This is a genomic window from Emcibacter sp. SYSU 3D8 (genome assembly GCF_039655875.1).
GTDB lineage: Bacteria > Pseudomonadota > Alphaproteobacteria > SMXS01 > SMXS01 > RI-34.
Genome location: NZ_JBBYXK010000003.1, coordinates 56,290 through 110,712, shown reverse-complemented (window position 1 = coordinate 110,712; position 54,423 = coordinate 56,290). Strand labels below are relative to the sequence as shown.

The window sequence follows — 54,423 nt, the reverse complement described above, 5'->3', positions numbered from 1 at the left end:
CGCCAGCGACCTGCACGGCAGCGGCGGCGAATGGCGGGTGGAAAAGCAGCGGATCTCCTGGCCGATCCTGGACGCCTTCCGCGATGCCGCCGAAGAGGCGGGAATCCCGCGCACCGACGACTTCAACAAGGGCACCAACGAGGGCTCGGGCTATTTCGAGGTGAACCAGAAACGCGGCGTGCGCTGGCACACGGCCAAGGCGTTCCTCGACCCGGTGCGCGCCCGGCCGAATTTGCGGGTCATTACCGGCGCCGAGACCGAATCCCTGGTGCTGGACGGCAAGACGGTCACCGGCGTCCGTTTTCGCCAGAACGGCGTGCTGAAGCAAGCCCGCGCCGAGGGCGAAGTGATCCTGTCCGCAGGCGCGGTCAACTCGCCGAAAATACTGGAGCTGTCGGGTATCGGCGACCCGGCCGTGCTGGACGGCTTCGGCATCCCGGTCGCCCACGCGCTTTCGGGCGTCGGCGGCAATCTGCAGGATCACCTGCAAATCCGCACCGTCTTCAAGGTGTCGAACACCGTCACCCTGAACCAACTGGCCGGCAGTCTGTTCGGCAAGGGCAAGCTGGGGTTGCAATATCTGCTGACCCGGTCAGGACCGCTGTCCATGGCGCCCAGCCAGTTGGGCATCTTCGCGCGCAGCGACCCGCGGCTGGAGACGCCCGACCTGGAATATCACGTCCAGCCGCTGTCGACGAACAAGCTGGGCGAGCCGCTGCACACATTCCCGGCGGTCACCGCCTCGGTCTGTAATCTGCGGCCCGAAAGCCGCGGCACGATCCACATCAGATCGGCGGACCCGCGACTGCCGCCCGCCATCAAACCCAACTACCTGTCGGCCGAGAACGATCGCCAGGTGGCGGTGCGCTCGATCAAGCTGACCCGCCAGCTCATGGCGGCAAAGGCGATCGCGCGGTTCGAACCCACCGAGGTGCTGCCCGGCGCGCAGGTGGCAACGGACGCCGAACTGCTGGCGAAAATCGGCGATATCTCGACCACCATCTTTCATCCGGTCGGCACCGCGAAGATGGGGGATGGGCCGGACGCCGTGGTCGACGCCCGGCTGCGGGTTCACGGCCTGACGGGGCTGCGCGTCGTCGACGCCTCGGTGATGCCCACCATCGTCTCGGGCAACACCAACTCGCCCGTGATCATGATCGCCGAAAAGGCGGCGGACATGATCCTGGCGGATCGCCGGTCCTAATCGGGCCTGGCCGGCGCGCCAGGCGGGTCGCCTACGCCATTGCCGGTGCTGGGAGCGCTGGGCGAGCCCATGGACGTGCCGTCCGGTGCACTCGGCCGGTTGACGTCGCCCGCGCGGCCGGCTGCGCCGGGGGTGCCGTCAGCGTCCCTTTCGACCGCGACCCAGGCGCCGCTCCGGTTCAATACGCCCTGGGCAGCCGGACAATCCTGCAGATATTCGTAGAGGTCGCTCGCCAGATCGGGATCGTTGGTGCAGTGCCTTACGCCGGGACGGTCATCGTCCGTGGTTCGATCGGCAGCATGGACATAGGTACCAGCACCCATCGTGAGGGCGCACGCGGCGGCAAACATCGTAACGCGAAACGGTGACATGGCATGTCTCCCTGGTCAGGTCGCCCCCAACCGGGCAAAAACCACCGGACAGACGATTGGTTCCGTCAGGTCGCCACGTCCAGGATTTCGCGCAGCTTGGCCGCGATGGCCGCCCTGGGAAACGGCTTGGTCAGCAATTCCACACCCGGGTCGAGCCGACCTTCATGGCCCATGATATTGTCGGTGTACCCCGACATGAACAGCACCTTGCACGACGGCACCCGCGCAACCACGGCGCTGGCCACCTCCGGACCGCTCATGCCGGCAGGCAGCACCACGTCGGCCAGGATCAGGTCGGGCGCCAGCCCGCCGTCGATCAGGTCCATCGCCTCGGGTCCGCTGCCGGCGCCGTGCACGATATAGCCCAGGCCGCCGAGGATCCGGCTGATGCCGGCGCGCACCGTGGGCTCGTCCTCGACCAGCAGGATGGTTTCACCCTGCGCCTGCGCCGGTTTCCTGGTGCGAACCGGAATCTGTGCAAGGGACTGGGCGCCGGTGCGGGGGAACAGCATCCGCACGCTCGTCCCCTTGCCCTCCTCGCTTTCGATGCTGACATGTCCGCCCGATTGTTTGGCGAACCCATACACCATGCTGAGGCCGAGCCCGCTGCCCTGTCCCGCGGGCTTGGTGGTGAAAAACGGGTCGAACGACCGGGCGGCCACTGCGGGCGGCATGCCGCAGCCATTGTCGGTGACCGTGATCGACACATAATCGCCCGGCCGGAGTCCCTCCATATCCGCCACATCCGCCTCGTCGAGCCGGGTGTTTGACGTCTCGACTCTCAAAATGCCGCCGCCGGGCATGGCATCGCGCGCGTTGAAGGCGAGGCTGACCAGCGAATTGGCGAGTTGGGTGGGGTCGACCTCAGCCGACCAGGCATCGCCCGCCAGCGATGTCCGGACGTTGATGGAATCCGGCAATGTCCGCTTCAGCTGCTGGAAGGTATCGCCGACCAGCGTATTGATGTTGGTGACTTTCAGCTGCAGCGGCTGCTTGCGCGAGAACGCCAGCAACCGGTTCGACAATTCGGCGCCGTGCTTCAGCGCCTCCAATGCCAGGCTCATGGAATCGACCGCCGCAGGGTCGTCGCCGAGGTGATCCTCGACCAGTTCCAGGTTGGTTTGCACGGACATCAGCATGTTGTTGATGTCGTGCGCGACGCCGCCCGTGAGATTGGACAGCGTTTCCATCTTCTGCGCCTGCCGCAGACTCTCCTCGGTTGCCTTGCGCTCGGACACGTCCTGGATGCTGCCGACGAAGTGGGTCCTGCCGCCGGTGGTCATCTGGGCGACGCTCAGTTCCATGGGGAACGTCTTGCCATCCTTTCTCCGGCCGAGAAGCTCGCGGGTGCCCGTGCCCACCACATTACTGCTGCCGGACCCCAGGAAGCGGGCGATATGGCCATCATGGGCCTTCTGTTCGGGCTCGGGCATGAGCATGGACACGTTGGCGCCGACGGCGTCGTTCTCCGCATAGCCGAAGATGCGCTCGGCTTCCGGATTGAACGACCTGATGATGCCGTTCTCGTCGATGGTCATAAGCCCCACCGCCGCCGCATTCATGATCGTCCTGGTGCTGTCCTCGAGGGCGGCGAGCGCGCGGATGTTGCGTTCCTGACGCCGTCGCCCGATCGCGAACAGGGCGGCGATCACGGCGATGAGCATGGCAACCCCGGCTCCTGCCGCGCGATAGCCCCAGACCCGGGCGATCCAGTCGCGGGCGTCGACATCGATGCCCAGGACAGCCACCGTCTTGCCGGTGGCGGGATCCAGGATCGGAGCCTCGCCGGAAACCCACACACCCCACTGATCCTCCGCCATCGGCTCGACGAAAGGCTGGCCGGTGCGCAGCACGGTTTCAAATCCCGACGCATCGTCCCGGTAGATCTGACCGGGCGGTGAATAGTCCGCCGAGCCGACCGTCCCCGCATCGGCCAGGAATCGCCAGTCCCCGGCCGATTTGGCAATCAGGTAGATGAACTGCGAATCGGGGATCGATTGCCGCATGCGCGCCAGCGCCGCCCGGATGTCACGGAACTCTCGGGTGCCGGTGAGGCCGTCATAGTCGGTACTCGCGGCCAGCGCAGCCACGTCGGCGGCCTCCAGCGAGGCAGCGGCCATCACGGCGAGGTCGCGCAGCCTGCGCTCCTCCAGCCTCGTGCCATAAAAGTTCGCGGCAAAAATCAGCACCGCACCGGTCAGCAGCAGCGCGGCGGCGACCGAAATCTCCCATTTGGATATGCGCGTCATGGCCCAGGCAGTTCTTGGTTCCGAAGCAGCCTATCACAGGCTCGCGCCGGTCAGGTTCGGCTTTCCGCGATCATGCGCGCCAGGTCCGGGTTGTGCCAGTCGCCGACCGGACGCTCGTTCTCGGCATCGTACAATTTCGTATGCACCTTGAAGCGGTCCGTCCACCTGGCGACCAGCTCGCCCAGTTCCGGCGCGCAGAGATGGGCGGCGAGCGCTTCCTCGTCACGCCAGATCTGCAAGGTGATGATCGTGCCTGCCGCGGCATCTTCGAGAGCGAAGGAATAGAAGTGGCAGCCGTCCTCCTGCAGCGTCCGGTCGATACCCGCGCGCAGGTCGGCCAGCAGGTCATGGACCAGCGACGGGTCGGTCTCCAGCCGTCCGGTAGCTATCAGCATCGTCATCTCCCTCGGATATCCAGACGATAGGTGCCGCCGTCACGGGCAATGCGGCCGGCGGTCGGGTCCGGCCAGTGGGTGCCGATCACCAGCGTCGGCGTGTCGGCCAGGGTCGCGAACACGCCCTCGCGCGTCTGCGCCGACTGGGCGGGATCGAAGTCCGATGTCAGCGACCACTCGGGATGGGCCAGCTGGCAGGGATGATGGATGAAGTCGCCGGTGATCAGGCCACTCTCGCCCCGCGAGTCGATGCGGATGCTGACGTGGCCAGGCGTGTGGCCCGGCGTCGGCACCAGCCGCACTTCATCGCACACCACATGATCGGGCGTCACCAGATCCACCAGTCCGGCCGCCAGCACCGGCCTGATCGAATCGACCATGACGGCCCGGTTCATGTCGCGCGCCCATTGCTCCTGGCCATCGTCGGCGCCTTCGGTGTCGAGAAAGCCGAATTCGCTGCGCTCGATCAGGTACCGGGCGTTCGGGAAGGTCGGCACCCATTGTCCGTCGACCAGCATGGTGTTCCAGCCGACGTGATCGAGATGCAGATGGGTGCACAGCACGGTATCGAAGAACTCCGGTGCGAAGCCTGCCGCTTCCAGATCCTGCAGGAAACCTGTCTGCAGCATGTGCCAGATGGGGAATGCCTCGCGCGGCTTCTCGTTGCCCACGCAGGTATCGACGATGATCCGGCGCGACGGCGTCTCGATGACCAGTGCGTGAATGCTGAACTTCAGCACGCCGTCTTCGGTCAGGAAGGGGCGCAGCCAGTCGTAGCGCAGCACCGCGTCGGGCGTCGCGTCCGGCAGGAAGGCTTCCAGCCCCTCGAAAGTCGATTCGACAATCCGGGTGACGGTGACATCGCCGATTTTCCAGCGCATCCGGGTCTCCTAAAGGTGGGTGTGGCCGTGGGTTCGGCGAACCGCATGGATTTGGTCCATGCGCATTGTCCGTCTAGGCGGGCTTCCACTCGCGCTCGTAGCGCTCGAGATCGTCCTTCAGCGGATTCCGGCGCAGGGTAAGGCCGCCATTCACCTGCAGGTCGTCACCGGTCATGAAGCACTCGTCGCTGGCCAGCCAGACGGCGGCGGCGGCAATGTCCTCGCAGGTGCCGTAGCGGCCCATGGGCGTTGCGTCGGCGAAGCAGGCCTTCATCCAGTCCGGGATGTCGCCTTCATAGGCGCCGTGATGCATGGGCGTGTCGGTGTGTCCGGCGGCGATGGTGTTGACCCTGATGCCGCGGCGCCCGAACTGGTTGGCGACGGCGCGCACCACGTGATCGATGCCGGCCTTGGTGCCCATATAGGCGTCGAAGCCGCCGTCGACGGTGGTCGAGCGCTGGGCTACCGCCGAACTGAGCTGGATGATCGATCCACCGGTATCGAGCATGGCCTGCACCATGGCCTGCAGGAAAAAGAACGCCCCCTTGAACTGCAGCGCGATCAGGGTATCGAGGTCCTTCTCCTGGAAGTCGAGGAACGGTCCGCCCAGCGCCAGGCCCGATGAATTGACCGCGATATCGACCTTGCCCATCTTCTGCTTGCCGAATTCGGCCAGCGCGTAGAGGTCGTCCTTCCTGGTGATATCGCAGGTCGTCGAAAACCCGCCGATCTCCTCCGCGAAGGCGGCCGATGCCTCGGCCCTGCGGCTGGCGACGACCACCTGGGCGCCTTCCTTGCGGTAGCGCCGGGCGATGGCCTGCCCCATATTGCCGGTGTCCGACGCGCCGATGATGATCGCGGCCTTGCCGTCAAGCTGACCCATGATTGTCTCCCCTGTCCCGTTTGCGCGCCGCTTTCGCATCTCCCCGATGCCGCCGCGTTGGTCATCCTAGCATCGCTTTTAATTGTGCAATTGTGCAATAAAAAATATACTGCGTCCGAATACGGGGAAGGCACAACCATGAACGACGTCCTGAAGACTCTGACCAAGGGCCGCGCGACGCCGTCCGCGCAGGAGATGGTCCACCGCGACGGCAAGCCGGTGCCGCCGGTGTTCGAGTTGGTCAGTCCGCGCTTCCTGGGCGACGAGGACATCCCGTTCGAGCGCTATACCAGCCAGGCTTTCTTCGACCGCGAGATGGAGCGCATGTGGACGCGGACCTGGCAGTGGGCGTGCCGCGAGGAACACATTCCCGAGCCCGGCGACTATTACGTCTACGAGGTGGGGCGCCATTCGGCGCTGGTGGTGCGCCAGGACGATGGATCGGTGTCCGGCTTCATCAATTCCTGCATGCACCGGGGCACCAAGTTCGCCATGGGCGGCATGATGGGCAGCGTGGCCGAGTTGCGCTGTCCGTTCCACGGCTGGACCTGGTCGCTGGACGGCGAGCTGCAACGGGTTCCCTATGGCTGGGACGCGCCCCATGTGAAGGAGCGGGACTTTTCCCTGCCGCGCGTCAGCGTGGGTCTTTGGGGCGGCTTCGTGTTCGTGAACTTCGACCCCGATGCCGCGCCGCTGAACGATTATCTGGCGCCGCTGCCCGAGCATTTCGCCAATTTCGCCATGGCGGACCGGTTCGTGGAACTGCACATCGAGAAGGAGCTGTACTGCAACTGGAAGGCCGGCAAGGAAGCCTTCATCGAGAACTACCACACCCAGGAAACCCATCCGCAGCTGCTGCTCGGCTCCGACGACGAGGGCACCCAGTACGATGTTTTCAGCGACAACGTCTCGCGCTTCTTCTGCGCCTTCGGCGTGCCCAGCCCGCTGATCCAGCCGCGCCCCACCGAACAGGAGCTGATCGACACCATGCTGGTGGGCGACCGGACCATCCTGGGCGACGCCATGATTGTCGGCGAGGGCGAGACGGCGCGGATCGTCATGGCCCGCGTCCTTCGCAAGAGTCTGGGCGATACCTACGGTGTCGATCTGAGCCGCTACACAGACACCGAGATGATCGACGTCTCGCAATACGGCGTGTTTCCCAACATGATCCTGTTCCCGCAGCTGTCGCTGCCCATGGTCTACCGTTTCAGGCCCATCGGCAACGATCCCAACCGGACGCTGTTCGAGCTGCTGATCCTGCGCCCGGTGCCGGACAACGGCCCGAGGCCCGAGCCGGCCGAGCCATTCAGGCTGAGCGAAGCGGACAGCTACACCACGGTGCCGGGCTTCGACCCGATCCTCGGCCATGTCTACGACCAGGACACCAACAACCTCCGCGCCCAGCAGGAAGGCTTCCATGCGGCGCGCAAGAAGGGCGAGACCCTGCTGAACTACCAGGAGGTGCGGGTCAGGTTGATGCACCAGACGCTGGACAAGTATCTGGAGGGCTGAGCGTCATTTCGGCAGTGGTGAAACACTGTTCTAAATTAAAGCGCCGTCATTGCGAGGAGGCGAAGCCGACGCGGCAACCCAGTCTCTCCGCCCGGCGATTATGCGGCGGAGAGACTGGGTTGCCGCGCTTCGCTCGCAATGACGGGTAGAGGTTTTTAGCTTCTAGGCTTGAACAGAATCTCCGGCGAGGCCTGGTTGACGTCGGTCAGGCCGGTGAGGCCCACCGACACATCCAGTTCGTAGCGGATGATGTCGAGCGCCTTGGCCACGCCCTTCTGGCCGGCGGCGCCGAGGCCGTAGAGATGGGCGCGGCCCAGCAGCACGCCTTTGGCGCCCAGCGCCATGGCTTTCAGGATGTCCTGGCCCGAGCGGACGCCGCCGTCGAGCAGCACTTCGCCCCGGCCGTCGACCCCTTCGACCACGTCGGGCAGCATGGAGATGGTGGATGCCGAACTGTCCAGGTGGTTGCCGCCGTGATTGGAGACGCTGACGGCGTCGGCGCCTGATTCCATGGCGAGGCGCGCGTCCTCGCGGTCGCAGACGCCCTTGATGACCAGCTTGCCCGGCCAGATCGACCGCAGCCACTCGATGTCTTTCCAGGTGACCGAGGAATCCAGCTGGCCGATGACCGCCGGAATGGTCGCCTCTTCCTTCATCCGGCCGGTGAAGTTGTGGAATGCCACCGGCTTGCCCTTGAGCGCCCGCCAGACCCACATGGGACGCGTGACGAACTTGGCGATGAAGCTGGGGGTGAGCGGCGGCGGCAGGTCGACGCCGTGGCGCGTCATGCGGCTCTGCAGGCCCGACACCACCCAGGTGACGGTGAGGACCAGCACCGGCGATCCGGCGGCCTTGGCCCGGTCGACGAAGTCCTGCACCAGGCCGCGGTCTTTCAGCATGCACATCTGGAACCAGACCGGACCGGCCGCCTTGGTCACTTCTTCCAGGGTCGAGACCGACATCATGCCCAGGGTGAACGGGATGCCGAATTCCTTCGCCGCGCGGGCGGCCGCGATCTCGCCATCGCCGCCCCACAGCATGCCACTGAGACCGGTGGGCGAGATGGCCGCCGGCATGGCGCAGGGCTGACCAAGGATCGTGGTCGACAGCGAGCGGACAGACACATCCTTCACCACCCGCTGGCGAAACCGGATCTTCTCGAAGTCCTGCACGTTGGCGCGCAGGGTCACCTCGCTGAACGCGGCGCCGTCGACGAAATCGAAGATGGGGGCCGGCAGCTTGCGGCGGGCTTCGTCGCGCAGGTCCGCGATGGTGGCGATCTTGTCCATGGTCCTCCCCAAACATCAGATGGCCGGCCGGACCATGGCGTCCGGCCGGCCACTACTATCGCAGGCAAAAACCGTCGTGTCGCTCAGTACCGCCAGGTAACCTCAACAGGACGGTACGCGCCGGCAATGCCGGCGCTAACCGTGCCCCCTGGCCGCCAGGGCGCTGCCGATCATGGCGCTGTAGTCGAGCGTCCGGGCCGCCTCGGCAGCCTCAGGCGAGTCCGATTGCGGGCCGGGAAGAATGCCGAACCCGCCGACGAGCCGGTTCATGAAACTGAACAGGCAGCACACCGCGATTGCGTCGTGGAAGGCTTTTTCGTCCCACCCGGCGTCGAATACCGCATCGGCATCGGCCTGGGTCATCCGGTGGGGCGTGAGGGTGAGTTTGCGAATATAGCGAAGGACGGGCTTGAGACGCTCGTCCACCCGGGCCTGGTCGATGTCGCCCAGCAGATCCTCGATGGTCTCGTGCGACACCCCGAGCGACTCGGCGATGAATGCGTGCCCGCCGCGGCAATACTGGCATTCATTCAGCCCGGATGTGTAGACCGCGATGATCTCGCGTTCCTTGTGGCTCAGGCTGGACGGCCCCCGCATGATGGCGTTGATCGTCTGGACCCAGGGCTGGTAGATCGCCGGATGCGCGGCGAAGACATCCACGGCGCTGGCGTCGTCAGGCATGGATTTCACGAATGGCATATCGAATCTCCTTCGGTTCCCCGTAGTGAGCGATGGCGCCGATACGGCGGCGAAATCCCGGTAGCCGGGTTCACTGCACGCAGTATCGGCGCCGCGCCACGGTCCAGATACTAATAACGCCAGGTCACCTGGAACTGGACGGTCCGGGGCAGCGAGGCAAGGGCAAGCTGGTCGGCCTGGATGCCGGCGGGCGTGCCGGTTCCCGAGCCGGTGCTGGGATTGGCCTGCACACCGCCAAAGTAGAACTGGTTGGTCAGGTTGCGGCCGATGATCGCGAATTCCCAGCGGTCGTCGTTGCTCCGCAGACGAATGGAGGCATCGAGATTGGCATAGGCGCGTTGCAGCGACAGCGGCGCGCCGAAGCTGGACCCGAGATATTTCGAGCTGTACCGGCCATCCACCGACATGCCGAGATACCAGTCGGCGCCGAACGGCATTTCGTAGTTGATGCCAAGCGCGGCGGTGACCTTGGGCGCAACGGCGGTCGGGCTGCCGCTGAGATCCTGGCCGGGGCCGCCCTGGAAAACGAGCGTGCAGCCATCGGCCGGCGTCTGTCCGTCGTAGCAGGGCGCGATATAGTTGGTGAACCGGGCCCGGTTGAAATTGAGGCTGCTCCGCATGGTCAGCCCGGGGACCGCATCGGGCGCATATTCGGCTTCGATCTCGACGCCCTTCGTCCGCGCCGAACCCGCATTGGTCGTAATGAACTGGAACGTGATGGAGTTGAAGAAGTCCACCTGGAGGTTCGTGTAATTGTAGGTGTAGGCGGCCACGTTGAGCCGCAGCTGACGGTCGAACAGCAGCGTCTTCAATCCGACCTCGAACCCCTTGGCCTTTTCGGGTCCGAACGACACGTCGCTGGGTATGGTCGCCGATGTGATCAGGGCGCTGTTGGAGAAGCCGCCCGACTTGTAGGCCGTCTTGTAGGCGCCGTAGACCGACACGTCGTCGGTCACGCTATAGGTGATGGTGGCTTCCGGTGACCAGTCGTTGAACGTCTGATCGCCGAAGATCGGTGCGTTCTCCGGGAAGACACCCTGAAGCAGCACGTTCACATAGGTCTGGTTGAGGAAGCTCTTCTTGGTTTCGTGGGTGTAGCGAACGCCGCCAGCCAACTCGAGATCCGGCAGCACGTACCACTTGGCCTGGGCAAAGCCGGCGATGGTCTCGCCCTTGGTCACCGAAGGCTTGTCATAGGCCAGATAGCGGCGCTCGATCGGCTGGCTCGAATCCTCGATGCCGCCGAAATTCGCGGCCTGCCGGTGATCGCGCTTGGTGTCCTGGTACAGCATGCCGACCATGAAGTTGAACGGCCCGTCGAAGGTGGATTGCAGCCGGGTCTCGTTGGAGAAGGCCTCCCAGATCGACAGCTCGGTGGCGGCGATGAAGGCCAGCGGCGTCGACAGGTTCTGGCACGAGCAGCCCCAGTTGTTCCGGTTCCGCTGGTAGTTGGAGACAGAGGTGATGGTGAGATTGTCGAATTCGTAGTTGATGGTGCCCGAAACCGAATAGGACTGGTAGCGGTTGAAGGGCGACCCGTCGTCGCGGCCGTACTTGATGTTGCCGGCCACGTCCTCGGGGAAGTAGTTCAGATAGACGTCGAAGTTCTTCTTGCAGGGCACGTCGGGATTGAACGACGCGGTGCCTGTCGGGCAGGCGAAGAGCACGTAGTTCCACGCATTCGATTCATCCACCGTATTCATGTAGCTGGCCTTCAGCGTCGCGGTCAGCCGGTCCGACGGGGTGAACTTGATGGTGCCCCTGAGGAATTGTTCGCTGGTGCCGGGCGCGCCGCGGTCGAGCTTGCGCGACAGATGCGGGTTCAGATTGAACGTGGCCGCATCGAACGTGTAGTTGGTCACGTCGAAACCGCTGTTGTTGAAGTAGCTGCCGAACATCTCGCCGACGCGGACCGCGAGCCGGGCGCCGACCTTGTCGGACAGCGGGCCCGACACGAAGCCCTCGGTCACCAGGTTCTCGGAACGCGCCTCGAAGCCGATCCGCGCCATGGCCTCGAATTCGTCGCCGGGATCGGCGGACGTGATCGAGATCACGCCGGCGGTCGCGTTCTTGCCGAAGAACAGCGACTGGGGTCCTTTCAGCACCTCGATCCGCGACACATCGAACATGGCTTCGTTGATGGTGCGGCCCTGGCCGTAATAGACACCGTCCATGACGACCGCGACCGACTGCTCGATGCCGATCGAGGTGGGCATCGAGCCGATGCCGCGCATGGTCAGCTGCGCGCCGCCACCGTTCGACGCGCGGCCGATGATCAGTTCCGGCGTGGACGTGGCCAGCTTTTCCAGGCTGACCAGGCCATAGCGATCGATCTGCTCGGGCGAGAACACGGTCGCCACGATCGGCACCTTCTGGAGCGATTCCTCCTGTTTGCGCGCCGTGACCAGAACTTCTTCCACGCCGCCCTTGCGGACGAATGGCGCGGGCTGCTCGGATTGCGGCTCGGCGGCCAGTGCGGCCCCCGGGGCCAGCGATAGCGCCAGGCAACCGGCGCCGATCGCGGACAGAACCTTGTGACGGATCGACATGATATCCTCCCCAGACATCTTTATTGTTCATCAGGTGAACAAAATAAAATTCACCTGTCAACGATATTGGATTGACGGCGCCGCGGTCTCCGGCGCGTGACCGGACTCAGGCCGCGAACGACGCGCCCGGTATTTCCTCGAACAGTCCCGACCAGAGCGGCGCGCCCAGGCTGTCGGACATGGCGATCTTCCCGTCGGCCACCGCCGCGCCGAGGCGCTGCAATGCATCGACGGGCTGGTCGCCACTGCCTTCGAAAACAATCAGATATTGATAGGACTCGCCGTCCCCGCCGGTGCCGGGCACCAGCTTCATCCGCTCGGCGCGAATGAAGCCGGCGGCGCGCACCACTTCGGGAAGATGGGTCTTGCTGTGCCAGGCATTGAACTCGGCATCCTGTCCATCGGCAGCATTGGCCAGGACAACGAATTTGTAGCTTTTCGACATTTCCCGTCTCCCCTCAGGAATGGCTCAGGCGGCGATCATGCCGCCATCCAGGTTCAGCGCGGCGCCCGTCATGTAGCTGGCGCGACTCGACAACAGCCACGCGACGCCCTCGCCGATTTCCTCCGAGCGGGCGATGCGTCCCATCGGCACCATGCCGGCAAAGGCGTCGTCGTTGCCGCCGGTCGAGACATCGAGGGCGGGCGTCTTGGTCATGCCGGGGCAGACCGCGTTGATGCGGATGTTGAGCGTGGCGTATTCCAGCGCCGCCGACTGGGTCAGGCCGACGATGCCGTGCTTGGCCGCCGTGTACCAGTTGAGCGTGGGCATGCCCTTGATGCCGAAGATCGAGGCGTTGTTGACTACGGCGCCGCCGCCGGCGCGCAGCATGGCGGCCAGCTCGTACTTCATGCAGTAGAAGACGCCCTTGAGATTCAGGTCGATACCGTTGGAGAACTCGTCGATGGGCATCTCGTGGACCGGCGCCAGCACGTCATGGAACTTGCCGGCATTGTTGAAGGCAAGGTCGAGGCGGCCGAATTCCGTTTCGGCACGGGCGACCAGCGCCTCGCAATCCTCTGGCTTCGAGCAGTCGGTGCGGTGAAAGATGGCCTTCCCGCCGGCCTTGGCGATCTCCTGGCACGTTTCCTCGCCCTGTTCGGCCGAGCGGTTGCCGATGACGATGGTCGCGCCTTCGCGGGCCATGACGAGCGCCGCAGACTTGCCGATGCCGCTGCCGCCGCCGGTGACGATGGCAATCTTGTTCTCGAGTAGCATGATGAAGCTCCGTAATGGCGCGGCCTGGGGCCGCGCTGGTTCAGCAATTCAGGAAGGGGGGCTCAGGGCAGCGTGTGCATGCCGCCTTCGAGCATGAAGGTGCCGCCGGTCATGTAGTCGGAGCCGGGGCTGGCCAGGAACACGGCGATCGGTCCGGCGTCCTTGTCCGGATCGCCAAGACGGCGCATGGGAATTTTTTCCTTCAGCGCCTCGACGAATTCGGGACGTGCCGTTTTCCAGGCGTCGAATGCGCGGGTCTCGAGCGCCGGGTTGATCACGTTGACCGTGATGCCGTGCTGGCCCCACTCGTTGGCCGCTGTCCGCGTCAGCGCGCGGATGGCCTCTTTGGTGGCGTTGTAGCAGGTGTTGCCCGGGAACCCCATCTGACCCGAGCTGGAGGCGAAGTTGATGATCTTGCCATAATACTGCGCCTTCATGTGCGGGAACACCGCCTTCATGAACCACAGCGAGGCCGTGGCGCCGGTACGGAAGGTGTATTCCCACTCGTCCTCGTCGGTGTCCTCCATCGCCATGAACACCGTCGAGGCGCGCGGCTCGGCCTCGGTGCCGAAGCCCTGGGCGTTGTTGACCAGGATGTGGACGGTGCCGAACGCCTTCACGGTCTGGTCGACGGCCGCGAATACCTGGTCGCGCTGGCCGACGTCGCAGGCGATGCCGATCGCCTCGCCGCCCGCATCCTTGATTTCCCTGGCGACAGCCTCGACCGTCGAGGGTGTGCGCGACACCACGGCGACCTTGGCGCCTTCGGCGGCGTAGGCCATGGCGATGCCGCGGCCGATACCCCGGCCCGCGCCGGTAACGATGGCAACCTTGCCCTGAAGCGATTTCCCGTTCATCGAATTCCCCATTTACACAGTTTGTTATTCAACAGTTGAATAACAATACAAGCGCTGTCAACGGGAATTTGCCGCGCCCGGCGGCGTTTCAGGCGGTGATGGAATCAGCGGGTGTAGGCAAAGGCCGGGACGTTGAAGTCGGGCAATTTGGTGCCGGCGGGCGGCTTCGGCATCTTCTTCATCAACTCGATCTCGACCTTCACGAGCGCGCGCTGCGCCTCGGCGGGCCAGTCGGCCGGCTGCATCACAACGTGGGCGGCAAGGCCGTTCATCACAATCTGCAGGCGCCGGGCATGGAATTCCGAATCCAGCGTCCTCGGCAACTCGCCCCTGCCCTTCGCCCGGTCGAGCAGGTGCTTGATGGTATTGTGCGTGGCTTCCACGACACCGAGCCGAACCGCGGACAGCTCGGGGTCGAAAGTGGCCTTTTCCCAGAATCCGAACCACGCCTGCCAGTCGGACAATTCGTCCTCGTTGGTGGCAAGCAGGGTCTCAAGGCAGGCCGCCAGGTCGTTCTTGTCGAGAAATTCCTTGTCGACACGGATCGCTGCCCTGGATCTGATCGAATCCAGGGTGAAGGTCAGCATGTCCTTCTTGTCCTTGAAATAATGGGAGATCAGGGTCGAGCGAAAGCCGGCTTCGCGCGCCACGTTCCTGATGGTGACGGCATCCATGCCCTGCTTGGCGATCACGCGCTCCACGACGCGGGCGATGTAGTGCCGGCGCTCATCGTGATCGACAATTATGGGCATATGCCGCACTCCTGAAAATTATTGGCCGTGCCATCTTTGTCACCGATTAGCCGCCACAAATGAAAGTAGTTTTACGGGCACCACCGCCGCGCCAGGCAAATCCATGCCAACCGGCGGTGGTCCTGATATGATGAAACGCGACCCATTCAGCAGGAAAGAAACCTGGAGGAGCGGCAGAAACCGCATTGACAATCTAACTTATATTACACGACTGTTGAATAACAAAAGAGGTCTTGGGGAAACGGAGAGACCAGACGATGAACCGAATGACCGACATGAAGCCGGGCGAAGGACGGTGCCCGGGAATCAGCGTGCAGGATCTGCTGCAGCAGGACAGCCGTCCCGCGCCGGATTATCTGACCACCGAGTCCTATGCCTTTATGGGCGACGACCCTATCCCGTTCGAGCGGTATACCTCACCGGACTATTTCCAGCAGGAACTGAAGCTGCTGTGGCCGAAGATATGGCAATGGGCCTGCCGCGAGGAGCACATTCCCGAAGCCGGCGACTACATCGTCTATGATTTTGGCCCCTATTCGGTGATCGTCCAACGTACCGAAACAGGCGCGATCAAGGCCTTCCGCAACGCCTGCACGCATCGGGGCACCAAGCTGAAGCCGTCCTTCAGCGAGGGCAGCGGCAGCCGGATTCGCTGCCCCTATCACGGCTGGACATGGGACCTGGAAGGCACGCTGACCTCGTTCCCCTGCGAATGGGATTTTCCCCATGTGGATCCGGCCGACTACGCGCTGGACGCCGTACGCGTCGACACCTGGGGCGGCTTCGTGTTCATTAATCTGGACCCGGATGCGGTGCCGCTGCACGAATACATGCATCCCCTGCCCGAGCACATCGACAGTGCCGTGTTCGAGGCGCGCTACGTGGCCATGCACGTTCAGAAGGAACTGCACTGCAACTGGAAGGTCGCGTCGGAAGCGTTTCTCGAGGCGTATCACGTCATGGAAACCCACAGCCAGTTGATGCGGGCCAGCGGCGACGCCAACACGCAATACGATTATTACGGCGAGCACGTGAACCGGCTGATCGCCGTGGGCGGATCGCCCAGCGTGTTCCTGGAAGAACCCATCACCGAGCAGGAAATTCTCGACACCTTCCTGATCGGCGACCGGTCGGATGTGGGCGACAGGCTGCTGGTGCCCGAAGGCGGCACAGCGCGAAAGGTGATGGCGCAATATTACCGCGACATGGTGGCAGGCCAGGGCGGCGCCGACCTGTCGGCGGTCTGCGACAGCGAGATCGTCGACTCGATCGCCTATTTCGTGTTTCCCAACCAGCAGTTCTTCTCGGGCGTGTCGTTTCCCATCGTCTACCGCTTCCGGCCGCTGGGCATGCAGCACGACAAGGCGCTGTTCGACCTGGTGATCCTGAAGCCCAAGCCGCTCGATGGCGAGGCCTATGAAACCGCCGTGCCGGTGCGCCTGAAGGCCGAAGAATCCTACACCATCGTGCCCGGCATGGACCCCTATGTGGGACACGTCTTCGACCAGGATACCGGCAACATGGAAGCCGCCCAGGAGGGCGCGATGACGACCGGCAGGCGCGGCGCCACGCTGGGCAATTACCAGGAAATCCGCATCCGGCACATGCATCGGACGCTGGAGAAATATCTGGGCCGCTGAACCGGCCCGAAGACTGTCAGGGGAGACATCATGAATATTCTGATCACGGGCGCGGCCCGCGGACTGGGCTATGAACTGGTCAGGCAGTTTGCCGATGCCGGCCACCGCGTCTACGCCACGACACGGAACCCAGAGACGGCCGACAAGCTGAAGCAGGTCACCGACGCGTCGGGCGGCAAGGCGACGCTCCACCGCATGGATGTGGGCGACGGGGAATCGGTGAAAGCCTGCGCCCGCGAGATCGGCAACGCCCCGATCGACATCCTGATCAACAACGCCGGTGTCTGGGGCGGTCTCGACACCCAGACCTTCCAGAACATGGATTACGAGAACTGGGCCCATGAGTTCAACATCATGGCCATGGGGCCATTCCGCGTGGTCCAGGCATTTCTGCCCAATGTGCTCGCGAGCCAGCGGAAAATCATCGCCACCATGACCAGTCAGACCGCGGCGGCGGCCTATGACCACGTCATCGGCTATTCCTATGCCAGCGCCAAGGCCGGCCTGAACCGGTTGATGACGGGCCTCGCCAACGAGCTGAAGGACGAGGGCGTGACCGTGACCCTGATCCATCCGGGCTGGATTCGGACCGAGATGGCCGGGCCGGTCGCCGACATGGACCCGCCCGACGCGGCGGCCGATGTCATGAAGGTGATCACTGCCCTGACGCCCGCCGACAACGGCAAGTGGCTGAAGTGGACCGGCGACGAGCATCCGTGGTGACCGATACGCTCGCACGCCTTGCCGCCGAATCGGATATTCACCGGATCCTGCACCTTTACTGCCACGCGCTGGACCGGCGACGCTGGGAGTTGATGGAGCATGTGTTCCATGACGACGCCCGCTATGGCTTCGGCGATATCGGCGGCGACTGGCGCGGCTTCGTCAAGGCCGCCCGCTCGATCGTCGATCCATTGGGGCCGACCCATCACATGGTGGCCAATATCCTGATCGAGCTGAAAGGCGACACCGCCCAGGTGGAGACCTACGTCAACGGCTACCACGTGGTGCCGGCCGACTATCCGCCCGGCCTCAACACCAACGGCCTGTATTACAACCGGCCCGGCGAGCAATACGTGTCGATTGTCGGCGGACGCTATATCGATCGTTTCGAAAATCGGGGTCCGGGCTGGCGTATCGCGCGCCGCACGGGCGTCTATGACTGGATCCAGGACCTGGACTATACGGATGGCGGCCTGTCGCGCAGCCCGCCGGAAGCGCTGGGCAAATGGGATGAGACGGATCCGTCCTGGGGCGTGGTCAGCCGGCTGCTGGAACGCTGATGGACATCGTCGATTCGCAGATTCACTTCGGCCCCGGCGGTATAGACCGGACGCTCGCCGCCATGGACGCGCTGGGCATCGGCGCCGTGCTGGCCGACGAATTCTGGGGACTGGACAATTGGGGCCCCGGATACACCCTGCCGAACGGCGCCTACCGGGTCACCAGCCCCACCGCCGAACTGGCGGCCTGGCTGCATCCTGATCGCTTTTCCTACGTGCTGCGCATCGACCGGCTCGACCCTGAAGCCGACAGCCTCATCCGCATGTCCAAAGACGCGCCCCATTGCCGCGCCATCCGCATCCTGCCCGCGCTGACGGCAACGGAACTGGCGGCGTTCGAAAGCGGCGCCTATGACCGCCTGTTCGCCCTTGCCGAACAGATCGGTCAGCCCGTCTTCGTGTTCATCGCCGGGCACGTGGACCTGATGCCGCGCTACCTGCAGAAATTCCCGCGGCTCCAGTTCGTCGTCGATCATTGCGGCATGCCCATCGAGGCCAATGTCAGTTTCCTGGACGCGCCCACGCCGGGCCAGGAGCACGCCGGCCCCGACGTGACCTATTTCGACGAGGTTCTGAAGCTGGCCGTCCATCCCAATGTGGCGCTGAAATGGAGCCACGCACAGGGCATGTTCGGCATGCGCGACTACCCGTCCATCGGGCTGCGGCCCTATCTGCGCCGCGCGCTCGATGCCTTTGGCGCGAACCGGGTGATGTGGGCGAGCGACCACGGCGGCAACCAGACCGGCGAGACCTGGGGCGAACTGGTGCACTACATCCGCGACAACCCCGAACTGAGCGACGCCGAAAAGGCCCAATTGATGGGCGGCACGGTCCGTGCGCTGCTGAACTGGAAGAAGGGCTGAACCCCTGTTATTCGGGTACGACCTCGCCCGACCCGCCGGCCTCGGCGGGAAAGTCCTTCAGTTTGGGAAGTCCGTCCCGCACCGGCAGCACCGCCTCGGCGTAGTTCAGATGCACGGCGGGCCGGAAGGCGACGCCCTGCATGACCCCCGCGCGCACATCGGTCAGACCCATGCCGGGATGACGGCTCATGACATGGCCGCCGCATTTGGTGCAGAACTGACGGTCACTGACACCGGTCTTGTTGTAGCCGCCCAGATAGGCCTCGCCCCGGACGACCCTGACCTCGCCGGCGCGCCACAGCATGTAGGCGCCGAAAGGTGCTCCCGTATAGGCCCGGCAGGACGCGCAGTGGCAGTAGCCCATTTCCATGGGGTCGCCCTCCGCCTCGATCTCCACGGCGCCGCAGAAGCAGGTTCCCCGATAGATATCGGTCATCTCGCCCTCCACCATTGCCGGCGACTCGCCTGACGATATGCGCAGTGCCAATTTCCTGCCAGCATGGAAAAAGCCCCGGTCATCATGCCACCGGGGCGGACGCCGGGCAATCCGGGCGGACGGGCTCAAGTCCGCTTGACGAGAAACTCCAGCCGGCTGCGGCCATCAGCAACCCGGTAGTCGATGCGCTCGCACAGCGAATTGATGATCATCGCCTCAAGGCCGTCCTCGCCTTCGTCGGGGTGCATCTGGTTGCCGGCGTCACCGTCGCACTCGCAGTCCAGTTCCAGCTGGCCGTTCTTTTCCGAGTAGGAGACGGTCAGGTCGAGTCTGCCGCGCACCAGCCACGGCTTGTGAATCTGCAGCACTTCCTCGACCAGCAGCATCAGATTCCGCCGCGCCTCGCGGGGCACGATATGTTTCTCGCAGAAGGTCTCGATCTCGGCATTGAGGGCGTAGAGATCGAAATCGGGCGAGGCGATGTGGCTGACATAACTGCGGATGCGGTTGATGAATGCCGAGGTTTTCTCCCGCTGCGGATTGTCGAAGATCTGCGACGGCGGACCCTCTTCATAGATCAGGCCCTCGTCCATGTAGAATACCCGGTTCGACACGTCGCGGGCGAAGTCCATCTCGTGGGTGACGATCACCATGGTCATGCCTTCCTTGGCCAGGCGTCGGATTACCGACAGCACTTCGGAAACCATGGTGGGATCGAGCGCTGAGGTGGGCTCGTCGAACAGGATCACTTCCGGCTCCATGGCGAGGCAGCGGGCGATGGCGACGCGCTGCTTCTGGCCGCCGGACAGTTCATCGGGGAAGGCATGCGCCTTTTCGCCAAGGCCGACGAGACGCAACAGATCGAGCGCGCGGCGTTCCGCCGAAGCGCGGTTCTCGTCCTTCAGCTTGATCGGCGCAAGGGTCAGGTTGTCGAGCACCGACAGATGGGCGAACAGGTTGAACGACTGGAACACCATGTTCATCTTCTGACGCACGCCGGCCACGTCGGCTCCCGGCGCCAGGATGTCCTTGTCGTCGATCCAGATCGACCCGCCGCTGGGCTGGTCCAGCAGGTTTAGGCAGCGCAGAAAGGTGCTCTTGCCGGTGCCGGAGGGGCCGATGATCGACACCACCTCGCCCTTGGCGATCTCCACGTTGATGTCGGCAAGGACGACAAGGTCGCCGAAGCGCTTGGAGAGATGCTCGACCCGGATCATGCCGCACCTGCCTTCCGGCGCCCATATTGGGGATCGGTCTTTCGCTCAAGGTAGCCCAGCGACTGCATCAGCAGCCACGAGATCAGGAAGTATAGGATGGCCACCATCACCAGCGGGAAGAATGCGTCGAAGGTCCGGCTGCGAATGATGTCGCTGGCCTTGGTCAGGTCCTGCACGGCGATGTAGCCGACGATCGAGGTCATCTTCACCAGCGAGATGAACTCGCCCTTGTACACCGGCAGGATGCGCCGGACAGTTTGCGGCAGCACGATGTAGATGAAGGCCTGCAGCCTGGTGAACCCCATGGCGATGCCCGCCTCGGACTGACCCTTGTCGATGCCCACGATGCCGCTGCGGTAGATCTCGGCCGTATAGGCGGCAAAGTTCATGCCGAAGGCGATCACCGCCACCAGGATCGGGCTGATGTTCACCGAGGCGAACGCCACATAATAGATCAGCATCAGCAGCACCAGCACCGGCATGCCGCGCAGGATCGAGATATAGATCTTGGCCGGTATCTGCAGCAGCGTGTTGTGCGACATGCGCATGAAGCAGATCAGCGCGCCCAGCGCAGTGCCGAACAGGGTTGCGGCGATCGAGATCAGCACCGTGACCTTCAATCCCTCCCACAGCAGCAGGTAGCGCTTTTCATGGATGATATTGCTCTGGAAGCTGTCGGCGATGCCCTCCAGGAAAGACCGCTCGGGAACCGCCGTCGGCGCATCGGTGCCGGCCACGTCGATCTTGCGGACGGCCACCCAGCTTTCCATGGCGAAATAGGGATTGGAGAAGTCGATCTGCCGCTTGCGTTCCTCGGTGATGTAGATGGAGGCCGCGATCAGGTCGACCTTGCCGGCCGCCACGGCGGCGATCAGGGATCCGAATTCCATGTCGGCGATCTCGATGTCGCGGCCAAGGAAGGCGGCGAAGCGCCGGGTAAGCTCGATGTCGAAGCCGATCATCACGCCGTCCTGCACGCCCGAGAACGGCATGCTGCCGCCGGTCGCGCCCACGACGATCTTGCCCATCGGCGCATCCGCCCGGATCTGGGGCATGCCGAACTCGCGGTGGTCGATCCACCGCGTCGTCATGTCGTCATAGAGCCCGTTGCTGCGGATTTCGGCCAGAAACCGATTGAACTCGCCGAGTAGCGGGCTGCCCTTCCTGAACCCGATACCCATGGGCAAGGTGAACAGCGGCGGACCGAAATTCGTCAGGTCTGGCCTCTCCCGCAGGATCTCGCGCAGCGGTTCGGCATCGTAGAGAATGGCATCCACCTTGCCGGTCGCCAGCGCCAGCGCCAGGTCGGAGGACGACTGGTAGTTGAGGATTTCGGCCTTGGGCCATTTCTCCACCGCGTAGCCGTCATAGACCGTGCCCATCATCACGCCGATACGCTTGTCGGCCAAATCGTCCTGCGAGCGCAGTTCCAGGCCCCCGCCCGGTATCGGCCCCGCGCCGTCCCTGTCCGGCTTGCGGGTCATCAACACCTGGGCATTGGCGAAATAGGACTGGGTGAAGTCGACCGCCTTGCGGCGCTCGTCGGTGGCGGTCATGCCGGTCACGATCATGTCGATCTTGCCCGAGGCCAGTGCCGGGATCAGCGCCATGAACTTCATGTCGTGGAATTCGACGGGCCGACCGAGACGCTGACCGAACAGCCGTGCCAGCTCGCCATCGTAGCCGGTGAACCGGCCACCCTTGTCGACGAAACTGACCGGCTCCCGTGTGGCGGCGACGCCGATGCGCAGCGGCTCGCCGGTCTCGGGCAACTGGATGTCCGGTTCGTTGTACGGGCTGAGATCGTCCTTGAACCAGCGTTCCTTCATCTCCTCCAGGCGGCCCTCATTGCGCAGGTCGGAGATGATCCTGTTCACGTCGGCAAGCAGCTTGTCGTTGCCCTTGCGGAGCGCGGCAGCGGTGTTCTCGTTGGTCAGGCGCTCTTCCAGGTGGCGGAATTCGGGATTGGTCTTTGCCACCTGGATGGCCGTCGAGATGGCGGTGACGATGCCGTCGATCTGGCCGGACTTGACCGCGGCCACCGCGTCCATGATGTCGTCGAAGCTCTTGATGTCGGCGTCGGGAAAGGCGTGCTTGGCGTAGGCCTCGCCGGTCGATCCGGTCATCACGCCGATGCGGGCGTGCTGCGCGTCCTCGACCGTCTCCAGGACCGGCCGCTCTTCGCTGCAACCGGCGAGTGCCGCTGCAACCAGAAGCACGGCTCCGAAAACGAGTTTGCCAATCCCCACGTGTCACGCCCCCCAGCGCTCCAGCCCCACTCCCCAATGGTTGTACCGGCAACCAAACGATCGGTTCAATTGAAGATTTGACGGCGGCGCGCGGTCATTCGTCTCGTTTGATGCCGTCCAGCATCCGCGCGAGCTTCTGGGCTTCGGCCTTCCCCGCCTGCTTCTGCACCTTGGTCCGGCCGTGCAGAACGCGGTTGGCGGCGGCTTTCGCCTCGGCTTCGGTACGGGTCCGGGCCTTGCGAGCCTGCCTGAGATTGACAACGTTGGTCATGTCGCAATCTGGCGCCGGCGACCGGGCCGTGTCAACGCCGCGCGCCGACCACCGTCGGGGAACTGCCCGCGCATTCCCGATCTCGCCGAAATGCACTCAGGTGATGATGACGCCGCTGGAGGCGAAAAAGAAATCGACGCCCACATGACCGAAGCCATGCGGCCCGCTCATGCCGGATGGCCTGAAAAATGCGGCGTGTTCATCAGCGAGCCGGGCGCTGGCGGTATCGGACAGATTGCTGCAAAGTTGCTCGCACATCGATTGGGGAGGACAGCACGATGAACCGGAGACTCGGCAGCTACGCAAGAATGATCGCCATGACGTGCGCCCTCACGGGACTTGCGGCGATGCCGGCGGCGCGGGCCGAACAGGCATCCGGCGCCGCAGCGCCCAGCGCGCAGGCGTTGCAGGAGTTGCTCGACAAGCAGGCCATCGCCGAAGTGATGATGACCTATTGCCGGGCCCTCGATCATCTGGACGAGCCGTTGCTTCGTTCGGTGTTCCATCCGGATTCGCAGCACAATCACGGCTTCAAGGGCCCGAGTTCGGACCCCGCCGCCAAATCCGAGCCCGGCAAGCCCGGCGACTTCGTCGCCTATGCCCTGCAGGCGCTGACGCGGATGACCCGCACCCATCACCAGCTCGGCAATATCTTCGTCGAGGTGCATGGCGACGTGGCCTACACCGAGGCCTATTTCACCGCCTACCACCGCATGCGGGCCAAAGGCGACCCGAAGGCCGGATCGGACGCCTATGAGACCCAGATGGATCTGTTCGTGAGCGGCCGTTACATGGACCGGATGGAAAAACGCAACGGCGTCTGGAAGATCGCCCGCCGCACAGCGACCACCGACTGGGAGCGTCTGGAGCCGCCCTCGCCGCTGAGTTATGCCCGGGTGCCGCCCGAGCTGCGCTCGTACCAGAGCAGGGAAGATTTTGTCTACCGCCGGAAGGACGTTTACGGCGATTAGGTCGGCCGCCAGCCCCGGCGCCGCGTCCAGTCTCAGGCAGCGGTCGGCGGCGGCATATCCTTGCCCTTCGAGCGGCGCGGCAGGACGTGCATCGCGCCGACGATGACGCAGCCGATGACGAAACCGACCATGGCAGAGCCGAGCGCAAAGGCGGTCCATCCGGTAACGGCGCCAACTCCGGGGACCCCGCCCGCCCAATCAGAGAATTGGTGCACCAGATGGGGAATGGCCTCCAGGTGGAAATGCTCGAGGCCGTGAACGATGATGCCGCCGCCGACCCACAACATGGCGGCGGTACCCACGATCGTCAGGCCGGTCAGCAGCGGCGGCATGGCCTTCAGCAGCATCCGGCCTGTCCAGCGCATCAACGGATGACCGCGCTGCGACAGGTGCAGCCCGATATCGTCCATCTTCACGATGAAGCCGACGGCGCCATAGACCACCACGGTAAGCGCGACGCCGACGACCGCCAGCGCGGCCGCCTGGACCGCCAGTGACTTGTCCGCCACGCTGGAGAGGGCGATGGCCATGATTTCAGCCGACAGAATGAAGTCCGTCCGGATCGCGCCCGCGACCTTCTCGGCCTCCAGCTCGGCGGAACTGAGCGCCAGATCCTCGAGTTCCTCAACGTCGCCGTGGTGGCCGAAAGCCTCGATGATCTTCTCGGCCGCCTCGAAGCACAGATAGGCGCCGCCGATCATCAGCAGCGGCGTTACCGCCCAGGGCGCGAACGCGCTGAGCGCCACCGCGCCCGGCAGCAGGAACAGCAGCTTGTTGCGCAACGACCCGCGCGCGATCTTCCAGATGATCGGCAACTCGCGGTCGGGGGTGAATCCCGTCGCGTAGGCCGGGGTTACGGCGGTGTCGTCGACCACCACGCCAACGGCCTTGCTGCCCGCCTTGCTGGCGGCGGCGCCGATGTCGTCGATGGAGGCTGCAGCAAGCTTGGCGATGCCAGCGATGTCGTCCAGCAGAGCGGCGAGACCAGAAGCCATTGAATACCCTTACAAAAGCCCGAAATATGCGCGCCGGGTGGGGTGCAGGTGGAAATCACGGCAAGAAAGCCCAGTGACCCTATGCGGCCGCTGGAATTCCCTCAAGCTGCTATCGGTCGACCTGGACATGCAGCCTGTGCACGCTGCACGGCCCGCGCGCTACTTCAACGCCAGCGGGTTGACCGGCGAGCCGACGGCATTGGTGAAGGGAATCGGCGGCGCCGACAACAGAAAGCTGTAGCGGCCGTCCTGCGCGCAATCGGCGGCAAGCGCGTCCAGGTTGAACAGCTCGCCCAGCGGGCAGCCCATGTCGCGCAAGCAGAGCATGTGGAAGGCGAGCGGCATGTCCGACTGCCAGGCCTGCGGCGTCATGACCTCCACGGCCAGATTGTCGGCGCAGACCGCCGCCAGCGAATGGTCATGCACCCATTCGGCGCAGGCGGGGCTGAGGCCCGGCTGGGTGCCGTTGAACGCCGACCGGTCGCGCTCAAGCGTGAAGCGCTGGATGTGCCCGGTGCGAACAAGGACGATGTCGCCGGTCATCATCGTCACGCCCTGCGCCGCGCAGGCGGCATTGAGGTCGTCCACGGTAATGGCGTAATCGTCCGGCAGCCGGTCGGCGCGTTTCAGGCGAAGGATGTCGAGCAGGACGCCGCGCGACATGATGCCCGGTGCAGCCAGGTGCTCGATGCCCAGCCGCGACGCACCCTTGGTGCTCAACGTGTCGCACGCCTTGCAGTTGTTGTAGAGCACACCGTCATAGTGGACATGGGAGAGCGCGTCCCACTGGGTCGCTGCCTGCAGCGGCATGTGAATGACATCGTCCGAATAGACGGCGCTGGGATGGGCCGGATTGAGCGGGGTGAACAGATCGGTGGGATAAAGCCTGGGATTGAACCGGCCGGCGCCCAGTTGCGGCCCGTCCCTGTCGAAATTCAGGCCCAGACTGAACAGCTTGCCGGACTGCACCGTCGCCGCGGCGTTCTTCAGCGTCTCCGGTCCGATGTGATTGAGCGTGCCGCGCTGGTCGTCGTCGCCCCAACGGCCCCAGTTGCGCAGCCGCTCCGCCAACCTGTCGAAATCCGCGCGGCTCATCCCGAATTCCGCTGGACGGCTAGCCGAACTTGTAGGCGCAGAGCTTGTTGCCGTCGAGGTCGCGGAAATAGGCGAAATAGGCGCCGGGCGCACGTTCGCCGGGATCGCCGTCCGTGGTCGCGCCGAGTTCGAGCGCCTTGGCGTGGAACGCCGCCACCTCTTCCGGCGTATCGAGGCTGAAGCCCACCATGGAGCCGTTGCCGACCGTGGCCGGCTGCTTGTCGAACGGTCCCAGCACGCCGAACATGCCGGCATCGCCCGAATAGAGCCTCCCGCCAGACGGATGCTCGAATCGCGGCTTCATGCCGATGGTTGCAAGCAATGCGTCGTAGAACGCCTTGGCGTCTTCCAGACGGTTCGACCCGACTGTGCAGTAGCTGATCATGGCCATGAGAAGCATCCTCCCTGAATTGCCCTGCGGAGCATCGGCATGGCGGCGGCGGATGTCAACGCGTGCTGAACAGCGCCTGTTGCCTGAGCGGCTTACTGCGCATAAATTCGGCACCGTTGCACAATTGCTTTCGCTGCCGCGGGCCTTCGACGACCAGGCCGCCGGAGGATGGCGTCTCGAGCGCCGCAAAGGTATTCAGCACCGATGATGCGGCGGCTGTCGGCGAATGGGCTGACACGCTACAGTGACATCGGAAAAACGGGGAAATGACATGAGCGACAACAAATACTACCGGCGGGTGCCGGAATGGCCGAAATATCCCGAGGACATGGTCTTCGAGATGGGCTCGGGCGTCACCGTCGACGACGACGGGATCATCTACCTGTTCACCCGTGATCTTGAGCACTGGGCCGCCCACCCGCTGGCGATGAGCGCCAAGATGGGCAAGAGCAGCGTCTCGATGTTCGACCGGGACGGCAACTATCTGGGCAAGTGGGGCCCATCCGACGAGCCGGGTTTCGCGCTGGGCGCGCACACCATCTATTTCATCGACGGCCACATCTGGACCGTCGACCGCGACGGCCACATGGTCAAGAAGTACACCAAGGACGGCCAGCTGGTGCTGAGCCTGGGCACCCTGGGAAAGCCGGGCAAGGGACCGTACGAGTTCAACGGTCCCACCGGCGTCGAGGTGCAGAAGAACGGCAACATCGTCGTCACCGACGGTTACTGGAACGCCCGCATGATCTGGTTCACGCCCGAAGGCGAGTACATCAAGGAGATCGGCGGCTGGGGCAATGCGCCGGGACAATTCAACTCGCCCCATGCCGTGGCGCAGACGCCCGACGGCCGGCTGCTGGTCGTCGACTTCCGCGGCGGCGACATGCATGCCTACATGACCGTCCCCGGCCAGATCGCCGAGGAACGCCGCGAAAAGGACCCCGATCGCAAGAGCCGCATCCAGGTGTTCGACCCGGACGGCAACTTCCTCGAGGAATGGACCCACATCACCCCGCTCAGCATCCTGGTGAAGGGCAACCGCATTTATGCCAGCGACGAGTATCACGACCTGGTGGTGATGGACGCCACCACCTTCGAAATCCTCGAGCGGCACGAGAACCTGGCGATCTACATTCACCAGCTGGCGGTGGACGACCACGGCGACTTCTACACCGCCACGGTCTATCCCGAGCACAAGGGCGCCGCACGCGGCCGGGAAGGCCCGTCACACAACCGCTGGACCCGCGACCCGGTGGACGAGGCGTCAACTGCCCGCAAGCCAGTGTCCGAGCACGCCTAGACGACCGCATTTCATGGCGTCGGCGGATTTCCGCGCAAAACTCTTGCGCGCGGGTCCGCCGCTCGCTTAATCCACTCAGTCGCAAGAAAACACGGGGAGTTCACATGCCGCAGGTCATCATCCACGCCACCATCGATTTCGCAGACGAGGCCACGCGCGACGAGGCCGTCCGGCTGTGCGCGCCCGTGCAGTTGAAGACGCGCACCGAGGAACCGGGCTGCCTGGAATATTGCTTCGCCGCCGATCCCTGCGTGCCCAACCGCATCACCATCCACGAATTGTGGGAGGACCACGCGTCGCTGCACGCCCATTTCGCGCATCATTATTACGACCAGATGCGCCAGATCTTCGGCCCGCTGAAGCCGACCGGTTCCTGGAACCGGATGTACGAGGTTGGCAGAAACACTTCGGTCTACGAACCAGGCGGCAAGATCCGCCAGAAATTCTTCGAGGACGCATAGGGCGCAGCGCCCCGGTGGACGCCGGCGCCCGGATCGGGCGCCGGATCGCCTACATCGTCGAGTTGAACTGCCCGCCGTCGATCAGCAGGTTCTGGCCGACGAAGTAGCCCGCCTGCGCCGAGCACAGGAACGCACAGGCTTCGCCGAACTCGTATGGCGTACCGAGCCGGTGGGCGGGAATCGTGCTGAGCATGCCCGCCATCACGTCGTCCTCGTTTCGGCCCTGCTGCTGGGCCATGGCGCGCACCGGCACGCGAATGCGGTCGGTATCGAAGGCGCCAGGCAGCAGATTGTTGATGGTGACGTTGTGCTCGGCCAACTGGCGCGAGACGCCGGCGACGAAGCCGGTCAGGCCGGCGCGGGCGCCGTTCGACAGGCCGAGCGGCGCGATCGGCGACTTCACCGCGCCTGACGTGATATTGACGATGCGGCCGAACTTGCGGGCGATCATCGGATCGACGGTGGCCTTGATCAGTTCGATGGCGCTCAGCATGTTGGAATCGAGCGCGGCAATCCAGTCGTCGCGGGTCCAGTCGCGGAAATTGCCCGCTTTCGGACCGCCGCAATTGTTCACCAGGATATCCGGCTCGGGGCACGCGGCCAGCACGGCAGCGCGGCCCGCTTCCGTGGCCACGTCGGCGACCACGGCGGTCACGTCCGCGCCGGTTTCGGCGCGGATAGCGGCGGCGGTTGCCTGCAGCGCCTCCTCGCCCCGCGCCGAGATGGTCAGCTTGACGCCTTCACGCGCCAGCGAGAACGCACACGCCCGCCCCAGTCCCTTGGACGCGGCGTTGACGATGGCGTTGCGTCCCTTGATCCCCAGATCCATGAATATCCTCCCTGATTGAACGGCGGCATCGGGGCTTCCCCTATCGCCTCCCGTGACACGAAGCTAGTTCATAATTGGCTTCGACCCCAGCAGATGATCCCGCGGCGCCGGCGAGCGGCCCCGGGTGCCTTGGTCGTCCCCCGAGACACTGAAACCCCCTCTGTCCAGTTGCGATTGAGAATTATGACGATTTATCGCCGCCAGTAGTTGCGAATGATAATCAGAAGTATTATACGATTTTTGCAACGCACAGCGGCGACAACACGATCCACATGGAGGGAAACCAATGAACGCTGTAGGCAGCAAGACTGCGAAATCCACCTCACGGCGACTGCCGGCCAAAAGCCTGCGCAACACCTCGATCACCGCCAGTGCCCTGAGCCTTTCGGCGGCGATGTTGATTCCGCAGCAGGCGCTCGCGCAGGACGCGCCGGTTAAAATGCTGGCGCCGGTCAAGATCGAGGACACCGCCATCGATCCGAACCCGAACGCCGAGGTGGGCGTGCCCTACAAGGCCCGGACATCGGGCGACGAACGCCACACGCGCCCGCTGGCGGAAACGCCCCAGACCATTTCCGTTCTGACCAAGTCGCAGATCGACGATTCAGGCTACACCGACCTGGTCCGCATTCTGGACGCGCAGCCTGGCATCACCATCGGCACCGGCGAAAACGGCAATGCCTTCGGCGACCGCTACATCATCCGCGGCCAGGAAGCCCGCAGCGACGTCTTCGTGGACGGCTTGCGCGACCCGGGCATGACCATCCGCGAGAGCTTCGCCATCGAGCAGATCGAGATTTCCAAGGGGCCGAATTCCAGCTTTGCCGGTCGCGGCACGTCGGGCGGCGCGATCAACGCCATCACCAAGCAGGCGACCAATGCGTTCGACTTCGGCAAGATCGGCGTCGGTCTGGGCACCGACCAGCACGTGCGCGCCACCGTCGACGTCAACCACTCGTTCGGCGAGAAGTTCGCCGTGCGCGCCAACGCGCTCTACGCCTACGAGGAAATTCCCGATCGCGGTCCCGCCGACCGGGAGCGCAAGGGGCTCGCGGTTTCCGGCGTGTTCACGCCGAACGACAACCTGACCCTGACGCTGGACTATTACGGCCTGCGCGCCGACGACAACCCGGATCTGGGCAGCTACCTGACCGACATGCTGCCGACCAAGGGCGTGCCGGTTTACGCCCAGAAGCAGGATTTCCAGTCGTCCGACGTCGACACCTTCACGGCGCGTCTGGCCTATTCATTCAGTCCGGACCTGCGCGTCATGAACCTGATGCGGTATGGCCGCTCGGACAACGGCTACGTTGTCACCGGCGCGCGCGGCACGACGGCCCTGGACCCGGACGGCGATTATGCCAGCGCCACGCTCAGCACCCATCAGGGCTGGCAGGACGTGGAGTATTTCGCCAACCAGACCAACCTGTTCTGGGACGCGGACCTGTTCGGCCGCAAGCACGACTTCATTGCCGGCGTCGAATACACCAACCACAAGGTTCTGAACGGCGTCTACAACGTCAACAATACCGGTTCGCCAAATTGCATGACGGGCAACGCCACCGCTCCCAACAGTTTCTGCGCGATCGGTCCCGACGGCGGCGCGGTCAACGGCCTGAACACATTGCTGGGCCGCGAGATCACCCGGGGCAACTGGGATTCGGACTGGGGCGTCGAGACCATCGCCGTCTATCTGCTGGACACCTTCGACCTCACCGACCGGCTGTCCCTGTTCACCGGCGTCCGCTTCGATGCCTACAACTTTGATCTGGCCACACAGAACAGCCGCACGATGGCCCTGGACCGCTACAAGAACTCGGACTCGCTGTGGAACGGCCACGTGGGCGTGACCTACAAGGTCGGCGGCGGCGGCATGTTCTATGCCAGCTTCGCATCGGCTGCGGATATCAACGGCGGCGAATCCGACGTTGGCACCAACAGCGGTTACGGCGGCACGGTGATCTACAACGGCAGCATTGCGGGCGCGGCGCCCGAGCGCTCCATCAACCTAGAAGTCGGCACCAAGTGGAACATCCTGGACGAGCGGCTGCTGCTGACCGCCGCCCTGTTCCAGTCGACCAAGTCGGACGTCATGGAAGGCGCCGATTATGATTCGGTTGGCACCTTCAACACCGGCAAGAACCGCGTGCGCGGCGTCGAGTTCGGCGTCACCGGCAATGTCACCGACGCGCTGACGGTACAGGGCGGCCTGACCCTGATGGACAGCAAGGTGCTGAAGTCCGCCACGCCCGACAATGTGGGCAAGGTACTGAGCAACTTCGCCAAATATTCGGCGGTCCTGCAGGCGAAATACCAGCTCACCGAGAAATTCTCGTTCGGCGGTGCGGTCAAGTACGAGAGCAAGCGGTTCGGCGGCCAGCCCGACACGGCGGCCAGCTATGCGGCGGACGGCAGTTACCGGGTTCCCGTCCCGGGCTACGCGGTGTTCGATCTGTTCGCCACCTACCAGATCACCGACGATCTGGAGTTGAGATTGAATATCAACAATGTCGGCAACAAGGATTATTATCTCGCCGTCTATCGTTCGGGATCGTTCCTGTACAAGGGCGATGGCCGGACGGGCCGGCTGACGTTGACCTATGACTTCTAAGTGATCGACATGGGATGAGGCCGGGCCGGGCGAAAGCCCGGCTCGCGCATTCCACGAAAACGGACCATCCTGACGTGACCGCATTCAAGCCCATACCGTCCGAGATCCGCTGTGCCGGCGACTATGCGACGTTGGCGCCCCAGTTCATCCCGGAAGCCGCATTTGCGCATCTGGCCGCCGGCAGTGCGCAGGACCGCGCCGCCGCCGCCAATCTCGGTGCATTCGCGGCCTGCACCATTACCCCGCGCCTCCTCCGCGACGTGACCCGCGGCGACACGATCGTCAACCTGCCCGGCGGCGCGCATCCGCATCCCATCTTGCTGGCGCCGCTGGCTTACCAGGCGCTTTACGCCGACGGCGCCGAGCTGGATACGGCGCGGGCAGCCGGCGCGACCGAGACCTGCCTGATCTGCAGCACGCTGTCGTCATGCACGCTCGAGGACATCGCCGCCGTGGCCGGACCGGCGCGGTGGTTCCAACTCTATTTCCAGCCCCAGCGCGACGTGACGCTCGACCTGGTGCGCCGGGCGGAACGGGCCGGTTACGGCGCCATCGTCCTTACCCTCGATACGCCGGTGCGAGTCCCCAGCTTCAAGGCGCTGCGTTCGGGCGTCCCTGAAACCCGGGCCGGCAACCTGTCTTCGCCCTTTCCGGAAGTGTCCGCGCCGTCCCCGGAACCGGGGCAGAGCGGCATTTTCGGCGGCATGATGCGCCATGCTCCGCTGTGGCCGGACCTGGACTGGCTGCTGGCGCAGACGACGCTGCCACTCTGGATCAAGGGCGTCATGCACCCCGACGATGCCCGCGCGCTGGTGCAGCGCGGCGTTACCGGCATCGTCGTGTCCAATCACGGCGGCCGCGCACTGGACAGCGCGCCAGCCAGTCTGGCGGCGCTGCCCTCAATTCGCGCCGCGCTGGGCGACGCCTTCCCCGTGCTGTTCGACGGCGGCATCCGCTCGGGTGCCGATATTTTCAAGGCGATCGCACTCGGGGCCGACGCGGTGATGGTCGGGCGGCTGCAAGCCTACGCCCTGGGCGTCGCCGGCGCGCTTGGCGTGGCGCACATGATCAGGCTGCTGCGCGAGGAACTTGAGCTCTGCATGGCGCTGGCCGGCTGCGCCAGCCTGGCGGACATCCGCCAGGCCGATGTGCGGCTGCGTCAGGCGCAACCAATGGAGACAGCAGGCGCGCCATGCTGATCACCATCGAGGAATTTCTCACCAGGGACGAGGTCGCCCGCTTCCGCCGCCAGCTCGACGCCGCCGACTGGCAGGACGGCGTCCAGACCGCCGGCGCGCTGGCACGGTCCCGCAAGCGCAACCTCCAGCTCGCCGACGACGCGCCGCCGGCAATCAGCCTGGGCAACGAGATCCTGCGCAAGGCCGGATCGCATCCGCTGTTCGTATCGGCGGCCCTGCCCCGGCGGATCCACCCGCCGCGCTTCAACAAATATTGCGACGGCGGCGGCTATGGCTCGCATATCGACAGCGCCCTGATGCGCCTGTCCGATGCCGGCGCAACCATCCGCAGCGACCTCTCCGTCACGCTGTTCCTGTCGGAGCCCGACGAATATGAGGGCGGTGAACTGGAAATCGAGGGGGCGTTCGGCGTCCAGTCGGTCAAGCTCGCGGCGGGCGACATGGTGATCTACCTGGCCAGCAATCTCCACCGGGTGACGCCGGTCACGCAGGGCGCGCGTCTTGCCTCGTTCTTCTGGGTCGAAAGCTTCGTAAGGGACGACGGAGAACGCACGATCCTGTTCGATCTGGATCAGGCGATCCAGGGCGTGACACCCGCTATCGGCGCCAATGACGACAATCTGGTGAAGATGACGGGCGTCTATCACAATTTGCTGCGCCGCTGGGCGCTGACCTGACGCCGCCATGACGAACCCAGCCGCAGCCGCTTCTCCGTCACCGCCGCGCTATGGCTCGCATGTGCCCGCGTACCGGTCCGCGTCGCGCATGACGAGACGCCAGCGCATGATCACCTGGAGCGCCATCATCGGCGCTCACGCGGCCATTCTCGGCGCATTGCTGATCAGCCGCATCGCCGACCAGGAGCCGGCAGCAGACCGGGCCCTGATGGTGTCCTTCGTCGCCGAAGCCGCCGCGCCGGCGCCCGAGCCCGTCCCGCAACCGCCGCCGCCCGCGCCGCCCAGGCCCGCGCCGCTACTGGTGACGACGCCCAAGCCCAGCATGTCTGCGATCGTCGCGCCGCCGGTCGAGGACCTTGTCGTGCCGGACATCGCGCCGGCCCCGGCGGATCACGCACCGGCCGAGCCCGCCGACGCCGCGCCTGCAGCCGCCATCACGGCGCCCGATTTCAGCGCCGCCTACCTGAACAATCCCGGCCCGAAATACCCGTATTCGTCCCGCCGGCGGCGCGAAGAAGGCGTGGTGATGCTGAAGGTCCTGGTCGGCGCCGACGGGAAGCCGGAGCAGGTGATCGTCGACAAGAGCAGCGGCTTCGCAGCGCTCGACGGGGCTGCCGCCGATGTCGTCCGGGGCCGCTGGCGTTTCGTGCCCGCAAAGGAAGGGGACCGCGCCGTTGCAGCGTGGGTCGCGATCCCCATGTCGTTCACGCTGACGAATAACTGAGGATTCAGACCGTGGCATCCATGAACAATCTCAGCCACTTTCTCGCGCAGGCGGACTTCATCGCCCGGTTCATTCTGGTGCTGATGGCCGTCGCCTCGGCGACGAGCTGGTACCTGATCGTGACCAAGGCCGTGTCGGCAAGGCGCATGCGCCGCCGCAGCGAAGCGTTTCTGGACTTCTTCTGGAACGCGCCCTCGCTGGAGGCGGTGGCCAAGCGGCTGGAGGATGTCCCCCCGCAGGAGCCATTCGCGCTGCTGGCCTATCAGGGCATCTTGGCCAGCCGGCATCATCAGCTGCACGGCACCCATCGGCTGAAGGAAGCCGGCACCTCCAGCGAGTTCATCACCCGCTCGCTGCGCAAGGTGATCGACGACGAGACGACCGAGCTGGAGACCGGCCTGACCGTGCTCGCATCGATCGGTGCGACGGCGCCCTTCGTGGGTCTGCTCGGCACAGTATGGGGCATCTATCACGCCCTCACTGCAATCGGCCTTTCCGGCGCGGGCACGCTCGACAAGGTCGCCGGCCCGGTGGGCGAGGCGCTGATCATGACGGCCCTCGGCCTGGCGGTCGCGATCCCCGCGGTGCTGGGCTACAATTACATCGTGCGGAACAACCGCCTGACGCTGACACGGCTGGATGGCTTCGCCCACGATCTCTTCGCCTTTCTCACGACCGGCGCCCGCCTTGACGACCAGATGATGGCGCCTGTGGCCCGGCAGACCGTGCCCGCCGCGCCCGCAGCCGTGGTCCAGGCGGTCTGACATGGCATTCGGAGGCTTTCAGTCCGGCCGCAACAATGCCCCGATGGCCGACATCAACGTCATCCCGCTGGTCGACATCATGCTGGTGCTGCTGGTGATCTTCATCATCACCGCACCGCTCCTGACACATTCCGTGGTGATCGATCTGCCCAAGGCCTCGAATACGCCGAACGAAACCCGAAACATTGTCGTCCAGTTCGCCATCAATGACGCGGGCCAGATGTATTGGGACGGCGAGCCCGTCACCCGCGGCGAGATGGTCCAGCGGCTGGCCGAGGCAGGCGCGCGGCAGCCGACGCCGGAGCTGCATCTGCGGGTCGACCGGGAGGCACGGTACGCCGCGCTTGCCGACGTCATGAGCGAAGCCAGCAAGGCAGGCGTCACCAAGGTAGGGTTCGTCACCGATCCGTCCGGTGCCGTCAGCACCGCTGCCGGGCCCGGTTCGCCGTGACATCATCCGCTGCTGCCGGAACGGATTGCGGCCTATAACGCCGACTGATATAGTCGTCGTTATGGCACATCTGACCGTCAGCGTGGAATATGGCATGCACTGCCTGTTGTGGCTTGTGGACTCGGGCGACGCGCCGCTGAGCAGCCGCGACCTGGCCGAGCTCCAGGGCATCTCACCCACATTCCTGGCCAAGATTTTCACCAAGCTGGAGAAGGCCGGCATCGTCCGGGCGACCGAAGGCGTGCGGGGCGGATTCGTGCTCGCGCAGAACGCCGGGGAGATCAGCGTGCTTGATGTCGTTGACGCTATCGAGGGCGACAAGCCGCTTTTCGATTGTCAGGAAATCCGCGGCCGTTGCGCCGTGTTCGGGGACCAGGCGCCAGGCTGGGCAACGGCCGGCACGTGCTCGATTCACGCCGTCATGCTGCGGGCGGAAAAGGCGATGCGGGACGCGCTCGCCAGTCAGTCGCTGGCCGATATCGCCAGCGCCGTGGGCAGAAAGGCGCCCCCGGCATTTGCCCAGGACGTGCAGGGCTGGATCGATCGGCGGACCGATTCCCGTGCGCGAAAGTCACGCGTCTTGTCCACGACCGATTGAAAGGTCCGATCCCATGGCCACGGCAGCCGCAACGGAACGTCCCCTCGTCCTGATCGTCGATGACGACGACGCCGTTCGCGGCGCGCTACAGGAACTCATCCTGTCGGTCGGCCTCGACGTCGCCGGCTTCGCGTCGGCGAATGAATTGCTGAAAGCCGAGCTGCCGGATCGCTCGGGATGCCTGGTGCTCGACGTGCGCATGCCCGGGTCGAGCGGCCTCGACCTGCAGCAGCACCTCGCATCCACCGGCAGGGCCAAGCCGGTCATATTCCTCACCGGCCATGGCGACATTCCCATGTCGGTCCAGGCGATGAAGGCCGGCGCCGTCGACTTCCTCACCAAGCCGTTCCGAGACCAGACACTGCTCGACGCCATCACAGCCGGTATCGAGCGTGACATCTCACAGCGGGCCGAGGCCCGAACGGTGCGGATGCATGTCGATCATTACGGCACCCTGACGCCCCGCGAGCGCCAGGTCCTGGCTGCGGTCGCGGTCGGGCGCCTCAACAAGCAGATCGCCTTCGACCTTGGAATCAGCGAGGTCACGGTCAAGCTCCACCGCAGCAGCGTGATGAAGAAAATGCAGGCGGGATCGGTTGCCGAACTCATCCGCGCCTGGGAGGCGCTGCCAGCCGGCCTCCGGGAGAACCGCACCTAGACCAGGGGATAGTTACAAAAGGACGCAGAACGCGCGACATCCTTATGAGGCCGACACGGCCAACTCAGTAAGGATCGCAATTTGGTGAATACCCCCGTAATCGCAATCGTGGATGACGACCCGGCCATGCGCGAGGCACTAACCGAATTCTTTCAGGCAATCGGCATGGCGAGCCGGTCTTTTGACGGGGCTTCGGCGTTGCTGAAAGACTACGCGCCCGGCCGGTTTGACTGCCTGATTTCCGATGTCAGAATGCCCGACCTTGATGGACTTGCGCTGCAGCAAAGGCTGCGCGGGCTCGGCAGCGACATGCCGGTGATCTTCATCACGGCAGCGCCGGATTCGGCAACCAGGGCACGCGCCCTCGACGGCGGCGCATGGGCGTATCTGTCCAAGCCCGTTGCCGAGGATATCCTGCTGGATCACGTCCGGTCGGCGCTGCGGCGGGCCGGCCCTGTCGGCGAGCAGGGCGCGGACGACGGCAAGCCGCCTGGAGGCTGAGATGGCGCAGGGGCTTCCGCTGATCGACACGGGCCAACACGCGAGGCTCCCCGGCGATGATGATCCGGTGGCGCGCTGGCAGATCGACGTCGCCGGCGTGCGGCCGCTTATCGGGGCGATCGCCGCCGGGAAGGGTGAGGCCTCCAGCCACGTCGAGGCACTTCTGGCGAGGACACATATCGTCGACGTCAATCAGCACACCGTTCATCTGGTCGGCTCTTACGGCGGGCGCGGTTCGATGGTGGGCCGGCCCGTCTCCCAGTTCTGGCCCGCGGGCAGCCAACCCGATTTGGCCGAGCTGATCGCCGGCGTTCTTGCCGACGGCGCCCCGGATGCGGTCCGAACCCGCAGCATCAAGTCGTTGATGCTGCGCGATGCCCGCCTCGCCGTATGGCGCGCCGCCGAGGCGGGCCCCGATACGGTTTTCGTCGCCGTGGAGGGCAGCGCCAAGGATCCGCGATCGTTCTGGGCCATACGTGCCAGCGAGGAGCGGTACCGCACACTCATCCATCACCTGCCCTACGCCCTGCTGCAGGTCGACGCGCGGGAGATCGGCGAGACATTCGAACGCCTGAAAGCTTCGGGCGTGCGGGATCTGGGTGCCTATCTCGATGCCCATCCGGCACTGGTGGATTTCGGCAGTCAGGTCGTCCGCATCACGGAAATCAATGACAAGGCCGCCCATCTGTTCGGCATTCGTGACGCGTCCCAGCTCATCGGACCGGTCACGCGCCTGTTCGACGCCTCCCCGGAGACCGCAAGACGGGTGATGATCGCGCATTTCAACGGCCTGCGCAGCCACACCGAGGTGATGAAAATGCGGGCCTTCGACGGCCGGCTGCTCGACGTACAGTGCTCGGTGACCTATCCGAGGCCGCCCGAGCAGCAGGATGTGAGTTTCATCAGCCTGGACGACCTGACGGACCGCCTGCGCACCGAAGCGCAGCTTCGTCAGCTCGAGGCCGACTATTCGCGGGCGGCCCGTATCGCCACTCTGGGCGAGCTCGCCACCTCCATCGCCCACGAGGTCAACCAGCCGCTCGCCGCCATTGTCACCAACGCCGAGACCACCGTGCGCTGGCTGTCCCGCGAGCCTCCGGACCTGGTGAAGGCCAGCCAGCTCGCCGGTCGGATCGCCGCGAGCGGCCGGCATGCCAGCGAGATCGTCCACCGGATCCGGAGCATGGCGGCCAAGCACACCACCGAGCGCCTGCCGGTCGATATCAATGAGGTGGTCGAGGAAGCGTTGGTGTTCTGCCGCCACGACATCCAGTCCCGCGCCATCGTGCTGGCGTTCAAGCCGGCCGCCGGCCTGCCGACCGTGACCGCCGACCGGATTCAGCTTCAGCAGGTGATCGTCAACCTGCTGGTCAACAGCGTCCAGGCGATCGCACAGGCAGCTGAACCGAATGGGCTGATCGAACTTCGCACCCTGCCAGGGCCGTCGGGCGAGGTGGTCGTTGTGGTCGAGGACAATGGGCCCGGCATCCCGGATGCGAATCTCGACCGCATTTTCGTCGGTTTCTACACGACGAAAGAGGAAGGGATCGGGATCGGCCTGTCGCTTTGCCAGTCGATTGCCGCGGCACATGGCGGCGGTATCACCGCTTACAATCGTCCCAATGGCGGCGCGAGGTTCCGCCTCTGGCTGCCACGTGATGGCGTGCCCGTTACCGCGCCGCCGGAAGCTGCACCGTAACCGCGGTGCCGGCGCCCGGCGCACTTTCGATCCACGCGAAACCACCCGCCTCCTCGGCGAAACACCGAACCATCGACAGGCCCAGACCATGCCCGCCCGCGCCCGTCGTGTAAAAGGGCTCGAAGGCGTGGGCGGCGGTCTCGCGGGACATGCCGATACCGGTGTCGGAGACTCTGAGAACAATCCCGGCCATGTCGGCTTCCTCGCCATAGGGCAAGGCAGCGATCGATATGCGCCCGCCATCGGGCATCGCCTCCCGGGCATTGAGGACCAGGTTCAGCACGGCGTTCTCGAAATCCTGGCGGTCGCAGTTGACGGGCGGCAGATTCGTGCCGGCGCGGATGTCCATCTTGATCTCCCATCCCGCCGCCCAGCGGAGCGGCCGCTCCATCGCCGCAAGGCACGCCCCGATGTCCAGCACTTCCTGGTGCCGTTGGCCGGCGCCGGCCAAGCTGAGAATCTGCCGTGTCAGCGCCGCCGCCCGGTCGAGCGCCGATACGGCATCGGCCACGCTTGGCTGGAGATCGTTTGCCGTCCGCACGGAAGGGTGCCGTTCGAGGGCCCGAATGGCGCCCGACATGACCTGGACCATGTTGCCCAGGTCATGAACGATGCCGGCGGTCATCAGTCCCAATGACGCGAGCCTCAGGGTGTCGCCGGCGGGCGCCGACGCGACCGGAATTTTGGAGTGGACGGGCATGGCCGTCAGCTCCTCAAAAACGCCAGCAGATCCGCATTGAGCTGGTCCGCATGGGTCGACATCAGGCCGTGCGGCGCGCCGGGATAGTAGATTGCCTTCGCGTGCTCAATGAGCAGGGCGGATTTGTGCGCCGCATCGTGGATGGGCACGATCTGGTCGTCCTCGCCGTGCAGGATCAGTGTCGGCACGTCGAACGCCTTCAGATCCGCCGTGAAATCAGTTTCCGAGAACGCCCTGATGCAGTCGAAGGCGTTCTTCAGCCCGGCCTGCATGCTCCACAGCCAGAACTGGTCGATCACGCCCTGCGATACCTTGGCCCCGGGACGATTCGCGCCATAGAACTGCTGCGCCAGATCCCGATAGAATTGCGAGCGGTCGCGCACCAGCGCGGCGCGCAAGCCGTCGAAAACAGCCATGGGCAATCCCTCGGGATTGGCCGGCGTCTGGAGCATGGTCGGCGGAACGGCGGCAAACAGCACGGCCTTTGCGACCCTGCCCGTTCCGTATCGGCCGATGTAGCGGGCCACTTCGCCGCCACCCGTGGAATGCCCGACCATGGTGACGCCGTGAAGGTCGAGCGCCTCCATCACGGCAGCGAGGTCGTCCGCATAGCCGTCCATGTCGTTGCCGCTGGACGTCTGCTCCGACCGGCCATGGCCGCGCCGGTCATGCGCCACGACGCGAAAGCCGTTTTGCGCCAGGAACAGCAGCTGGCCGTCCCAGGCGTCGGCATTCAGGGGCCAGCCGTGGGAGAAGGTCACAACCGGTCCCTGGCCCCAATCCTTGTAATAGATCTCGTGTCCTTCCCTGGTGGCGATCGTCGGCATGGAATCCTCCTGGTTGATGCGCAGGCCCAAAGCGGGCCGCTCTGCAATGCCAGAAGGGTACGGATGCGGACCGGCGTCGGTCGATCAGACTAAAGGATGGCCGCGCGTTGCCGGCCGGCAGGCCGATGCAGGCGAGACGCAAGCTCCCCTGATCAGGTTGGCCAAGAGCGCATCGCTCAAACGATGGCCGGCATCAGCGAATCTCACGAGCCGCCCTGGGCCAAGGTGTAGGTATTGCGATCTTCTGGTGAGGGAAAATCATCCGGCCGCACGATGGTGGCCGGGCCACGAATTCGCGATCGTCATTCCTGTTCCCGGGGGCTGGCCGACGGCTGGCGGTCCCGGGCCCGGAATGCGCAGGACGCGCACTTGCCCAGAGGTGAATTCATGAAAATCACAGTCATAGGCGGAACCGGCCTGATCGGGTCCAAGGTTGTCGAGATGCTGACCGGAAAGGGTCATGCGGCACGCGCCGCCGCGCCCGAGACGGGTGTCAACACGGTGACCCGCGAAGGGCTCACCGAAGCGCTTGCCGGCGCCGACGTGGTGATCGACGTGGCCAACTCGCCGTCGTTCGAGGACAAGGCCGCAATGGACTTCTTCCAGACCGCCGGCCGGAACCTGGCGGATGCGGAAGCGGCGGCGGGCGTCCGTCACCACGTCGCCCTTTCGGTGGTGGGCACGGAGCGTCTGCAAGGCAGCGGCTATTTCCGCGCCAAGCTGGCCCAGGAGAGCCTGATCAGGGCATCGGTCATTCCCTACACCATCGTCCACGCCACCCAGTTCTTCGAGTTCATTCGCGGCATCGCACAGTCGGGTACCGTGGGCAGCAGCGTGCGGCTGCCGCATGCGCGGTTCCAGCCGATGGCCGCGCGGGACGTGGCCGCTGCGGTTGTCGACGCCGCGCTGGGGACGCCAGTGAACGGCGTGGTCGAAATCGCCGGTCCCGAGATGTTCTATCTCGACGAGCTGACCGGCCGGGTGCTCGCCTTCGACCGGGATCCGCGCAATGTCATCGCCGATCCTGAAGCGCGCTATTTCGGCCTGAAGCTGGACGACATGTCCCTGATGCCGTCGCCGAATGCGGCGATCGGCGCCACCAGCTTCGACTGGTGGCTGACCCATGTTGCGCCGCCGAAGGCAACGGCACCGGCGCCGCGATCCGCAGCCTAGAAGGACGAGCACCATGCTCCGCCATTTCTGCATCGGGACCGCCCTCCTGCTCGGACTGGGCGCCGCCGCGAACGGCCTGTTCATGCTCGTCTCGCCCGCCGCCTGGTATTTCACAGTGCCGGGCGTGACGACGACCGGTCCGTTCAACCAGCACTTCATCCGCGATATCGGGCTGATCTTCCTGCTGCTGGGCGGCGCCTTCATCGCGGGCGCCGTGCTGCCCCGGCATCGCATCGCCGCCTGGGGCGCCTCCAGCCTCTGGCTGGCCGGCCACGCGCTTTTTCATTTCTGGGAGGTCGCGGTCGGCATCTGCGGGCCGTCGGCGATCCCCAGGGATTTTCCCGCCGTCACGCTCCCGGCAATTCTCGGGGCGCTGCTGACCTTCTGGGCGATCGCAGACGCCCGTTCGACATCTCACCCCCCACTGGAGAGCGTCACATGAAACCCCGAATGAACATCTTCCAGATCGCCCCCGAAGGCACCAAGGCCATGATCGCGGTCGAAACCGCCATTGCCGACAGCGGCCTGGAGCACAGTCTGGTCGAGTTGGTGAAGGTACGCGCGTCGCAGCTGAACGGCTGTTCCTTCTGTATCCACATGCATGTGAAGGATGCCTTGAAGAACGGCGAGAGCAACATGCGGCTCCACCTGCTCAATGCCTGGCGGCATTCACCGCTATACACCGACCGCGAGCGCGCCGCGCTCAACTGGACCGAGATCCTTACCCGGGTCGGCAAGACGCACGCACCGGATGCGGATTACGAGCTCCTGAAGGCCCGGTTCAACGAGACCGAGATCGCCTATCTCACCCTGCTCATCGGTGCGATCAATGCCTGGAACATGATCCAGATCGGTCTTCGCGCGGTCCATCCCGTGGACAAATCGGCACCGGTTGCCGCCTGATCACAACCGGCGATGCGGCGCGTTGCGCGGCGCATCGCCGGGCCGGGTCAGGCGGCAAAGACGAAAGGCACTCTCATGAATGATTTCAACGGCAAAGTCGTGATCGTCACCGGCGGCAGCTCCGGCATTGGCCGGGCCGCGGCACTGAGTTTTGCCGGCAAGGGGGCCAAGGTCGTCATCACGGGCCGCCGCGCGCAGGCCCTCAAGGAAGCGGCCGGAGACAATCCCAACATCGCCGGCATCGTCGCCGACGCGGCCAGGCCTGAAGATGCAGCGCGCACGGTCGCGAAGGCTGCCGAAACATGGGGCCGCGTCGATATACTGGTGAACAATGCCGGCGCCGGGGCCATTCTGCCGCTGGCCGACGCCAGCGCCGACCGCATCGGCCAGATCCTTGCCGTGAATGTCATCGGGCCCAGCCTGCTATCCGCAGCGGCGCTGCCCCACCTGATCGCAGCGAAGGGCGCCATCATCAATGTCTCGAGCACCTTCGGCCACAAGGCTGTCGCCGGACTCGGCCACTACGCCGCGAGCAAGGCGGCGCTCGAGCACCTCACCCGGTGCTGGGCTCTAGAACTCGCGCCTCATGGCATCCGCGTCAATGCCGTCGCGGCCGGGCCGACCGAGTCCGGGGCGCTGACGGGCATGATGGGGCTCTCGCGGCGGCAGGCGGCTGAGATCGAGGCGCAGGAGCGCGCACAAATTCCGCTCAAACGCCGTGGCAAGCCGGGCGACGTCGCCCGCTGGATCGTGCAGTTCGCTGATCCCGGCGCCGACTGGGTGACGGGGCAGGTAATCGCCATCGATGGCGGCCTGGCAGTCACCTAGGGCATCGTCTGCTCTGACGGGGCTGTCGGGCCGGGCCCGTTGCGGCGTTCTCGATGCGCCATCTCCGTCCTGCTGGCCGGCGACGGGCAAGCACGCGCTGCTTGCCGCGATCATGTCCCTCATATACCCTAAGGGGGTATCTGCCAAGGCCCCTGAGGATATAGAGAAGCCATGAACCCGACAGCCAAGAAATCCACGCTCGGCCGCCTCGGCCGAATCGAGGGCCAGGTGCGCGGCATCACCCGGATGATCGAGGAAGACCGCTACTGCATCGACGTCATTACCCAGCTCCAGGCGGTCAAGGCCGCGCTCAACCGGGTCGAGGATGAAGTCCTGCGCGATCATGTCGGTCATTGCGTCGCCCACGCGATCGAGAACGGCGACGAGGACGAGCGCCGCCGGAAGATCGACGAACTCATGGCCGTCGTGTCCCGTTCCCGTTAGCCGCCGGCCGAGCCGGCCTGGTTCTTGACCAGAGGCGGAAAGATGTCGGCGAATTCATCGGTGCTGTTGGTCCGGGGAAACGGCTCGTCGGGAATATCGGCGCCGAGAAACGAGCATAGCGGCTCCCAGCCATCGGCAACCTCGAACACCAGCAGACGATCGGGCGGGATGGTGCTTTTCACCGTCTTGATGTGATCGTTGAACACGGCGATCGCGTGATCGCGGTCCGCGAACCGGCCCCCGAACGTGTCTCCCAGGATCTTTTTCATCATGCCGGCGCGGTTTTCGTCGGGCGGCGACTCGGCGGCCCGCTTCATCATCTCCGGCGAGAAGATGGTGTTCTGGGTGCTTTCATACCAGCGGTCCGGATCGCGCACGCTGAGGACCACCTTGGCCGCCGGATAGGCAATCGCCAGTTCCTTCCAGTAGGAACAGCCCGGCCAATCGACCGTCGCGCGGTAGCCGGCGAAAACCTCGTCCCAGTCCACCGGCTCGTTGAACGCGGCCTTCTTCCAAAAGGCCGTGAAGTGCGGGTTCTTGAGCACTTCCATCATGTGATAGCAGGGTCCGAAGCCGATTTTCTCGAGCGCCAGCTTGAGAGACAGCGTGCCCGTGCGCCCGAAGCCCGCGCCGATGACGTCCAGTGCCATTCAGATTCCCCCCGTTCAAGTTTGACCGATGATGACGCCGCCGAGCTTAAGCGAAATTCCGGAGATGGCCTAAAGGGAACAACCACGGTGCAACGACCGGTCTGGTCCGGCCCCTGCACGGCCGGATCGCCTATCTCTCGCGCTCCGGCGTCAATCTGAGGGATGGCACAAGGCCCGGTTCGGTGCGGCCCGCATCGTCCAGCGGCGACGTAAGGATGAAATCGATCGGCGTGCCGTTCTCGGCGCTGCGGAAGATGATGGGCACGCCGCGGTCGTTCAGCCATGTCTCCTGCAATTGTTCGCCCTGGGCCGTAAAATGGCGGGTTGTCACCGCGACGCCCTGAACCGACACCGTCGCCGCCTCGCCGCCGGTGACCTGCGTGGGGATGATCTGCCCATTCTTCATCGACACGACCGACACCGTGCCGCGCTTGTTCAGTATCCAGGGATCGGATGGAGCGACACCAAGGGGCGCGTTTACGGCACCTGCGGGCGAGGTCACGACGAAATGATCGCCCTGCACTTCGCCGCTGACATCGGCACGCTTGCCGTTGACCACGGTTGTCGCCTGGAATGCCAGCAGCCGGCCACCGCGAAAGGTGACCGTGTAGTCACCCTCCTCCCGATGAACGACGATGCCGAGAATCCGCACGGCGACGCGCAAGCGGCTCTCGAGGCGCAGCGTTTCACCCGCCAGCGCAGCGCTCTTGGCATAGGTGCCGATCGCGCCATAGAGCGGATGGACGACGCGGTAGGTATAGACCCGCTCCTGCGCCAGCGCGGGACCGCCGCCGATCATCACGGCAAGAGCCGCAACCAGCATGAAAGACCATCGGCGCATCGGCTGTCCCTGTTCGAGCATGTCCTGCAGCGCGCTTGGGCGTAAGGTCCGGTAGAAGCAGCCAATGGCGCTACCGGTCCCGCCATTCGGTGGAAGCCCCCGCTGCCCCATGCTCGCCCCGCACGTCCGGAATGCCAAGGTGGTTTTACCGGCGTGGATGGGTGCCGGCGAGCCGCAGGTTCCGGACCGGCATCCTGCGCCTCATTCCCGATGCGCTTGGCATCCAGGCACTCGCCAGCGTTGCGCGGGTAACCCGCTCGCCCTTCAGGCGCATCGTTGACCGGGAATTCTGGGAATGAAAATGGCGGAGAGGGTGGGATTCGAACCCACGGTACGCTTGCACGCACAACGGTTTTCGAGACCGCCCCGATCGACCACTCCGGCACCTCTCCGCTGGGGTAGGCTGGTCTCGATGCGGCGGGAAACTAGCGACACGCAGAAGGAAAGTAAATGCCCGCGTTGGCCTGCCGCTCGTATTGACTTGAAAAGCCGAATCGCTATAGTGCGCGCTCTTCCGAGGGGGTCCGCCCCACCGGACACGGAATCCATGCACGGGGCCCGCCCCGCGGAAAGAGACGAGAAATGTTCGCAGTAATCAAGACGGGCGGCAAGCAGTACCGGGTCGCAGCCGGCGACGTGATCAAGGTCGAGAAGCTGGAAGGCGACGCGGGCGCCACCCTGAACTTTGGCGATGTGCTGGCCGTCGGCGAGGGTGACAACGTCACGCTCGGCGCCCCGATGGTCGAGGGCGCGTCGGTCACCGCCGAGGTGCTGGAGCAGTCCCGCGCCAAGAAGATCATCATCTTCAAGAAGAAGCGCCGCCAGAATTATCGCCGCAAGAACGGCCATCGCCAGCACCAGACCGTGCTGCGCATCACCGGCATTTCGGCCAGCTAAGCCCCAAGGAGCAGCACCCATGGCACATAAGAAAGCAGGCGGCAGCTCGCGCAACGGTCGCGATACCGCCGGTCGCCGTCTCGGCGTCAAGAAGTTCGGCGACGAGGCCGTCGTTGCCGGCAACATCATCATCCGCCAGCGCGGCACCAAGTGGCACCCGGGCGAGAACGTGGGCATGGGCAAGGACCACACCCTGTTCGCGCTGACGCCGGGCAAGGTGAAGTTTTACGTCGCCCGCGACGACCGTCAGTATGTGAGGGTCGAGCCGGCGAACTGACTATCGACACATGGTTGTCCGACCGAAGGGGGATGGATAACCATTCCCCTTTTTTCGTATTGGCCCCAGGCCCATCTAGCGACGCATGAAATTCCTCGACGAATGCAAGATCTACCTGCGCAGCGGCAACGGCGGTAACGGCGCCGTCGCCTTCCGGCGCGAGAAGTACATCGAGTTCGGCGGCCCCAATGGCGGCGACGGCGGCCGCGGCGGCGGCGTCTGGGTCGAGGCGGTCGACGGCCTCAACACCCTTATCGACTATCGCTACAAACAGCATTTCAAGGCCCAGGCCGGCGCACCCGGCGCCGGACAGGACCGTACCGGCCGCAACGGCAACGACGCGGTGCTGTACGTGCCGGTCGGCACCCAGGTGTTCGAGGACGACAAGGAAACGTTGCTGGCCGACATGACCGTGGTGGGCCAGCGCATCAAGCTGCTTACCGGCGGCAATGGCGGCTTCGGCAACGCCTATTTCAAAAGCTCGACCAACCGCGCCCCCCGGCACGCCAATCCCGGCCAGGACGGCACGGAGATGTGGGTGTGGCTGCGCCTCAAGCTGATCGCCGATGCCGGCCTCGTCGGCCTGCCCAACGCGGGCAAATCGTCGTTCCTCGCCGCCGTCTCGAGCGCCCGCCCCAAGATCGCAGATTATCCATTCACCACGCTGACGCCCAACCTGGGCGTGGTCGGCATCGATGCCAAGGAATTCGTCATGGCCGACATTCCCGGCCTGATCGCGGGCGCTTCGGAAGGGCATGGCCTGGGCACCCGGTTCCTTGGCCATGTGGAGCGTTGCGGCGTGCTGCTGCATCTGGTCGACGGCACGCAGGATGATGTGGCCGGCGCCTACAGAACCATCCGGCGCGAGCTGAAGCGCTACGACGAGGTGCTGGGCGACAAGAAGGAAATCGTCGGTCTCAACAAGATCGACGCGCTCACGCCCGAGCAGGTCGAGGAGAAGCTGGCGGCGCTGAAGAAAGTCAGCCGCAAGACTGTCTATCCCCTCTCGACGGCCAGCGGCGAAGGCGTGCAGACCGTACTCCGTGCGCTGTGGAAAGTGATCGAGAACCGCCGCAAGAGCGAAGCCGCGGCGGCCAACGCCCACGAAGAACCTTGGCGGCCCATCTAGGATCGCGGCCATGCAATACGATTTCAGCCGCGCACGGCGCATCGTCATCAAGATCGGCTCGGCAACACTCGTCGACCGGCGAACCGGCCTGCGCCGCGGCTGGCTTGCATCGCTGGCGGAGGACATCGTGGCGCTTCGGGCGCGCGGGACCCAGGTGGTCATCGTCTCTTCCGGCGCGGTGGCGCTGGGCTCGCCCCATCTGGGCCCCGAATTCAACCGGGCCCGGCTCGCCGACAGCCAGGCCGCCGCCGCCGTTGGCCAGATCAAGCTGGCGCACGCCTATCAGGAAACCATGCTGCGCCACGACATTACCGTGGCGCAGATCCTGCTGACCCTGGACGATACCGAGGTCCGCCGCCGCTATCTGAACGCCCGCGACACCATCGAGGCGCTGGTGCATCTGGGCGCCCTGCCCGTCATCAACGAAAACGACACCGTCGCCACCCACGAATTGCGCTACGGCGACAATGACCGCCTGGCCGCGCGCGTGGCGCAGATGATCTCGGCCGATTGCCTGGTCATCCTGTCGGATGTGGACGGGCTGTATTCCGCCGATCCCGGCCTCGATCCCGCCGCCACCCTGTTCCGCCACATTCCCCGCATCACACCCGAGATCGAGGAAATGGCGGGCGACACCAAGGCCGACGGCGTTGGCAGGGGCGGCATGGTGACCAAGATGGCCGCCGCCAGGATCGCGGTGCCCTCGGGGTGCCACGTGCTGATCGTCAATGGCGGGCCCGACCATCCCATCGGCCGCTACCGCGACACCGGCATCGGCACCTGGTTCGAGGCCCACGAGGCGCCGCTGACCGTGCGCAAGCAGTGGATCGCAGGCACCCTGCGGCCCACCTCCGTGCTGACGGTTGATTCGGGGGCCCAGGAGGCGCTGCGCCAGGGCAAGAGCCTGCTGGCGGCGGGTGTCTCCGACATCAGGGGCACGTTCGAACGCGGCGACACGGTGACCGTGCAGGACGCCGAAGGCCGCGATCTGGCGCGCGGGCTTGTCGCCTATTCAAGCGACGAGGCCCGCCGTATCATGGGCCGCCGGAGCGACGCCATCGAGGACGTACTGGGCTACAAGGGACGCGGGCCGCTGATCCACCGGGACCATCTGGTGCTGCTGCAGGAGACAAGACCATGACCGTCGCCGAAATGCGCACGCGCGACAGCGAGATCGATAGCGTCATGCAGACGCTGGGCACGGCGGCCAAGGATGCCGCCCGCCGGCTCGCCACCGTTCCGGCCGAACAGAAGAACGCGGCGCTGCGCTTTGCCGCCGAGGCGGTGCGCGCCCGCGCGGGCGAGCTGCTGGCGGCCAACGTCCGGGATCTGGCCTCGGCGAAGGAGCGGGGCCTGGGCAAGGCGCTGCTCGACCGCCTCACTCTGAACGAGGACCGCATCGAGGGCATGGCCAAGGGCCTGGACGAGGTGGCGGCACTCGCCGATCCGGTCGGCGAGACCATCGCCGAGTGGGACCGGCCCAACGGCCTGCATATCGCCCGCGTGCGCCAGCCGCTTGGCGTCATCGGCATCATCTATGAATCCCGTCCCAACGTGACCGCCGATGCTGGCGCGCTGGCGCTGAAGGCAGGCAACGCGGCCATCCTGCGCGGCGGCAGCGAAGCGGTGAACTCCAACCGGGCCATCATGGCATGCCTCGCCGAAGGCCTGGCCAAGGCCGGCCTGCCCGCCGCGTCTATCCAGCTGGTGCCCACCCAGGACCGCGCGGCCGTGGGCATCATGCTGGGCATGGCAGGCGTCATCGACGTCATCGTGCCCCGCGGTGGCCGCTCGCTGGTCGAGCGGGTGCAGAACGAGGCCAGGGTGCCGGTTTTCGCCCATCTCGACGGCATCTGCCACACCTATGTCCATTCGGCCGCCGACCTGGACATGGCCCGCAGGATCGTGCTCAACGCCAAGATGCGCCGTACCGGCATCTGCGGCGCCACCGAGTGCCTGCTGATCGACCGGGCGGTGCTCGGCACCCACCTCAAGCCCATCGTCGACGGGTTGATCGCCGCGGGCTGCGAGGTCCGGGGCGACGCCGAAGCGCGCAATGCCGATCCGCGCCTGGTGGCCGCCACCGAGGCCGATTGGGGCGTGGAGTTCCTTGATGCCATCATCGCCGTGCGCACTGTCGGCGGCATCGACGAGGCCATGGACCACATCGCCCGCTACGGCTCGAGCCACACCGAGGCGATCATTACCGAGGACAACGCCGCAGCCGCCCGTTTCCTGAACGAGGTCGGCTCCGCCATTCTGCTGCACAACGCCTCGACCCAGTTCGCGGATGGCGGTGAGTTCGGCATGGGCGCCGAGATGGGGATTTCCACGGGCAAGATGCACGCGCGCGGTCCGGTCGGCGTGGAACAGCTCACCACCTTCAAATATGTGGTTCGGGGTGACGGCCAGACACGTCCCTGAACCGCGCCCGATCAACCCGCTGTCGCCAATCTGGCGCGAGCGGCGTGTCGGCTTGCTGGGCGGCTCGTTCAACCCGGCCCACCGGGCGCATCTGCTTGTCAGCCAGACAGCGCTCGTCCGGCTGGGGCTCGACGAAGTGTGGTGGCTGGTGTCGCCGCAGAACCCGCTGAAATCCACCGACGACATGGCGCCGCAAGCCGACCGTCTTGCCGAGGCGCGGCGTGTCGCGGCCGGGCGGCGCATCAGGCCCACCGACATCGAATCGGCGCTCGGCACCCGTTTCACCGTCGATACCCTCGCCGCCTTGCGCCGGCGCTTCCCGCTGACTCGCTTCGTCTGGTTGATGGGAGCCGATAATTTACAGCAGGTTAGCCGCTGGAAGCGCTGGCCCGATATCTTCCAGCTCGCCCCAGTTGCGATTTTCGGCCGGCCAAACTATTCTTTGACGGCAATGTCCAGCACGGCGGCGAAAAGATTCGGCACGCGGCGCATCCCGGTGGAGCGTGCGCGCGACTTGGCGGGGATGGCTCCCCCGGCATGGACCTTCATCCATTTAGGGCATGAACCCACCTCGGCGACCGCCATCCGCGCGGCCCGGCGTGCCCACAACAGGAGCAGTGTAGATTAGTACACAGCAGCGACCGGCTTCCAGCGACCCGCTATTGTCGCTGATACAGAAGTCACTTGATGACGATCAGGCATCCGAAATCGTCACCATCGACCTCCGAGGCAAGACCAGTCTGGCCGACTACATGCTGATCGCCTCGGGGCGTTCGGCCCGTCATGTCACGGCTGTCGCCGAGCATCTGGGCGAGAATTTACGCTCCAGCGGCCATCGGCATTTCCAGATCGAAGGCCTGCCGGCCGCCGACTGGGTGCTGATCGACGCCGGCGACGTGATCGTCCATCTGTTCCGCCCGGAAGTGCGCTCGTTCTACAATCTGGAAAAGATGTGGTCGCCCGCGCTGATCGACGAGCTCGAAACCGCGTCCTAAGCCTTCCATGAACCTGGCAATGCTTGCGGTCGGCCGCGCCAAACACGGCGCGGAGCGCGATCTTTTCGAGGATTACCGCAAGCGGCTGCCCTGGAAACTCGACCTGATCGAGGTCGAGGAGAAGCGGCCGCTGGACGCCGCAACCCTGCGCCAACGCGAGGCCGAGCTTCTGCTGGGCAAGGTGCCCGATGGCGCGCTTGTCGTCGCCCTCGACCAGCGCGGACAGGTCATCACCAGCGAGCGGCTGTCGCAGCGGTTGATCGCCTGGCGAGATGCCGGAAAATCCCGCGTCTGCTTCCTTATCGGCGGCGCCACCGGACATGGTGACGCGGTGCGCGAACGGGCGGATTTCCTGTTTTCATTGGGCAATTTGACATGGCCGCATATGCTGGTACGCGCTATGTTGGCCGAGCAATTGTACCGGGCGTGGAGCATATCGGCGAACCACCCCTACCACCGGGCCGGCTGACGCCTATCTTCGGTAACGAACGATCCTTGAAAGAATGATGACCAAAACGACCCCTTCTGCGATCCGGCAGCCGCGTCCCGCCGTTCTGTGCATCCTGGACGGCTGGGGGCATCGGACCGAGCGCGAAAACAACGCCTTCCTGCTGGCGCGCACGCCCAACCTGACCCGGCTGCTCGAGACCGAGCCCCACGCCCTGCTCGACACGTCCGGCGAGGCGGTCGGCCTGCCGGAGGGTCAGATGGGCAATTCGGAAGTGGGCCACATGAATCTGGGTGGCGGCCGCGTGCTGGTGCAGGATCTGCCCAGGATCGATGTGGCCATCACCAACGGCTCGCTGGCATGCAATGCGCTGCTGTGCGGCGGCATCGCACGGGTGAAGCAGTCGGGCGGCACGTTCCATGTCATGGGCCTGCTGTCGCCGGGCGGCGTACATTCCCATCAGGACCATCTGATTGCGCTGGCCAGAATCATCAGCGCCGCGGGCGTGCCGGTGATGTTGCACGGCTTCATGGACGGCCGCGATACCCCGCCCTCGAGCGGCCGGGAGTTCGCCGCCGAAGTCGAGGCCGCCATTGCACCGCTGGACAATGTGCGCTTTGGCACCGTGAGCGGCCGATTCTACGCCATGGACCGCGACAAGCGCTGGGACCGGGTCGAGAAGGCCTATGCGGCACTGGTGCGCGGCGAGGGCGAACGCGCGGCCACGGTGGACGCGGCCATTGCCGCCAGCTACGAGGCCGGCGTGACCGACGAATTCATGCTGCCTGCCGCGATCGGCGATTATCAGGGCATGAAGGAAGGCGACGGGCTGATCATGGCGAATTTCCGCGCCGACCGGGCACGCGAAATCCTCACCGCCCTTGTCGACCCCGCCTTCGATGGCTTCGACCGGCACCCGCTGGTTGGGTTCGCGTCGATTCTTGGCATGGTGGAATATTCCTCGGCACTCAGCCCGTTCGTGCCGGCCCTGTTCCCGGCACAGAAGGTATCGAACACGCTGGGCGAGGTCGTGTCGAAGGCCGGGCTGCACCAGCTGCGCATCGCCGAAACCGAGAAATACGCCCACGTCACGTTCTTCTTCAACGGCGGCGAAGAGGCGGTGTTCGAAAATGAAGACCGCATCCTGGTGCCCTCGCCCAAGGTCGCCACCTACGACCTCAAGCCAGAAATGTCCGCTGAAGAGGTGACCGATCGCCTCGTCGAGGCCATCGCCGGCGGCCGCTATGACCTGATCGTGGTCAACTTCGCCAATCCCGACATGGTCGGTCACACCGGCATCCTGTCTGCCGCCATCAAGGCCATGGAAGCCGTCGATACCGCGGTCGGCAGACTCGACGCAGCGGTCCGCGCCAGCGGCGGCGTGCTGCTGATCACCGCCGACCACGGCAATCTGGAAATGATGTCCGATCCGGAATCAGGCGAAGCCTTTACCCAGCACACCACCTTCCAGGTCCCCGTGGTGCTGTCCAATGCCGGCCATGTGGCCCTGCATGACGGCGTCCTCGCCGATGTGGCGCCCACCATGCTGGCGTTGATGGGCCTGGAGCAGCCCGCCGAAATGACCGGTCGCCCGCTCATCGACATGCCGCGGGAGGCCCGTGCGCGCGCCTGACATTGCCCGCGCCGCCGGCCTCGCGGCCGCCATGACGCTCGCCGCGTCGACGGCGACCTATGCGGCCAGGGACAAGGACGGTGCGCAGGACCAGCTCAAGTCCATCCGCCAGGAACTGGACGAGGCCGCGACCAAGAAAAAGCAGCTCGAAAAGCAGGCCGACTCGCTCCGGCGGGAGGAGCGCAAGTTGTCGGTCGCCCTGGTCGAGGCCGCCGCCCGGACCCGGGCGCATGAAGCCCGCATCCAGGGCCTCGAGGACGAGCTCGCCAGCCTGAAGGTGCAGGAAGAAGACGCGGCGCAAACCCTGCGCCGGAAATCGACCGACCTGGCATCGTCGCTGGCCGCCATGCAGCGCCTGTCGCGCCAGCCCACAGCAGCGCTGGTGCTGCGCCCGGCCAGCGTGGAAGACACCGCCCGCACCGCCATCGTGCTCGACCGGGTGCGGGACGCGTTGCTCGATCAGGCCGCCGACCTGCGCCTCCGGATGGGCGAGCTGCAGGCATTGCGCGGCGACATCGAGGTCCAGCAGGCCGCGCTGAAAACCGAACTGGAGGAGTTATCCGCGCGCCAGATGGACGTGGACCGCCTGCTTGCAGAGAAAAAGGCCAATCGAAGCGCCACCGAAAGCCAGGCCCGCAAGGAAGCCGACCGGGCGCGCAAGCTGGCCAAGGACGCCAAGTCCATCGAAGCCCTGTTGAAGAAGCTGGAAGACGAAGCCCGCAAGGAGCGCGAGCGGCAGAAGGCGCTCAAACGGAAGCCGCCGGAAGGCCCGTCCTTCTCTGGCGCCGAGGGCAAGCTGCCGCTGCCGGTGCAGGGCAGGATTATTCGCCGCTTCCAGGAAAAGGACGATCTTACCAGCCGGGAATCGAACGGCATCTATGTGGAATCGCGCGCCACCGCGCAGGTGATCGCGCCCCATGACGGCAAGGTGGTTTTCGCAGGGCCATTCCGCGACTATGGGCAGCTATTGATCATCGATCACGGCGAAGGATATCATACGCTTCTCGCGGGTATGGGCCACATCGACGCCACCGTGTCGCAGTGGGTGCTCGCCGGAGAGCCCGTTGGGCAGATGGGATCCGAACGCGCGGGATCTGCGCGTGACTCCAAACCACGACTATATATTGAATTGCGGCGCAACGGCCGCTCGATCAATCCGCTGCCATGGCTGGCGGGCCGGTGACTAGAAAGGTGTGTGGATGAACTCCAAGCTGCTTACCCGGATCGGCCTGACGGCCATTGCCGGCGTCGTGATCGCGACCGCCGGGCTGTCGTCCACGCACGCCGCGGACCGGTCGGAAACTTACCGTCAGCTCAACCTGTTCAGCGATGTCTTCACCCGTATCCGCGCCAATTACGTAGAAGAGGTCGACGACAAGAACATGATCGAGTCGGCCATCAACGGCATGCTCACCTCGCTCGATCCGCATTCCAGCTACATGAATGCCGAGAGCTTCGAGGACATGCAGGTCCAGACCAAGGGCGAATTCGGCGGCCTCGGCATCGAG

General features: G+C 65.0%; 60 protein-coding genes and 1 tRNA gene (2 of these 61 cut by a window edge). 36 read left to right on the top strand and 25 right to left on the bottom strand.

Translation table 11 applies throughout. From position 1 onward, the window contains the following. Positions 1 to 1,204: the 3' portion of a GMC family oxidoreductase N-terminal domain-containing protein gene (locus tag WJU21_RS11655; protein WP_346323608.1), read on the top strand. The gene continues 416 nt to the left of window position 1, outside the view; 1,204 of the gene's 1,620 nt are visible here — the last part of the coding sequence; its start codon lies off the left edge, out of view; it ends in the stop codon at positions 1,202 to 1,204. Here WJU21_RS11655 and WJU21_RS11650 read toward each other — a convergent pair. From WJU21_RS11650 to WJU21_RS11630, 5 genes are all read right to left on the bottom strand, one after another. Beyond that, positions 1,201 to 1,575: a hypothetical protein gene (locus WJU21_RS11650; RefSeq protein ID WP_346323607.1), complete on the bottom strand. Its 375-nt coding sequence runs from the start codon at positions 1,573 to 1,575 to the stop codon at positions 1,201 to 1,203. The genes WJU21_RS11655 and WJU21_RS11650 overlap by 4 nt on opposite strands. A gap of 65 nt (positions 1,576 to 1,640) precedes the next feature. Further along, positions 1,641 to 3,824 (bottom strand): PAS domain S-box protein, encoded by a 2,184-nt coding sequence (locus tag WJU21_RS11645; RefSeq protein ID WP_346323606.1) that lies wholly within the window; start codon positions 3,822 to 3,824, stop codon positions 1,641 to 1,643. A gap of 50 nt (positions 3,825 to 3,874) precedes the next feature. Further along, positions 3,875 to 4,219: an antibiotic biosynthesis monooxygenase gene (locus WJU21_RS11640; RefSeq protein ID WP_346323605.1), complete on the bottom strand. Its 345-nt coding sequence runs from the start codon at positions 4,217 to 4,219 to the stop codon at positions 3,875 to 3,877. 2 nt (positions 4,220 to 4,221) lie between these two features. Beyond that, positions 4,222 to 5,100 (bottom strand): MBL fold metallo-hydrolase, encoded by an 879-nt coding sequence (locus tag WJU21_RS11635; protein WP_346323604.1) that lies wholly within the window; start codon positions 5,098 to 5,100, stop codon positions 4,222 to 4,224. 73 nt (positions 5,101 to 5,173) lie between these two features. Beyond that, a complete protein-coding gene (locus tag WJU21_RS11630) occupies positions 5,174 to 5,983 on the bottom strand; it encodes an SDR family oxidoreductase (protein WP_346323603.1) in 810 nt (269 codons plus the stop codon). A 138-nt stretch (positions 5,984 to 6,121) separates the two neighbouring features. Here WJU21_RS11630 and WJU21_RS11625 point away from each other — a divergent pair, with 138 nt between their 5' ends. Then, complete coding sequence (locus WJU21_RS11625) at positions 6,122 to 7,498, top strand: aromatic ring-hydroxylating dioxygenase subunit alpha (RefSeq protein WP_346323602.1); 1,377 nt, start codon at positions 6,122 to 6,124, stop codon at positions 7,496 to 7,498. Between the two features lie 155 nt (positions 7,499 to 7,653). Here the strand turns inward: WJU21_RS11625 and WJU21_RS11620 are convergent, their stop codons facing one another. From WJU21_RS11620 to WJU21_RS11590, 7 genes are all read right to left on the bottom strand, one after another. Next, entirely contained in the window at positions 7,654 to 8,787 is a 1,134-nt protein-coding gene (locus WJU21_RS11620; RefSeq protein WP_346323601.1) for an alpha-hydroxy acid oxidase, read from the bottom strand. A 135-nt stretch (positions 8,788 to 8,922) separates the two neighbouring features. Continuing rightward, entirely contained in the window at positions 8,923 to 9,486 is a 564-nt protein-coding gene (locus tag WJU21_RS11615; RefSeq protein ID WP_346323600.1) for a peroxidase-related enzyme, read from the bottom strand. Positions 9,487 to 9,596: 110 nt separating this feature from the next. After that, entirely contained in the window at positions 9,597 to 12,035 is a 2,439-nt protein-coding gene (locus WJU21_RS11610) for a TonB-dependent receptor (protein WP_346323599.1), read from the bottom strand. Between the two features lie 106 nt (positions 12,036 to 12,141). Next, a complete protein-coding gene (locus WJU21_RS11605) occupies positions 12,142 to 12,480 on the bottom strand; it encodes a hypothetical protein (protein WP_346323598.1) in 339 nt (112 codons plus the stop codon). A 24-nt stretch (positions 12,481 to 12,504) separates the two neighbouring features. Continuing rightward, positions 12,505 to 13,254, bottom strand: a complete 750-nt coding sequence (locus tag WJU21_RS11600; RefSeq protein WP_346323597.1) for a glucose 1-dehydrogenase — start codon at positions 13,252 to 13,254, stop codon at positions 12,505 to 12,507. A gap of 62 nt (positions 13,255 to 13,316) precedes the next feature. Further along, positions 13,317 to 14,111, bottom strand: a complete 795-nt coding sequence (locus WJU21_RS11595) for an SDR family oxidoreductase (RefSeq protein WP_346323596.1) — start codon at positions 14,109 to 14,111, stop codon at positions 13,317 to 13,319. A 104-nt stretch (positions 14,112 to 14,215) separates the two neighbouring features. Next, positions 14,216 to 14,863, bottom strand: a complete 648-nt coding sequence (locus WJU21_RS11590) for a TetR/AcrR family transcriptional regulator (protein ID WP_346323595.1) — start codon at positions 14,861 to 14,863, stop codon at positions 14,216 to 14,218. 257 nt (positions 14,864 to 15,120) lie between these two features. Between WJU21_RS11590 and WJU21_RS11585 the strand changes: the two genes are divergently transcribed. From WJU21_RS11585 to WJU21_RS11570, 4 genes are read left to right on the top strand one after another with little or no spacing between them, the layout of a single operon-like run. Beyond that, positions 15,121 to 16,503 (top strand): aromatic ring-hydroxylating dioxygenase subunit alpha, encoded by a 1,383-nt coding sequence (locus tag WJU21_RS11585; protein ID WP_346323594.1) that lies wholly within the window; start codon positions 15,121 to 15,123, stop codon positions 16,501 to 16,503. Between the two features lie 30 nt (positions 16,504 to 16,533). After that, positions 16,534 to 17,226: an SDR family oxidoreductase gene (locus WJU21_RS11580; RefSeq protein ID WP_346323593.1), complete on the top strand. Its 693-nt coding sequence runs from the start codon at positions 16,534 to 16,536 to the stop codon at positions 17,224 to 17,226. Then, positions 17,223 to 17,786: a nuclear transport factor 2 family protein gene (locus tag WJU21_RS11575; protein WP_346323592.1), complete on the top strand. Its 564-nt coding sequence runs from the start codon at positions 17,223 to 17,225 to the stop codon at positions 17,784 to 17,786. The genes WJU21_RS11580 and WJU21_RS11575 overlap by 4 nt, the downstream gene beginning before the upstream one ends. Further along, positions 17,786 to 18,649, top strand: a complete 864-nt coding sequence (locus WJU21_RS11570; protein WP_346323591.1) for an amidohydrolase family protein — start codon at positions 17,786 to 17,788, stop codon at positions 18,647 to 18,649. The genes WJU21_RS11575 and WJU21_RS11570 overlap by 1 nt, the downstream gene beginning before the upstream one ends. A 7-nt stretch (positions 18,650 to 18,656) precedes the next feature. On the opposite strand, the gene WJU21_RS11565 is transcribed toward WJU21_RS11570, so the two are convergent. The 4 genes from WJU21_RS11565 to WJU21_RS11550 all read right to left on the bottom strand — a co-directional run bounded on the left by WJU21_RS11565 (position 18,657) and on the right by WJU21_RS11550 (position 22,822). Then, positions 18,657 to 19,085, bottom strand: coding sequence for a GFA family protein (locus WJU21_RS11565; protein ID WP_346323590.1), 429 nt, complete (start codon positions 19,083 to 19,085; stop codon positions 18,657 to 18,659). 125 nt (positions 19,086 to 19,210) lie between these two features. Beyond that, on the bottom strand, positions 19,211 to 20,302 hold the full coding sequence (locus WJU21_RS11560) for an amino acid ABC transporter ATP-binding protein (protein ID WP_346323589.1): 1,092 nt from the start codon (positions 20,300 to 20,302) through the stop codon (positions 19,211 to 19,213). Next, positions 20,299 to 22,551, bottom strand: coding sequence for an ABC transporter substrate-binding protein/permease (locus WJU21_RS11555; protein ID WP_346323588.1), 2,253 nt, complete (start codon positions 22,549 to 22,551; stop codon positions 20,299 to 20,301). The genes WJU21_RS11560 and WJU21_RS11555 overlap by 4 nt, the downstream gene beginning before the upstream one ends. A 94-nt stretch (positions 22,552 to 22,645) precedes the next feature. Further along, entirely contained in the window at positions 22,646 to 22,822 is a 177-nt protein-coding gene (locus tag WJU21_RS11550) for a DUF4169 family protein (RefSeq protein ID WP_346323587.1), read from the bottom strand. A gap of 278 nt (positions 22,823 to 23,100) precedes the next feature. On the opposite strand from WJU21_RS11550, the gene WJU21_RS11545 reads away from it, so the two are divergent. After that, positions 23,101 to 23,793 (top strand): nuclear transport factor 2 family protein, encoded by a 693-nt coding sequence (locus WJU21_RS11545; RefSeq protein ID WP_346323586.1) that lies wholly within the window; start codon positions 23,101 to 23,103, stop codon positions 23,791 to 23,793. A 32-nt stretch (positions 23,794 to 23,825) separates the two neighbouring features. On the opposite strand, the gene WJU21_RS11540 is transcribed toward WJU21_RS11545, so the two are convergent. From WJU21_RS11540 to WJU21_RS11530, 3 genes are all read right to left on the bottom strand, one after another. Next, positions 23,826 to 24,788, bottom strand: a complete 963-nt coding sequence (locus WJU21_RS11540; RefSeq protein WP_346323585.1) for a DUF808 domain-containing protein — start codon at positions 24,786 to 24,788, stop codon at positions 23,826 to 23,828. Between the two features lie 159 nt (positions 24,789 to 24,947). Continuing rightward, positions 24,948 to 25,883: a cyclase family protein gene (locus WJU21_RS11535; RefSeq protein ID WP_346323584.1), complete on the bottom strand. Its 936-nt coding sequence runs from the start codon at positions 25,881 to 25,883 to the stop codon at positions 24,948 to 24,950. A 19-nt stretch (positions 25,884 to 25,902) separates the two neighbouring features. After that, complete coding sequence (locus WJU21_RS11530; RefSeq protein ID WP_346323583.1) at positions 25,903 to 26,274, bottom strand: VOC family protein; 372 nt, start codon at positions 26,272 to 26,274, stop codon at positions 25,903 to 25,905. 271 nt (positions 26,275 to 26,545) lie between these two features. Here WJU21_RS11530 and WJU21_RS11525 point away from each other — a divergent pair, with 271 nt between their 5' ends. Together WJU21_RS11525 and WJU21_RS11520 are read left to right on the top strand one after the other, a co-directional pair. After that, positions 26,546 to 27,574, top strand: coding sequence for a hypothetical protein (locus tag WJU21_RS11525; RefSeq protein WP_346323582.1), 1,029 nt, complete (start codon positions 26,546 to 26,548; stop codon positions 27,572 to 27,574). 104 nt (positions 27,575 to 27,678) lie between these two features. After that, positions 27,679 to 28,035, top strand: a complete 357-nt coding sequence (locus WJU21_RS11520) for an antibiotic biosynthesis monooxygenase (RefSeq protein ID WP_346323581.1) — start codon at positions 27,679 to 27,681, stop codon at positions 28,033 to 28,035. Between the two features lie 49 nt (positions 28,036 to 28,084). Here the strand turns inward: WJU21_RS11520 and WJU21_RS11515 are convergent, their stop codons facing one another. Then, positions 28,085 to 28,864 carry an SDR family oxidoreductase gene (locus tag WJU21_RS11515; RefSeq protein WP_346323580.1) on the bottom strand — a complete coding sequence of 260 codons (780 nt, stop codon included), beginning with the start codon at positions 28,862 to 28,864 and terminating at the stop codon, positions 28,085 to 28,087. 286 nt (positions 28,865 to 29,150) lie between these two features. Between WJU21_RS11515 and WJU21_RS11510 the strand changes: the two genes are divergently transcribed. From WJU21_RS11510 to WJU21_RS11465, 10 genes are all read left to right on the top strand, one after another. After that, positions 29,151 to 31,475, top strand: coding sequence for a TonB-dependent receptor (locus tag WJU21_RS11510; protein ID WP_346323579.1), 2,325 nt, complete (start codon positions 29,151 to 29,153; stop codon positions 31,473 to 31,475). Positions 31,476 to 31,549: 74 nt separating this feature from the next. Then, positions 31,550 to 32,674, top strand: coding sequence for an alpha-hydroxy acid oxidase (locus WJU21_RS11505; RefSeq protein ID WP_346323578.1), 1,125 nt, complete (start codon positions 31,550 to 31,552; stop codon positions 32,672 to 32,674). Continuing rightward, positions 32,668 to 33,351: a Fe2+-dependent dioxygenase gene (locus tag WJU21_RS11500; protein ID WP_346323577.1), complete on the top strand. Its 684-nt coding sequence runs from the start codon at positions 32,668 to 32,670 to the stop codon at positions 33,349 to 33,351. Before WJU21_RS11505 ends, WJU21_RS11500 begins: the two co-directional genes overlap by 7 nt. 88 nt (positions 33,352 to 33,439) lie before the next feature. Then, entirely contained in the window at positions 33,440 to 34,075 is a 636-nt protein-coding gene (locus WJU21_RS11495; RefSeq protein ID WP_346323576.1) for an energy transducer TonB, read from the top strand. Between the two features lie 20 nt (positions 34,076 to 34,095). Continuing rightward, positions 34,096 to 34,839 carry a MotA/TolQ/ExbB proton channel family protein gene (locus tag WJU21_RS11490; RefSeq protein ID WP_346324057.1) on the top strand — a complete coding sequence of 248 codons (744 nt, stop codon included), beginning with the start codon at positions 34,096 to 34,098 and terminating at the stop codon, positions 34,837 to 34,839. Position 34,840: 1 nt separating this feature from the next. Continuing rightward, positions 34,841 to 35,290 (top strand): biopolymer transporter ExbD, encoded by a 450-nt coding sequence (locus WJU21_RS11485; protein WP_346323575.1) that lies wholly within the window; start codon positions 34,841 to 34,843, stop codon positions 35,288 to 35,290. A 61-nt stretch (positions 35,291 to 35,351) separates the two neighbouring features. Further along, positions 35,352 to 35,888, top strand: a complete 537-nt coding sequence (locus WJU21_RS11480) for an Rrf2 family transcriptional regulator (protein WP_346323574.1) — start codon at positions 35,352 to 35,354, stop codon at positions 35,886 to 35,888. Between the two features lie 13 nt (positions 35,889 to 35,901). Continuing rightward, complete coding sequence (locus WJU21_RS11475) at positions 35,902 to 36,546, top strand: response regulator transcription factor (protein ID WP_346323573.1); 645 nt, start codon at positions 35,902 to 35,904, stop codon at positions 36,544 to 36,546. 84 nt (positions 36,547 to 36,630) lie between these two features. Then, positions 36,631 to 37,047 carry a response regulator gene (locus tag WJU21_RS11470; protein WP_346323572.1) on the top strand — a complete coding sequence of 139 codons (417 nt, stop codon included), beginning with the start codon at positions 36,631 to 36,633 and terminating at the stop codon, positions 37,045 to 37,047. Between the two features lies 1 nt (position 37,048). After that, positions 37,049 to 38,746, top strand: a complete 1,698-nt coding sequence (locus WJU21_RS11465) for an ATP-binding protein (RefSeq protein WP_346323571.1) — start codon at positions 37,049 to 37,051, stop codon at positions 38,744 to 38,746. Here WJU21_RS11465 and WJU21_RS11460 read toward each other — a convergent pair. Both WJU21_RS11460 and WJU21_RS11455 read right to left on the bottom strand, forming a co-directional pair. Further along, entirely contained in the window at positions 38,718 to 39,446 is a 729-nt protein-coding gene (locus WJU21_RS11460) for an ATP-binding protein (protein WP_346323570.1), read from the bottom strand. The two genes, WJU21_RS11465 and WJU21_RS11460, sit on opposite strands and share 29 nt — an antisense overlap. Positions 39,447 to 39,451: 5 nt before the next feature. Then, complete coding sequence (locus WJU21_RS11455) at positions 39,452 to 40,273, bottom strand: alpha/beta hydrolase (protein WP_346323569.1); 822 nt, start codon at positions 40,271 to 40,273, stop codon at positions 39,452 to 39,454. Between the two features lie 387 nt (positions 40,274 to 40,660). Here WJU21_RS11455 and WJU21_RS11450 point away from each other — a divergent pair, with 387 nt between their 5' ends. From WJU21_RS11450 to WJU21_RS11430, 5 genes are all read left to right on the top strand, one after another. Beyond that, positions 40,661 to 41,446 carry an SDR family oxidoreductase gene (locus WJU21_RS11450; RefSeq protein WP_346323568.1) on the top strand — a complete coding sequence of 262 codons (786 nt, stop codon included), beginning with the start codon at positions 40,661 to 40,663 and terminating at the stop codon, positions 41,444 to 41,446. Positions 41,447 to 41,459: 13 nt separating this feature from the next. Beyond that, positions 41,460 to 41,888 (top strand): hypothetical protein, encoded by a 429-nt coding sequence (locus WJU21_RS11445; protein ID WP_346323567.1) that lies wholly within the window; start codon positions 41,460 to 41,462, stop codon positions 41,886 to 41,888. Further along, positions 41,885 to 42,349, top strand: coding sequence for a carboxymuconolactone decarboxylase family protein (locus tag WJU21_RS11440; RefSeq protein ID WP_346323566.1), 465 nt, complete (start codon positions 41,885 to 41,887; stop codon positions 42,347 to 42,349). The genes WJU21_RS11445 and WJU21_RS11440 overlap by 4 nt, the downstream gene beginning before the upstream one ends. Before the next feature lie 75 nt (positions 42,350 to 42,424). Beyond that, positions 42,425 to 43,177, top strand: coding sequence for an SDR family oxidoreductase (locus WJU21_RS11435; protein WP_346323565.1), 753 nt, complete (start codon positions 42,425 to 42,427; stop codon positions 43,175 to 43,177). A gap of 171 nt (positions 43,178 to 43,348) precedes the next feature. After that, on the top strand, positions 43,349 to 43,621 hold the full coding sequence (locus WJU21_RS11430) for a metal-sensitive transcriptional regulator (protein WP_346323564.1): 273 nt from the start codon (positions 43,349 to 43,351) through the stop codon (positions 43,619 to 43,621). Here the strand turns inward: WJU21_RS11430 and WJU21_RS11425 are convergent. Both WJU21_RS11425 and WJU21_RS11420 read right to left on the bottom strand, forming a co-directional pair. Further along, positions 43,618 to 44,271: a sulfotransferase family protein gene (locus WJU21_RS11425; protein ID WP_346323563.1), complete on the bottom strand. Its 654-nt coding sequence runs from the start codon at positions 44,269 to 44,271 to the stop codon at positions 43,618 to 43,620. The two genes, WJU21_RS11430 and WJU21_RS11425, sit on opposite strands and share 4 nt — an antisense overlap. Positions 44,272 to 44,401: 130 nt before the next feature. Beyond that, the gene (locus WJU21_RS11420; RefSeq protein WP_346323562.1) at positions 44,402 to 45,112 is read right to left on the bottom strand and encodes a DUF6134 family protein; all 711 of its coding nucleotides are present in this window, start codon (positions 45,110 to 45,112) and stop codon (positions 44,402 to 44,404) included. Between the two features lie 161 nt (positions 45,113 to 45,273). Here WJU21_RS11420 and WJU21_RS11415 point away from each other — a divergent pair, with 161 nt between their 5' ends. Next, on the top strand, positions 45,274 to 45,411 hold the full coding sequence (locus WJU21_RS11415; protein WP_346323561.1) for a hypothetical protein: 138 nt from the start codon (positions 45,274 to 45,276) through the stop codon (positions 45,409 to 45,411). 3 nt (positions 45,412 to 45,414) lie between these two features. On the opposite strand, the gene WJU21_RS11410 is transcribed toward WJU21_RS11415, so the two are convergent. Next, a tRNA-Ser gene (locus WJU21_RS11410) sits at positions 45,415 to 45,504 on the bottom strand. 190 nt (positions 45,505 to 45,694) lie between these two features. Between WJU21_RS11410 and rplU the strand changes: the two genes are divergently transcribed. The 11 genes from rplU to WJU21_RS11355 all read left to right on the top strand — a co-directional run. Continuing rightward, on the top strand, positions 45,695 to 46,009 hold the full coding sequence (gene rplU, locus WJU21_RS11405) for a 50S ribosomal protein L21 (protein ID WP_346323560.1): 315 nt from the start codon (positions 45,695 to 45,697) through the stop codon (positions 46,007 to 46,009). 19 nt (positions 46,010 to 46,028) lie between these two features. Continuing rightward, positions 46,029 to 46,286 (top strand): 50S ribosomal protein L27, encoded by a 258-nt coding sequence (rpmA, locus tag WJU21_RS11400; RefSeq protein ID WP_346323559.1) that lies wholly within the window; start codon positions 46,029 to 46,031, stop codon positions 46,284 to 46,286. A gap of 85 nt (positions 46,287 to 46,371) precedes the next feature. Next, positions 46,372 to 47,415, top strand: a complete 1,044-nt coding sequence (gene obgE, locus WJU21_RS11395; protein ID WP_346323558.1) for a GTPase ObgE — start codon at positions 46,372 to 46,374, stop codon at positions 47,413 to 47,415. Between the two features lie 10 nt (positions 47,416 to 47,425). Further along, positions 47,426 to 48,556: a glutamate 5-kinase gene (gene proB / locus WJU21_RS11390; RefSeq protein ID WP_346323557.1), complete on the top strand. Its 1,131-nt coding sequence runs from the start codon at positions 47,426 to 47,428 to the stop codon at positions 48,554 to 48,556. Next, positions 48,553 to 49,839, top strand: coding sequence for a glutamate-5-semialdehyde dehydrogenase (locus tag WJU21_RS11385; RefSeq protein ID WP_346323556.1), 1,287 nt, complete (start codon positions 48,553 to 48,555; stop codon positions 49,837 to 49,839). Before proB ends, WJU21_RS11385 begins: the two co-directional genes overlap by 4 nt. Next, positions 49,817 to 50,467, top strand: coding sequence for a nicotinate-nucleotide adenylyltransferase (locus WJU21_RS11380; protein WP_346323555.1), 651 nt, complete (start codon positions 49,817 to 49,819; stop codon positions 50,465 to 50,467). The genes WJU21_RS11385 and WJU21_RS11380 overlap by 23 nt, the downstream gene beginning before the upstream one ends. Next, positions 50,463 to 50,834 (top strand): ribosome silencing factor, encoded by a 372-nt coding sequence (rsfS, locus tag WJU21_RS11375; RefSeq protein WP_346324056.1) that lies wholly within the window; start codon positions 50,463 to 50,465, stop codon positions 50,832 to 50,834. Before WJU21_RS11380 ends, rsfS begins: the two co-directional genes overlap by 5 nt. A gap of 7 nt (positions 50,835 to 50,841) precedes the next feature. Beyond that, positions 50,842 to 51,303, top strand: coding sequence for a 23S rRNA (pseudouridine(1915)-N(3))-methyltransferase RlmH (gene rlmH, locus WJU21_RS11370; protein WP_346323554.1), 462 nt, complete (start codon positions 50,842 to 50,844; stop codon positions 51,301 to 51,303). 37 nt (positions 51,304 to 51,340) lie between these two features. Then, positions 51,341 to 52,915: a 2,3-bisphosphoglycerate-independent phosphoglycerate mutase gene (gene gpmI, locus WJU21_RS11365; RefSeq protein WP_346323553.1), complete on the top strand. Its 1,575-nt coding sequence runs from the start codon at positions 51,341 to 51,343 to the stop codon at positions 52,913 to 52,915. Continuing rightward, positions 52,902 to 54,098, top strand: coding sequence for a peptidoglycan DD-metalloendopeptidase family protein (locus WJU21_RS11360; protein WP_346323552.1), 1,197 nt, complete (start codon positions 52,902 to 52,904; stop codon positions 54,096 to 54,098). Before gpmI ends, WJU21_RS11360 begins: the two co-directional genes overlap by 14 nt. Positions 54,099 to 54,114: 16 nt before the next feature. Continuing rightward, positions 54,115 to 54,423, top strand: partial view of a S41 family peptidase gene (locus WJU21_RS11355; RefSeq protein ID WP_346323551.1) — the 5' portion only. Its footprint extends 1,113 nt past the window's final position; only the first 309 of its 1,422 coding nucleotides appear in the window; the start codon lies at positions 54,115 to 54,117; its stop codon lies off the right edge, out of view.

What these genes read in the sequence shown, in the direction of transcription:
- WJU21_RS11620 (WP_346323601.1), bottom strand. Translation starts at nt 8,787, where the DNA reads ATGGACAAGATCGCCACCATCGCGGACCTGCGCGACGAAGCCCGCCGC.
- WJU21_RS11385 (WP_346323556.1), top strand. Translation starts at nt 48,553, where the DNA reads ATGACCGTCGCCGAAATGCGCACGCGCGACAGCGAGATCGATAGCGTC.
- WJU21_RS11610 (WP_346323599.1), bottom strand. Translation starts at nt 12,035, where the DNA reads ATGTCGATCCGTCACAAGGTTCTGTCCGCGATCGGCGCCGGTTGCCTG.
- WJU21_RS11585 (WP_346323594.1), top strand. Translation starts at nt 15,121, where the DNA reads ATGAACCGAATGACCGACATGAAGCCGGGCGAAGGACGGTGCCCGGGA.
- WJU21_RS11440 (WP_346323566.1), top strand. Translation starts at nt 41,885, where the DNA reads ATGAAACCCCGAATGAACATCTTCCAGATCGCCCCCGAAGGCACCAAG.
- WJU21_RS11570 (WP_346323591.1), top strand. Translation starts at nt 17,786, where the DNA reads ATGGACATCGTCGATTCGCAGATTCACTTCGGCCCCGGCGGTATAGAC.
- rpmA (WP_346323559.1), top strand. Translation starts at nt 46,029, where the DNA reads ATGGCACATAAGAAAGCAGGCGGCAGCTCGCGCAACGGTCGCGATACC.
- WJU21_RS11450 (WP_346323568.1), top strand. Translation starts at nt 40,661, where the DNA reads ATGAAAATCACAGTCATAGGCGGAACCGGCCTGATCGGGTCCAAGGTT.
- WJU21_RS11465 (WP_346323571.1), top strand. Translation starts at nt 37,049, where the DNA reads ATGGCGCAGGGGCTTCCGCTGATCGACACGGGCCAACACGCGAGGCTC.
- WJU21_RS11515 (WP_346323580.1), bottom strand. Translation starts at nt 28,864, where the DNA reads ATGGATCTGGGGATCAAGGGACGCAACGCCATCGTCAACGCCGCGTCC.
- WJU21_RS11500 (WP_346323577.1), top strand. Translation starts at nt 32,668, where the DNA reads ATGCTGATCACCATCGAGGAATTTCTCACCAGGGACGAGGTCGCCCGC.
- WJU21_RS11530 (WP_346323583.1), bottom strand. Translation starts at nt 26,274, where the DNA reads ATGGCCATGATCAGCTACTGCACAGTCGGGTCGAACCGTCTGGAAGAC.
- WJU21_RS11540 (WP_346323585.1), bottom strand. Translation starts at nt 24,788, where the DNA reads ATGGCTTCTGGTCTCGCCGCTCTGCTGGACGACATCGCTGGCATCGCC.
- WJU21_RS11460 (WP_346323570.1), bottom strand. Translation starts at nt 39,446, where the DNA reads ATGCCCGTCCACTCCAAAATTCCGGTCGCGTCGGCGCCCGCCGGCGAC.
- WJU21_RS11595 (WP_346323596.1), bottom strand. Translation starts at nt 14,111, where the DNA reads ATGAACGGGAAATCGCTTCAGGGCAAGGTTGCCATCGTTACCGGCGCG.
- WJU21_RS11430 (WP_346323564.1), top strand. Translation starts at nt 43,349, where the DNA reads ATGAACCCGACAGCCAAGAAATCCACGCTCGGCCGCCTCGGCCGAATC.
- WJU21_RS11520 (WP_346323581.1), top strand. Translation starts at nt 27,679, where the DNA reads ATGCCGCAGGTCATCATCCACGCCACCATCGATTTCGCAGACGAGGCC.
- WJU21_RS11645 (WP_346323606.1), bottom strand. Translation starts at nt 3,824, where the DNA reads ATGACGCGCATATCCAAATGGGAGATTTCGGTCGCCGCCGCGCTGCTG.
- WJU21_RS11580 (WP_346323593.1), top strand. Translation starts at nt 16,534, where the DNA reads ATGAATATTCTGATCACGGGCGCGGCCCGCGGACTGGGCTATGAACTG.
- gpmI (WP_346323553.1), top strand. Translation starts at nt 51,341, where the DNA reads ATGACCAAAACGACCCCTTCTGCGATCCGGCAGCCGCGTCCCGCCGTT.
- WJU21_RS11435 (WP_346323565.1), top strand. Translation starts at nt 42,425, where the DNA reads ATGAATGATTTCAACGGCAAAGTCGTGATCGTCACCGGCGGCAGCTCC.
- WJU21_RS11525 (WP_346323582.1), top strand. Translation starts at nt 26,546, where the DNA reads ATGAGCGACAACAAATACTACCGGCGGGTGCCGGAATGGCCGAAATAT.
- proB (WP_346323557.1), top strand. Translation starts at nt 47,426, where the DNA reads ATGCAATACGATTTCAGCCGCGCACGGCGCATCGTCATCAAGATCGGC.
- WJU21_RS11550 (WP_346323587.1), bottom strand. Translation starts at nt 22,822, where the DNA reads ATGACCAACGTTGTCAATCTCAGGCAGGCTCGCAAGGCCCGGACCCGT.
- obgE (WP_346323558.1), top strand. Translation starts at nt 46,372, where the DNA reads ATGAAATTCCTCGACGAATGCAAGATCTACCTGCGCAGCGGCAACGGC.
- WJU21_RS11490 (WP_346324057.1), top strand. Translation starts at nt 34,096, where the DNA reads ATGAACAATCTCAGCCACTTTCTCGCGCAGGCGGACTTCATCGCCCGG.
- WJU21_RS11565 (WP_346323590.1), bottom strand. Translation starts at nt 19,085, where the DNA reads ATGACCGATATCTATCGGGGAACCTGCTTCTGCGGCGCCGTGGAGATC.
- rplU (WP_346323560.1), top strand. Translation starts at nt 45,695, where the DNA reads ATGTTCGCAGTAATCAAGACGGGCGGCAAGCAGTACCGGGTCGCAGCC.
- WJU21_RS11560 (WP_346323589.1), bottom strand. Translation starts at nt 20,302, where the DNA reads ATGATCCGGGTCGAGCATCTCTCCAAGCGCTTCGGCGACCTTGTCGTC.
- WJU21_RS11590 (WP_346323595.1), bottom strand. Translation starts at nt 14,863, where the DNA reads ATGCCCATAATTGTCGATCACGATGAGCGCCGGCACTACATCGCCCGC.
- WJU21_RS11510 (WP_346323579.1), top strand. Translation starts at nt 29,151, where the DNA reads ATGAACGCTGTAGGCAGCAAGACTGCGAAATCCACCTCACGGCGACTG.
- WJU21_RS11635 (WP_346323604.1), bottom strand. Translation starts at nt 5,100, where the DNA reads ATGCGCTGGAAAATCGGCGATGTCACCGTCACCCGGATTGTCGAATCG.
- WJU21_RS11640 (WP_346323605.1), bottom strand. Translation starts at nt 4,219, where the DNA reads ATGCTGATAGCTACCGGACGGCTGGAGACCGACCCGTCGCTGGTCCAT.
- rlmH (WP_346323554.1), top strand. Translation starts at nt 50,842, where the DNA reads ATGAACCTGGCAATGCTTGCGGTCGGCCGCGCCAAACACGGCGCGGAG.
- WJU21_RS11495 (WP_346323576.1), top strand. Translation starts at nt 33,440, where the DNA reads ATGACGAGACGCCAGCGCATGATCACCTGGAGCGCCATCATCGGCGCT.
- WJU21_RS11630 (WP_346323603.1), bottom strand. Translation starts at nt 5,983, where the DNA reads ATGGGTCAGCTTGACGGCAAGGCCGCGATCATCATCGGCGCGTCGGAC.
- WJU21_RS11445 (WP_346323567.1), top strand. Translation starts at nt 41,460, where the DNA reads ATGCTCCGCCATTTCTGCATCGGGACCGCCCTCCTGCTCGGACTGGGC.
- WJU21_RS11545 (WP_346323586.1), top strand. Translation starts at nt 23,101, where the DNA reads ATGAACCGGAGACTCGGCAGCTACGCAAGAATGATCGCCATGACGTGC.
- WJU21_RS11485 (WP_346323575.1), top strand. Translation starts at nt 34,841, where the DNA reads ATGGCATTCGGAGGCTTTCAGTCCGGCCGCAACAATGCCCCGATGGCC.
- WJU21_RS11605 (WP_346323598.1), bottom strand. Translation starts at nt 12,480, where the DNA reads ATGTCGAAAAGCTACAAATTCGTTGTCCTGGCCAATGCTGCCGATGGA.
- WJU21_RS11615 (WP_346323600.1), bottom strand. Translation starts at nt 9,486, where the DNA reads ATGCCATTCGTGAAATCCATGCCTGACGACGCCAGCGCCGTGGATGTC.
- WJU21_RS11455 (WP_346323569.1), bottom strand. Translation starts at nt 40,273, where the DNA reads ATGCCGACGATCGCCACCAGGGAAGGACACGAGATCTATTACAAGGAT.
- WJU21_RS11425 (WP_346323563.1), bottom strand. Translation starts at nt 44,271, where the DNA reads ATGGCACTGGACGTCATCGGCGCGGGCTTCGGGCGCACGGGCACGCTG.
- WJU21_RS11420 (WP_346323562.1), bottom strand. Translation starts at nt 45,112, where the DNA reads ATGCGCCGATGGTCTTTCATGCTGGTTGCGGCTCTTGCCGTGATGATC.
- WJU21_RS11600 (WP_346323597.1), bottom strand. Translation starts at nt 13,254, where the DNA reads ATGCTACTCGAGAACAAGATTGCCATCGTCACCGGCGGCGGCAGCGGC.
- WJU21_RS11475 (WP_346323573.1), top strand. Translation starts at nt 35,902, where the DNA reads ATGGCCACGGCAGCCGCAACGGAACGTCCCCTCGTCCTGATCGTCGAT.
- WJU21_RS11535 (WP_346323584.1), bottom strand. Translation starts at nt 25,883, where the DNA reads ATGAGCCGCGCGGATTTCGACAGGTTGGCGGAGCGGCTGCGCAACTGG.
- WJU21_RS11650 (WP_346323607.1), bottom strand. Translation starts at nt 1,575, where the DNA reads ATGTCACCGTTTCGCGTTACGATGTTTGCCGCCGCGTGCGCCCTCACG.
- WJU21_RS11480 (WP_346323574.1), top strand. Translation starts at nt 35,352, where the DNA reads ATGGCACATCTGACCGTCAGCGTGGAATATGGCATGCACTGCCTGTTG.
- WJU21_RS11625 (WP_346323602.1), top strand. Translation starts at nt 6,122, where the DNA reads ATGAACGACGTCCTGAAGACTCTGACCAAGGGCCGCGCGACGCCGTCC.